General features: G+C 58.1%; 55 protein-coding genes (2 of these 55 only partly in view). 22 read left to right on the top strand and 33 right to left on the bottom strand.

Features of this window, described 5'->3' with window-relative positions; translation table 11 throughout:
* The 3 genes in view from hda to WA411_RS13325 are tightly spaced (at most 21 nt apart) and all read right to left on the bottom strand, a layout consistent with a single transcriptional unit that may run on beyond the window.
* A protein-coding gene (gene hda / locus WA411_RS13315; protein ID WP_069184551.1) for a DnaA regulatory inactivator Hda crosses the window boundary here: on the bottom strand, window positions 1-504 show its 5' portion. It extends 195 nt beyond the left edge of the window; the window shows 504 of its 699 coding nt (coding positions 1-504); the start codon lies at window positions 502-504; the stop codon falls past the left edge of the window.
* Window positions 501-1,061, bottom strand: coding sequence for a CDP-alcohol phosphatidyltransferase family protein (locus WA411_RS13320; protein ID WP_069184550.1), 561 nt, complete (start codon window positions 1,059-1,061; stop codon window positions 501-503). The genes hda and WA411_RS13320 overlap by 4 nt, the downstream gene beginning before the upstream one ends.
* Before the next feature lie 21 nt (window positions 1,062-1,082).
* The gene (locus WA411_RS13325; RefSeq protein WP_291907856.1) at window positions 1,083-2,420 is read right to left on the bottom strand and encodes a DUF2066 domain-containing protein; all 1,338 of its coding nucleotides are present in this window, start codon (window positions 2,418-2,420) and stop codon (window positions 1,083-1,085) included.
* 159 nt (window positions 2,421-2,579) lie between these two features.
* On the opposite strand from WA411_RS13325, the gene purM reads away from it, so the two are divergent.
* The 3 genes from purM to WA411_RS13340 all read left to right on the top strand — a co-directional run bounded on the left by purM (window position 2,580) and on the right by WA411_RS13340 (window position 5,128).
* On the top strand, window positions 2,580-3,644 hold the full coding sequence (purM, locus tag WA411_RS13330) for a phosphoribosylformylglycinamidine cyclo-ligase (RefSeq protein WP_291907858.1): 1,065 nt from the start codon (window positions 2,580-2,582) through the stop codon (window positions 3,642-3,644).
* Entirely contained in the window at window positions 3,641-4,303 is a 663-nt protein-coding gene (purN, locus tag WA411_RS13335; protein WP_209398094.1) for a phosphoribosylglycinamide formyltransferase, read from the top strand. The genes purM and purN overlap by 4 nt, the downstream gene beginning before the upstream one ends.
* Before the next feature lie 90 nt (window positions 4,304-4,393).
* Window positions 4,394-5,128, top strand: a complete 735-nt coding sequence (locus WA411_RS13340; RefSeq protein ID WP_291907860.1) for a DUF3108 domain-containing protein — start codon at window positions 4,394-4,396, stop codon at window positions 5,126-5,128.
* Here the strand turns inward: WA411_RS13340 and WA411_RS13345 are convergent.
* From WA411_RS13345 to apbC, 4 genes are all read right to left on the bottom strand, one after another.
* Window positions 5,125-6,402, bottom strand: a complete 1,278-nt coding sequence (locus WA411_RS13345) for a valine--pyruvate transaminase (protein WP_291907862.1) — start codon at window positions 6,400-6,402, stop codon at window positions 5,125-5,127. The genes WA411_RS13340 and WA411_RS13345 overlap by 4 nt on opposite strands.
* Before the next feature lie 75 nt (window positions 6,403-6,477).
* Complete coding sequence (locus WA411_RS13350; RefSeq protein ID WP_069184544.1) at window positions 6,478-7,077, bottom strand: YjaG family protein; 600 nt, start codon at window positions 7,075-7,077, stop codon at window positions 6,478-6,480.
* Window positions 7,074-7,640 (bottom strand): dCTP deaminase, encoded by a 567-nt coding sequence (dcd, locus tag WA411_RS13355; RefSeq protein WP_008172848.1) that lies wholly within the window; start codon window positions 7,638-7,640, stop codon window positions 7,074-7,076. Before dcd ends, WA411_RS13350 begins: the two co-directional genes overlap by 4 nt.
* Before the next feature lie 281 nt (window positions 7,641-7,921).
* Window positions 7,922-9,022, bottom strand: coding sequence for an iron-sulfur cluster carrier protein ApbC (gene apbC / locus WA411_RS13360; RefSeq protein WP_069184543.1), 1,101 nt, complete (start codon window positions 9,020-9,022; stop codon window positions 7,922-7,924).
* Between the two features lie 197 nt (window positions 9,023-9,219).
* Between apbC and metG the strand changes: the two genes are divergently transcribed.
* From metG to nth, 8 genes are read left to right on the top strand one after another with little or no spacing between them, the layout of a single operon-like run.
* The gene (metG, locus tag WA411_RS13365) at window positions 9,220-11,250 is read left to right on the top strand and encodes a methionine--tRNA ligase (RefSeq protein WP_291907866.1); all 2,031 of its coding nucleotides are present in this window, start codon (window positions 9,220-9,222) and stop codon (window positions 11,248-11,250) included.
* A 43-nt stretch (window positions 11,251-11,293) separates the two neighbouring features.
* A complete protein-coding gene (rsxA, locus tag WA411_RS13370; RefSeq protein ID WP_008172856.1) occupies window positions 11,294-11,875 on the top strand; it encodes an electron transport complex subunit RsxA in 582 nt (193 codons plus the stop codon).
* 29 nt (window positions 11,876-11,904) lie between these two features.
* Window positions 11,905-12,483, top strand: a complete 579-nt coding sequence (gene rsxB, locus WA411_RS13375) for an electron transport complex subunit RsxB (RefSeq protein WP_136629641.1) — start codon at window positions 11,905-11,907, stop codon at window positions 12,481-12,483.
* Window positions 12,483-14,312 (top strand): electron transport complex subunit RsxC, encoded by a 1,830-nt coding sequence (gene rsxC, locus WA411_RS13380; protein WP_291907869.1) that lies wholly within the window; start codon window positions 12,483-12,485, stop codon window positions 14,310-14,312. Before rsxB ends, rsxC begins: the two co-directional genes overlap by 1 nt.
* A gap of 21 nt (window positions 14,313-14,333) precedes the next feature.
* Window positions 14,334-15,383, top strand: a complete 1,050-nt coding sequence (rsxD, locus tag WA411_RS13385; RefSeq protein WP_291907871.1) for an electron transport complex subunit RsxD — start codon at window positions 14,334-14,336, stop codon at window positions 15,381-15,383.
* 2 nt (window positions 15,384-15,385) lie between these two features.
* Window positions 15,386-16,087, top strand: a complete 702-nt coding sequence (gene rsxG, locus WA411_RS13390; protein WP_136629638.1) for an electron transport complex subunit RsxG — start codon at window positions 15,386-15,388, stop codon at window positions 16,085-16,087.
* Window positions 16,088-16,089: 2 nt separating this feature from the next.
* Window positions 16,090-16,806 (top strand): electron transport complex subunit E, encoded by a 717-nt coding sequence (locus tag WA411_RS13395; RefSeq protein WP_209398118.1) that lies wholly within the window; start codon window positions 16,090-16,092, stop codon window positions 16,804-16,806.
* Window positions 16,807-16,833: 27 nt separating this feature from the next.
* On the top strand, window positions 16,834-17,472 hold the full coding sequence (gene nth / locus WA411_RS13400) for an endonuclease III (RefSeq protein WP_291907876.1): 639 nt from the start codon (window positions 16,834-16,836) through the stop codon (window positions 17,470-17,472).
* 60 nt (window positions 17,473-17,532) lie between these two features.
* Here nth and WA411_RS13405 read toward each other — a convergent pair whose 3' ends face one another.
* From WA411_RS13405 to WA411_RS13485, 17 genes are all read right to left on the bottom strand, one after another.
* Window positions 17,533-18,108 carry a chalcone isomerase family protein gene (locus WA411_RS13405; protein ID WP_291907878.1) on the bottom strand — a complete coding sequence of 192 codons (576 nt, stop codon included), beginning with the start codon at window positions 18,106-18,108 and terminating at the stop codon, window positions 17,533-17,535.
* A gap of 206 nt (window positions 18,109-18,314) precedes the next feature.
* A complete protein-coding gene (rpoS, locus tag WA411_RS13410) occupies window positions 18,315-19,310 on the bottom strand; it encodes an RNA polymerase sigma factor RpoS (RefSeq protein ID WP_069184534.1) in 996 nt (331 codons plus the stop codon).
* Between the two features lie 205 nt (window positions 19,311-19,515).
* Complete coding sequence (locus WA411_RS13415; RefSeq protein ID WP_174805055.1) at window positions 19,516-20,277, bottom strand: peptidoglycan DD-metalloendopeptidase family protein; 762 nt, start codon at window positions 20,275-20,277, stop codon at window positions 19,516-19,518.
* Window positions 20,278-20,613: 336 nt separating this feature from the next.
* On the bottom strand, window positions 20,614-21,603 hold the full coding sequence (locus WA411_RS13420) for a DUF368 domain-containing protein (protein WP_291907881.1): 990 nt from the start codon (window positions 21,601-21,603) through the stop codon (window positions 20,614-20,616).
* A gap of 2 nt (window positions 21,604-21,605) precedes the next feature.
* Window positions 21,606-22,262, bottom strand: a complete 657-nt coding sequence (locus WA411_RS13425) for a protein-L-isoaspartate(D-aspartate) O-methyltransferase (RefSeq protein ID WP_069184532.1) — start codon at window positions 22,260-22,262, stop codon at window positions 21,606-21,608.
* Complete coding sequence (gene surE / locus WA411_RS13430; protein ID WP_291907883.1) at window positions 22,259-23,029, bottom strand: 5'/3'-nucleotidase SurE; 771 nt, start codon at window positions 23,027-23,029, stop codon at window positions 22,259-22,261. Before surE ends, WA411_RS13425 begins: the two co-directional genes overlap by 4 nt.
* An 11-nt stretch (window positions 23,030-23,040) precedes the next feature.
* Window positions 23,041-24,090 carry a tRNA pseudouridine(13) synthase TruD gene (gene truD / locus WA411_RS13435; protein WP_291907885.1) on the bottom strand — a complete coding sequence of 350 codons (1,050 nt, stop codon included), beginning with the start codon at window positions 24,088-24,090 and terminating at the stop codon, window positions 23,041-23,043.
* On the bottom strand, window positions 24,087-24,566 hold the full coding sequence (ispF, locus tag WA411_RS13440) for a 2-C-methyl-D-erythritol 2,4-cyclodiphosphate synthase (protein ID WP_291907887.1): 480 nt from the start codon (window positions 24,564-24,566) through the stop codon (window positions 24,087-24,089). Before ispF ends, truD begins: the two co-directional genes overlap by 4 nt.
* A gap of 25 nt (window positions 24,567-24,591) precedes the next feature.
* Window positions 24,592-25,293, bottom strand: coding sequence for a 2-C-methyl-D-erythritol 4-phosphate cytidylyltransferase (gene ispD / locus WA411_RS13445; protein ID WP_291907889.1), 702 nt, complete (start codon window positions 25,291-25,293; stop codon window positions 24,592-24,594).
* A gap of 6 nt (window positions 25,294-25,299) precedes the next feature.
* Window positions 25,300-25,572, bottom strand: coding sequence for a septum formation initiator family protein (locus WA411_RS13450; RefSeq protein ID WP_069184527.1), 273 nt, complete (start codon window positions 25,570-25,572; stop codon window positions 25,300-25,302).
* A 204-nt stretch (window positions 25,573-25,776) separates the two neighbouring features.
* A complete protein-coding gene (eno, locus tag WA411_RS13455; RefSeq protein ID WP_222464219.1) occupies window positions 25,777-27,072 on the bottom strand; it encodes a phosphopyruvate hydratase in 1,296 nt (431 codons plus the stop codon).
* Window positions 27,073-27,252: 180 nt separating this feature from the next.
* On the bottom strand, window positions 27,253-28,098 hold the full coding sequence (gene kdsA, locus WA411_RS13460) for a 3-deoxy-8-phosphooctulonate synthase (RefSeq protein WP_291907893.1): 846 nt from the start codon (window positions 28,096-28,098) through the stop codon (window positions 27,253-27,255).
* Between the two features lie 2 nt (window positions 28,099-28,100).
* Complete coding sequence (locus WA411_RS13465; protein WP_069184524.1) at window positions 28,101-29,729, bottom strand: CTP synthase; 1,629 nt, start codon at window positions 29,727-29,729, stop codon at window positions 28,101-28,103.
* An 87-nt stretch (window positions 29,730-29,816) separates the two neighbouring features.
* On the bottom strand, window positions 29,817-31,166 hold the full coding sequence (gene tilS / locus WA411_RS13470; RefSeq protein ID WP_291907895.1) for a tRNA lysidine(34) synthetase TilS: 1,350 nt from the start codon (window positions 31,164-31,166) through the stop codon (window positions 29,817-29,819).
* A complete protein-coding gene (accA, locus tag WA411_RS13475; RefSeq protein WP_069184522.1) occupies window positions 31,150-32,103 on the bottom strand; it encodes an acetyl-CoA carboxylase carboxyl transferase subunit alpha in 954 nt (317 codons plus the stop codon). The genes tilS and accA overlap by 17 nt, the downstream gene beginning before the upstream one ends.
* Window positions 32,104-32,243: 140 nt before the next feature.
* Entirely contained in the window at window positions 32,244-35,726 is a 3,483-nt protein-coding gene (gene dnaE / locus WA411_RS13480) for a DNA polymerase III subunit alpha (RefSeq protein ID WP_209398140.1), read from the bottom strand.
* A 45-nt stretch (window positions 35,727-35,771) separates the two neighbouring features.
* Window positions 35,772-36,239, bottom strand: a complete 468-nt coding sequence (locus WA411_RS13485; protein WP_291907898.1) for a TlpA family protein disulfide reductase — start codon at window positions 36,237-36,239, stop codon at window positions 35,772-35,774.
* Between the two features lie 68 nt (window positions 36,240-36,307).
* Here WA411_RS13485 and arsC point away from each other — a divergent pair, with 68 nt between their 5' ends.
* The 4 genes from arsC to WA411_RS13505 are packed head-to-tail and all read left to right on the top strand — an operon-like array spanning window position 36,308 to window position 39,577.
* Window positions 36,308-36,661 (top strand): arsenate reductase (glutaredoxin), encoded by a 354-nt coding sequence (gene arsC, locus WA411_RS13490; protein WP_069184519.1) that lies wholly within the window; start codon window positions 36,308-36,310, stop codon window positions 36,659-36,661.
* 43 nt (window positions 36,662-36,704) lie between these two features.
* On the top strand, window positions 36,705-37,310 hold the full coding sequence (wrbA, locus tag WA411_RS13495; RefSeq protein ID WP_136629591.1) for an NAD(P)H:quinone oxidoreductase: 606 nt from the start codon (window positions 36,705-36,707) through the stop codon (window positions 37,308-37,310).
* Between the two features lie 57 nt (window positions 37,311-37,367).
* On the top strand, window positions 37,368-37,739 hold the full coding sequence (locus WA411_RS13500) for a DUF2069 domain-containing protein (protein ID WP_136629590.1): 372 nt from the start codon (window positions 37,368-37,370) through the stop codon (window positions 37,737-37,739).
* A gap of 20 nt (window positions 37,740-37,759) precedes the next feature.
* Window positions 37,760-39,577 carry a GspE/PulE family protein gene (locus WA411_RS13505; RefSeq protein ID WP_291907902.1) on the top strand — a complete coding sequence of 606 codons (1,818 nt, stop codon included), beginning with the start codon at window positions 37,760-37,762 and terminating at the stop codon, window positions 39,575-39,577.
* A 6-nt stretch (window positions 39,578-39,583) separates the two neighbouring features.
* Here WA411_RS13505 and WA411_RS13510 read toward each other — a convergent pair whose 3' ends face one another.
* The 9 genes from WA411_RS13510 to smrA form a co-directional block, all read right to left on the bottom strand.
* On the bottom strand, window positions 39,584-40,639 hold the full coding sequence (locus WA411_RS13510) for a DUF3080 domain-containing protein (RefSeq protein WP_291907904.1): 1,056 nt from the start codon (window positions 40,637-40,639) through the stop codon (window positions 39,584-39,586).
* A gap of 36 nt (window positions 40,640-40,675) precedes the next feature.
* Entirely contained in the window at window positions 40,676-41,368 is a 693-nt protein-coding gene (mtnC, locus tag WA411_RS13515) for an acireductone synthase (RefSeq protein ID WP_291907905.1), read from the bottom strand.
* Complete coding sequence (locus WA411_RS13520; RefSeq protein WP_136629587.1) at window positions 41,365-41,925, bottom strand: 1,2-dihydroxy-3-keto-5-methylthiopentene dioxygenase; 561 nt, start codon at window positions 41,923-41,925, stop codon at window positions 41,365-41,367. The genes mtnC and WA411_RS13520 overlap by 4 nt, the downstream gene beginning before the upstream one ends.
* Entirely contained in the window at window positions 41,922-42,548 is a 627-nt protein-coding gene (locus WA411_RS13525) for a methylthioribulose 1-phosphate dehydratase (RefSeq protein WP_136629586.1), read from the bottom strand. Before WA411_RS13525 ends, WA411_RS13520 begins: the two co-directional genes overlap by 4 nt.
* 49 nt (window positions 42,549-42,597) lie before the next feature.
* On the bottom strand, window positions 42,598-43,593 hold the full coding sequence (locus tag WA411_RS13530; protein WP_228744280.1) for an XdhC family protein: 996 nt from the start codon (window positions 43,591-43,593) through the stop codon (window positions 42,598-42,600).
* Window positions 43,586-45,790, bottom strand: coding sequence for a xanthine dehydrogenase family protein molybdopterin-binding subunit (locus tag WA411_RS13535; RefSeq protein WP_291907909.1), 2,205 nt, complete (start codon window positions 45,788-45,790; stop codon window positions 43,586-43,588). Before WA411_RS13535 ends, WA411_RS13530 begins: the two co-directional genes overlap by 8 nt.
* Before the next feature lies 1 nt (window position 45,791).
* Window positions 45,792-46,280, bottom strand: a complete 489-nt coding sequence (locus WA411_RS13540) for a (2Fe-2S)-binding protein (RefSeq protein WP_069184510.1) — start codon at window positions 46,278-46,280, stop codon at window positions 45,792-45,794.
* Between the two features lie 79 nt (window positions 46,281-46,359).
* The gene (locus WA411_RS13545; protein WP_136629583.1) at window positions 46,360-46,551 is read right to left on the bottom strand and encodes a hypothetical protein; all 192 of its coding nucleotides are present in this window, start codon (window positions 46,549-46,551) and stop codon (window positions 46,360-46,362) included.
* A 63-nt stretch (window positions 46,552-46,614) separates the two neighbouring features.
* The gene (gene smrA / locus WA411_RS13550) at window positions 46,615-47,196 is read right to left on the bottom strand and encodes a DNA endonuclease SmrA (protein ID WP_069184675.1); all 582 of its coding nucleotides are present in this window, start codon (window positions 47,194-47,196) and stop codon (window positions 46,615-46,617) included.
* A gap of 170 nt (window positions 47,197-47,366) precedes the next feature.
* Here smrA and WA411_RS13555 point away from each other — a divergent pair, with 170 nt between their 5' ends.
* The 7 genes from WA411_RS13555 to WA411_RS13585 form a co-directional block, all read left to right on the top strand.
* Complete coding sequence (locus tag WA411_RS13555; protein ID WP_291907912.1) at window positions 47,367-49,286, top strand: putative nucleotidyltransferase substrate binding domain-containing protein; 1,920 nt, start codon at window positions 47,367-47,369, stop codon at window positions 49,284-49,286.
* Between the two features lie 16 nt (window positions 49,287-49,302).
* Window positions 49,303-50,010 carry a 3'-5' exonuclease gene (locus WA411_RS13560; RefSeq protein ID WP_291907914.1) on the top strand — a complete coding sequence of 236 codons (708 nt, stop codon included), beginning with the start codon at window positions 49,303-49,305 and terminating at the stop codon, window positions 50,008-50,010.
* Window positions 50,011-50,223: 213 nt separating this feature from the next.
* Window positions 50,224-50,487: a DUF4212 domain-containing protein gene (locus WA411_RS13565; RefSeq protein ID WP_069184506.1), complete on the top strand. Its 264-nt coding sequence runs from the start codon at window positions 50,224-50,226 to the stop codon at window positions 50,485-50,487.
* A gap of 6 nt (window positions 50,488-50,493) precedes the next feature.
* Window positions 50,494-52,260: a sodium:solute symporter family protein gene (locus WA411_RS13570; protein ID WP_291907917.1), complete on the top strand. Its 1,767-nt coding sequence runs from the start codon at window positions 50,494-50,496 to the stop codon at window positions 52,258-52,260.
* 98 nt (window positions 52,261-52,358) lie between these two features.
* Window positions 52,359-52,865 carry a hypothetical protein gene (locus tag WA411_RS13575; RefSeq protein ID WP_291907919.1) on the top strand — a complete coding sequence of 169 codons (507 nt, stop codon included), beginning with the start codon at window positions 52,359-52,361 and terminating at the stop codon, window positions 52,863-52,865.
* A 53-nt stretch (window positions 52,866-52,918) separates the two neighbouring features.
* On the top strand, window positions 52,919-56,437 hold the full coding sequence (locus WA411_RS13580; protein ID WP_291907921.1) for a hybrid sensor histidine kinase/response regulator: 3,519 nt from the start codon (window positions 52,919-52,921) through the stop codon (window positions 56,435-56,437).
* Window positions 56,434-57,465: the 5' portion of a tetratricopeptide repeat-containing response regulator gene (locus WA411_RS13585; RefSeq protein ID WP_291907923.1), read on the top strand. It continues 606 nt past the right edge of the window; 1,032 of the gene's 1,638 nt are visible here — the first part of the coding sequence; it begins with the start codon at window positions 56,434-56,436; the stop codon falls past the right edge of the window. Before WA411_RS13580 ends, WA411_RS13585 begins: the two co-directional genes overlap by 4 nt.

Here is a 57,465-nt window from a genome sequence, read left to right on the forward strand (position 1 = left end):
ATCCTCATCCCGGTATATGCCCAACTGGATGACCAACCCGTGACTGAACCTCGAGACCAGATCCGGCAATCCAAAGGGCAGGCTGGCTGGCAAATCAGAGAGACTTACCAACAACAGGCCGCCACGATCCTGTATCCGGTTATACAGGTGAAAAATGGCCTCTTCCCATACCTGCTGCCCTGCAATGCGATCGACATCGTCCAGACATACAATGTCATGGCCCTCAAGCCCCGACAGGGCATCGGCACCGAAAGGCTCCAGCTCTGCGATGCTGATACAGACCGCCGTCCTGCCCTGCTGCTCACCCAGGTGGCACACGGCCTGCAAAAGATGACTCTTGCCGGTATCGGCATCACCACACAGAACAACCACCGGAACATCATCAGGCCGATGACACACGGATTCAAGGCGCTGGGCCGCCGTGGTGTTCCTGTCACCGTGAAAGTTATCGAAACGGGCATCATCGCGTAGCTTGACCCCAAGCACCAACTGGGACGCGGTCATGGACGGGTAGCCCTCCAGGCCCGCAAGCTCCATACAATCAGGTAATGCCCGCCGCTGAACACTGCGGAAACAGCCACCAGGAGAATGCCGGCATCCACCACCCAGGGCTGCATCGGCAGGTCCGCCAGAAGCACGATAATGGCAAGGGCGACGAGAATCTGGATAAAGGTATTGATCTTGCCGGGGATGCTTGGCTCCATATCGTATCGGCCAACCTTGTAGTGGTATGCCAGAGCCCCGACAACAATGAGAAGATCGCGACCCAGCACCAGCAAAAACAGCCATACCGGCAGAACGGCGGTGAGTGTCAGCATCAGGTAGGCCGTGATCAGCAGGGCCTTGTCCGCCAGGGGATCGGCAATCGCCCCAAGCCTGGAACGCCAGTTGAAATGCCGGGCCAGGAACCCGTCAACCGCATCGGTACCCGCGGCCAGGAAGAAAATCAGCAACGCCCGGCGATAATCTCCGGCAAGGAGTGCTCCGGCAAAGGGAGCGATCAAGAGGATACGCAGGAACGTCAGGGCATTGGGAATCCAGCGCCAGCGGTGCAAATTCAAAAGACTCCCTCCGGTTACACCTTATTCGCCGCCATCGCTCCCGATGACAGAAGACGGTTGCCAACGATAATACAGAACCTGGTACAGGGATTCGAACGCCTCCTGAGCCTCCTCCTCATCGACGGGCACCGGCTGATAGGTAAACTGGGAGGTTTCTTCGGGCCCTGCCACAGAGGTTTGTTGATCCGAACCCTCCGGTTGGGTTTCCCCGCTCCCGGTTGCAGCTTCTGTTTTCGCGTCCGACGACGTTAACCGCCCTTCTGTTGTCGGCCCGGCACCTGGGCGTTCCGCGGGAACGTCTGACTCCATCGGAACAAAGCGCGGATCCAGGGCGATATACTCTCGAAGCTGGTCCAGCTCACCGGAAAACGCCACGCGCAGGGTAAGCTGTTCATCGCGTACCCGGTGGGCACCGACTCTGACAACCGGTGTCAGCCCCTCCAGTACCTTATTGGCTCTTGCATAGTCTTCCAGTGAGGTCACGCCGCGCAAAACAATGTCCACCTGCGGCGAATCCCCCACTTCTGATGCAGCGACTGCATATCGGCTGGCGTAGAGCTCGGCCCAGCGATTGATCACGGCCTCCGCCAATGCTTCCGGAGTCTGCGCCGTAACCGACTCTTCACCGGTATTCATGGCCATACCATCGAACACCCAGCCCGCTCGCCATTGGCCGCCGGTGCGGCTGACCCGAACCAGCGCGAGAACATCGTGATCCAGATCCTCAGAGGCGGACTTCACCCGGCCGATAAACTGCCCCCAGATATCCGAAAGCAACTCCCGATCAGCGCCAAAATCCGATGGCGGTAATGCAACCGGCAAGCCCCGCTTACCGGCCGCCTCATCGAACGCAGCCCGCCAGGTGTCGGCGCTTTCTGCAACGGCGCCCGCTTCTGGGCGCGTGACGAGTGTTCTCGAACCACGATCCTCGGCAGCGATCCAGGCCAGCGTGAGCGGCCTGTTGGCGCCCCACACCGGCGCATCGATTGAAGCCAGGGCACGGTTAACACCAACCGCCCCGAAAGACATGCTCAGAACACTCTGGCCGGACTCATCCCGGGCAACCTGATAGGAAAGTAGCAAAGACTCGGCGTCGGACAGCAGTGCGTCAACGCCCTCCATGGCGAGCACCTCACGGGTACCGGAAACCCGGATAAAGACCTGGCTGAGGCCATCGGCATACCCCTGGGCCAGTTGCCCGGGCGAGGATCCTTCCACCGGTACTTTGGCTGAGTACAGGCCGGAGACTGTCACCGCGGTTACCGGGGCGGAAAACCCGACCAGCAGAAAGCTGAACAACGCAAAGAACCACGTCGCGGAAACAGACCCGTGTGCCGGCTTTTGTCCTGATACTGACATGAAACACCCTGCAATTCGCATGAATGGCGCATAGGATACACCATGCCCCAAGGCGTGAGTAGCAGCCACGGATTTCGGAAAAGCAATATACATTTGGAGCGCCACACCGCACCTGTTAAAATCCGCCGCCTGACACACTGGCCAACGGTTAAGTACACCATGAGCGAACAGAAGCCCTCCCTGACCTACCGCGATGCTGGCGTCGATATCGATGCAGGCAATGAACTCGTAAGCCGAATCAAGGACACCGCAGCGCGAACCCGTCGCCCGGAGGTTCTTGGCGGTCTGGGTGGCTTCGGCGCCATGGTCTCGATTCCCGCCGGCTACAACGAGCCTGTTCTGGTTTCCGGCACGGACGGCGTGGGCACAAAGCTCAGACTGGCCATGCAACTGGACAAGCACGACACCATTGGCATTGATCTGGTTGCCATGTGCGTGAACGACCTGGTGGTCGGTGGCGCCGAGCCCCTCTTTTTCCTCGACTATTATGCCACCGGCAAGCTCAACGTCGATGTGGCTGCACAGGTTGTCGCCGGGATCGGCGAAGGCTGCGAACAGGCCGGTTGCGCGCTGGTAGGCGGAGAAACCGCTGAAATGCCGGGCATGTACGAGGGCGACGACTACGATCTGGCAGGCTTCTGCGTGGGCGTTGCCGAACGCAGCGAAATCATTGATGGCGGCCGGGTTCAGGCCGGCGATGTTCTGATTGCCCTGGGCTCTTCCGGACCTCACTCAAACGGCTATTCCCTGATCCGGAAGATTCTGGAAGTCAGCAACGCCGACCTCGAGCAGCCTATGGGCGACACTACCCTGGCGAATGCCCTGATGGCCCCGACGCGCATCTACGTAAAGAACCTCCTGCAACTGATTCGCGAGGTGGATGTCCGGGCCCTGTCCCACATTACCGGTGGCGGCCTGCCAGAAAATATTCCCAGGGTTCTGCCAAACGGCACCATCGCGGCCATAGACACCGAAAGCTGGTCGCTGCCTCCGGTTTTTGAGTGGCTCAAGAACAACGGCGGCGTGGCTAGTGAAGAAATGTACCGCACGTTCAACTGCGGTATCGGCATGATTGTCTGCGTGCCGGCCAACCAGAAGGAACTCGCCCTGGATACGCTTAAGGCTCTGGGCGAACATGCCTGGCACGTGGGTACGATCGAGCGCGCAGACAGTGAAGAGGCCGATGCCAGCGTTCGCTACGCTCCGGGACTGCTGTCGGCATGAAGGCAGATCAGACTCCGTTACCGAAAATCCTGGTGCTCGCCTCCGGCAGTGGCACCAACCTTCAGGCTCTCATTGAAGCCAGCCGAGAACGGGATTTCCCGGGGCAGATCGTTGCCGTTGGCTGCAACCAGCCCGGAGCATTTGCCCTCGAGCGCGCGGCCCAGGCCAACATCGAAACCTTTGTGGTCAACCACAAGAATTTCGAATCCCGGGATGAGTTCGATGCCTCCCTGATGGCGGAAATCCTCCGCTACAATCCGGACGTGATTGTTCTGGCAGGCTTCATGCGTATTCTGACCACCGACTTTGTCCGGGCTTTCCGGGGCAAGATGCTGAACATTCACCCCTCATTGCTGCCCAAGTACACCGGGCTCAACACGCACCGCAGGGCACTGGAAGCGGGTGATAGGGTTCACGGCGTCTCTATCCACTTCGTCACCGAAGAGCTGGATGGCGGCCCGGTCATTGCCCAGGCAGAGGTGTCGATTGCTTCCGATGACACACCCGAAAGCCTCGCGGAAAAGGTACAGGCCAAGGAGCACATCCTTTACCCTATCGTTGTGCGCTGGTTCTGCGAAGGCCGGATTCAACTGGGCAGCGATTATGTGCTGTTCGACGGCGAACCGCTGAACGCGCCCATGCGCCTGCCGGACAACTGATACCTCCCCTGAACGAATTGTCATCCCCGCACTCGCTCCAAGCAGCTACACTGTCGCCATTGATGACGGTAATGGTTCGGGAATGACAAGATGCTTTCACGACGACTCACCAGAGCAGGCTTAGCGGTCTTGCTGGCCTGCCTCGGCATTCTGGCCGGGCCGGCCAATCTGCACGCACAGACTGAAGCCGACCTGACCCCTTTCGAGGCCAGCTACACCGCAGCCATGGAAAAGGGGCTCTCCCTCAATGGTACTGCAAAGCGCACACTTACCTCCCAGGGCAACGACATCTGGCTTTACCGGACGGATGTCGATTCCTTTATCGTGAGTATCGACGAATCGCTCGTATTCCGCTGGGAGGACGGACACGTCATACCCATGCGATACCGGTACCGACTATCCGGTTTTCTGATCAGCGACCGAAAGCAATCGATCGACTTTGACTGGTCCGCAGGCGTCGCAAGCGGGGAATACAAGGGCAAGCGCTTTGAACTACCACTTGAGGAAGGGCTTCTGGACCCGCTGGGTTATCAGCTTCAGCTGCATCAGGATATCAAGAACGGCAAGCGGGATATGACCTATCGGGTGCTGGACGGCAACTCCATAGATACAGATCGCTTCGCGGTGATCAACGGCGAGATGATAAACACGGGCAGCAAACAGAGAAGCACGCTCAAGGCAGAGAAGGTCCGCGAGGACTCGAAGCGCCAGACCCTGATGTGGTTTTCGCCGGAGCAGAATTACCTGCTCGTCCGGCTCAGACAGGTGGAGCCGGACGGCAGCACCTACGAGCTGAAACTCAAGGAAGCGGAGTTCGAGCGCTAGACGCTGCGCCCGGCCTCCCGCCACACCGCCTTGACCTCATCAGCAATGATCCGAAGACCTTCGGCGACCCGGTCGTCGTCCTGTGAATAGGTAACGCGCAGGCACTCGTGCCGGTGCCTCCAGCCATCCTCGGGCAACCCCGGGAAGAAATAATGCCCGGAAACCACCAGGACACCGCGGCTTTTCAGCCTCTGGTACAGTTCCAGGCTGGTAATCGGCAGGTCCGGGAACCAGAGCCACAGGAACATGGCGCCTTCGGGTTTGTGGACGTACCAGCGGCAGCTGTCCTCACCCATGGCCTCCCGGAAAGCCGCCACCGCCCGCGCCATCTTCGCCTTGTAGAAGGGGCAAACCACATCCCGGCTCAGGGACAGGATCTCACCGGAGCGAACCAGCGGCTCCGCCAGCATGGCACCAAAGCTGCCAGTCGCCAGATTCATGATGGCGTTGATACCGGAAAGCGCCTTGATCACGGGCTCAGCCGCAATCACGATACCGGTCCTCGCCGCCGGCAAACCCAGCTTCGAAAGGCTCAGACAGAGGATAATCTGGTCGTTCCAGGCCGGCGTTGCATCAACGAACAACAAGCTCGGGAAGGGCGTGCCGTAGGCTCCGTCAACGATCAGCGGAACATCGTGCTGCCGGGCAAGCTCTTCGAGCCGCGCAAGCTCCTCATCCGTGACAACGTTGCCAGTGGGATTGGTTGGCCGCGACACACAGATGGCGCCGGTTTCTCCGGTGACCTCCACCGCATCAAAATCCACCCGATACTTGAATTCGTGGGCATCGGTGAAGGAGATGTCCGGCTGAACCGCGTGGAACAGTCCCGGTTCGATGCCAGCGTCGGCATAGCCGATATACTCGGGGGCCAGTGGCAACAGGATATGCTTGCGCTGTCCTTCGCCATAATCGCCGCCAAACATGTTGAAGAGCATGAAGAAGGCCGCCTGACTGCCGTTGGTCAGGGCAATATTCTCGGGCTTCAACCCCCAGTCGTATTCCCGGTTAAGCAGTTCGGCGAGCGAGGCGATAAACTGTTTTTCACCCTGGGGCGGATCGTAGATGCCGACCAAACGGCGAACGTCGCCCTCACTACGACTCATATCGGCCAGAATTTCCTGCACCCGCTGCTGAATCTCGGGAATGTGCCCTGGATTACCGCCACCCATCATGATCATGTCATCTCCGGATGCCATGGCGTTACCCAGGTCATCCATCAGAGACGTGATGCCGGCATCGGCGGTGAACTTGCGACCAAAAGCAGAGAGTTTCATGGGGTTAAATCCATCTGACCTAATCTGAGAATAAGGAGTACTACCGGAAGTGTAGCTTGCTTCTTCACCCTGCGTTTATTCGCTGAGCGAGATACCGAGGTTACTGACGCCCTCGTTGGCGGCGTCTTCCCGAAGCCGGGCCACAAACTGATCGGTCGGCGTACGCTGGCGTTTCAGAGCCAGGATCAGGTCCCGCTGGAAGGTTTTGTCTTCCTTCATTAGCGGATGGTGATCGAGCAAACGAACAAGTTCGTCCTCCTCCAGATCCTCGCCCTCCGACAGCTCAATAAAGTTCATCACGGTTCCGGTAGCCATCTGCGAGGCATCGGTGGCCCGGTGCTTGGCCGGGTTGAGCCGGTTCAGCAGGGCCTGCTCCAGTAGCTGACAGAAGTCGAAGGCCGGGTACACGCCGTAGGCATCGTAGGCTTCGACATCTGGCGACAGGGTTTCCAGTTTCGCAAGTAGCTGGGGAATGGCGGATTCCGAGACGTCTTTTTGAAGCATGTCCCAGCCCAGATCCAGAAGCTGGCGCATTTTGGCACCGGTTTTCAGGCCCATGGCGTCGGAAAACAACGCGTAATTCGGGAATGAGCGCTCAGCCAGAGCGAGCAGGAAGGCGCATTCGCGCCAGCCCTGCAGTTGTGAGACGGCTTTCAGGAACTGATTGGCGTTCATGTCCTGGGCAGGGTCACGCCGGTCTGGCCGAGGTACTTGCCGCCGCGATCCTTGTAGCTGGTTTCACAGATTTCGTCAGATTCGAAGAACAGCATCTGGGCCACGCCTTCATTGGCGTAGATCTTCGCCGGCAGGTTGGTGGTGTTGGAAAATTCCAGGGTTACCTGGCCTTCCCATTCCGGCTCCAGCGGGGTTACGTTGACAATGATCCCGCAGCGGGCATAGGTGGACTTGCCCAGGCAGATGGTCAGTACGCTTCGCGGGATGCGGAAGTATTCCACGGTACGGGCCAGCGCGAAGGAGTTCGGCGGGATGATGCAGACGTCGCCAGTGTAGTTGACGAAGCTGTTTTCGTCGAAGTTCTTCGGGTCCACGGTGGCGGAGTGGACGTTGGTGAAGATTTTGAATTCGTTGCTGCAGCGTACGTCGTAGCCGTAGCTGGAGGTGCCGTAGGAGATCACGCGGCCTTTTTCGGTTTCACGAACCTGTCCGCTTTCGAACGGTTCGATCATGCCGTGTTGTTCGGACATCCGGCGAATCCACTTGTCGGATTTGATGCTCATTGGCGAAGTCTCGTATCCACTGGGAAAATTGGGGCGTAGTTTACCTGTTCACTCGGGGTCTGTCGAAGCCCACGGAGGTTCCGCCTTAAGGGGGCTGCGACTGTTATTCAGGACTTCAGCATTGGCGGGCTACGCCCACAGGGGCAGCCTTCCAAAAACCGCTACGAGCACATCCATGTGCGCTTGGCGAAGGCCATCCATGGCCTTCGACATTTTTGGAAGGCTGCCCCTGCGGCCGTGATCAAGCCAGTGAGTTAACCGCCGCAGTTCTGCGCGGCGCCTCAGTGCTCGGTCACGGAAACACTTGAGATCGAACCGGAGAGGTTCCGCTCGCGGGTCGAGAGCTCGGCCCCTACCCTTCTCGCGATATCGCGATAACGGCGGGCCACTTCGGAGTCCGGTTCGGCGATCACGGAGGGGGTGCCGCCATCGGTTTGCTCCCGGATGGTCATGTGCAGGGGCAACTGGCCGAGGAGTGTGGTGTCGTATTCCTCAGCAATGCGTTCGCCGCCGCCGTGGCCGAAGAGGGGCTCTTCGTGGCCGCAGTTGCTGCAAATGTGGACACTCATATTTTCGACCACGCCCAAGACCGGGATGTCGACTTTGCGGAACATTTCGATGCCTTTCTTGCCGTCCAGCAGGGCGATGTCCTGGGGTGTGGTGACGATGACGGCGCCGGTTACCGGGACTTTCTGGGCCAGGGTGAGCTGGATGTCGCCGGTGCCGGGGGGCATGTCGACAATGAGGTAGTCGAGTTCGTTCCAGAGGGTTTGCTGCAGCAGTTGCATCACGGCGCCGCTGACCATGGGGCCGCGCCAGACCATGGGGGTTTTCTCGGTGACGACGAAGGCCATGGAGTTGGCCTGGAGTCCGTGGGCGTCCATTGGGACGAAGTATTTGTTTTCGCGGGTATCCGGGCGTTTACCTTCAGGCACGCCGAGCATCATGCCGATGCTGGGGCCGTAGATGTCGGCGTCGAGGATGCCGACCCGTGCACCTTCGGCCTGGAGAGCCAGAGCCAGGTTGACGGCGGTGGTGGATTTGCCGACACCGCCCTTGCCGGAGGCGACGGCGATGATGTTTTTCACGCCGGGGACCGAGGGCAGGTCTTTCTGGACTTTGTAGGAGTGGATTTTCTGGCCCACGTGGACGTCCACGTTCTCGACACCATCGACGTCTTCCAGGGCGTTACCGACCAGCTGTTTCAAGGCTCCTGCGATGCCTTTCGAGGGATATGGCAGCTCGACCATGAGGGTAACGTTCCCGTTGTCGTCGGCGTTGAGGGATTTAACGGCACCCAGTTCGTAGAGGTCCTTGTTGAGGTAGGGATCGCGGTACTCGCGAACCGCTGCTTGCAGGGCCTGCTCTGAAATCTGTGTCATCGGGTTCTCCGGAATAAGCTCATGCTCGATTTTAAGCACGGAAACAGGTGATTCGGGTGAAAATTATCTGCTCGGAAGGTATCATCTGTGCCCGTTTCTGACCATATGGGGTCTTTATCTGGGGCAATCAATCAAGACAGCTGCCAGTCCCCGTTTTGTTTTTCCAACCCGTGTCAACATAAGGTTCGGACATCACCATGACGCAAGCGAGCAAGCAACAGCGCGATATTCTGGTTACCAGCGCCCTGCCGTACGCCAACGGCCCTATCCATCTGGGGCACCTGCTGGAATACATTCAGACCGATATCTGGGTGCGCTACCAGAAGATGCGTGGCCAGAACTGTTACTACGTTTGCGCCGACGATGCCCATGGCACCGCCATCATGCTCCGCGCGGAGCGGGAAGGCATTACGTCCGAGCAGCTGATCGACCGGATCCGTGAGGAGCACCAGGAAGATTTCGCCGGGTTCCATATCCGCTTCGACAACTATTACACCACCCACTCCGAGGAGAATCGTCAGTTCTCGGAGTACATCTACCGTCAGCTTCAGGAAAACGGACACATTGCCACGCGCAAGATCACCCAATCCTACGATCCGGAAAAGAACATGTTCCTGGCGGACCGGTTCATCAAGGGCACCTGCCCCAAGTGCAAGACCGAGGACCAGTACGGTGATAACTGTGAGGCCTGTGGCGCCACCTACACGCCTGCCGAGCTGATCAATCCGCGCTCGGCGGTCTCCGGTGCCACACCGATCGAGAAGGAATCCGAGCACTATTTCTTCAAGCTGCCAGATTTCCAGGATTTCCTCGCCAAGTGGACCCGCAGCGGAACGCTGCAGCCCCAGGTGGCCAACAAGCTGGCTGAATGGCTGGACGCCGGTCTGCAGGAATGGGACATCAGCCGTGATGCGCCCTACTTCGGTTTCGAGATTCCGGACGCTCCGGGCAAGTACTTCTATGTCTGGCTGGACGCGCCGATTGGTTACCTGGCGAGCTTCAAGAACCTCTGCAACCGGGAAGGCATCGATTTCGAGCACTTCTGGAAGGCCGATTCCACCGCTGAGGTCTACCACTTCATCGGCAAGGACATCATCAACTTCCACGCGCTGTTCTGGCCGTCGATGCTGCACGATGCAGGCTTCCGCACGCCGACCGCGGTGTGGGCCCACGGTTTTGTCACCGTTAACGGGAAGAAGATGTCCAAGTCCCGGGGCACGTTTATCATGGCGCGCACCTATCTGGACCATCTGAATCCGGAATACCTGCGCTACTACTTCGCCGCCAAGCTGACCGGCAGCGTGGATGACATGGACCTGAACCTGGAAGACTTTGCTGCCCGGGTGAACTCGGATCTGGTGGGCAAGGTGGTGAATATTGCCAGCCGCAGCGCCGGTTTCATTACCAAGCGCTTTGAAGGCCAGCTTGGCCAGGTGACCGAGCACGCCAAACTGAAAGAATTCATCGAAGCCGGCAAGGAAATCGAGGAATTCTACGAGACCCGCGAATTCGGCCGCGCGATGCGCCGGATCATGGAACTGGCGGACATTGCCAACCAGTATGTTAACGACGAGCAGCCCTGGGTGATTGCCAAGCAGGAAGGCCAGGACGAGAACCTGCAGGCTATCTGTACCAACGCCATCAACATGTTCCATCTTCTGATGACCTATCTGGCGCCGGTACTGCCGGAAACTGCCAAGGCGTCCGAGACGTTCCTGAATGCGCCGCTGGACTGGAACAACCGCGGCGAGCGCCTGGAAAACCACGGTATCAACAAGTTCAAACCGCTGATGAACCGCGTGGACATGGCCCAGATCGAGAAAATGCTGGACGCCTCCAAGGAGGAATTGCCTGCAGCGACCGGCAAACCGGCGCCTGCTGCCAATCTGGAGCCGATCGCAGATGAAATAGAATTTGGCGATTTCGCGAAAGTGGATCTTCGGGTGGTTAAAATTGTCAAAGCCGAGCATGTGGACGGCGCCGACAAGCTTCTTCGCCTCACCCTTGACGTAGGGCATGGCGAGCGCAACGTGTTTGCTGGTATCAAGTCAGCCTACAATCCGGAAGAACTCGAGGGGCGCCTGACGGTGATGGTCGCTAACCTCAAGCCACGGAAGATGAAGTTCGGGATGTCCGAGGGCATGGTTCTGGCGGCCGGCCCCGGCGGCAAGGACATCTTCATCCTGTCCCCGGATTCCGGCGCCACCCCCGGCATGCGGGTCATGTAAGGGCGACCAGGCAGAGCTGGCAGGGGCCAATGGAGCAAGGTAAATGACGGAATATCTGCTGATTCTGGTCAGCACCATTCTGGTGAACAATTTTGTGCTGGTTCAGTTTCTGGGCCTGTGCCCGTTCATGGGTGTGTCCGGAAAGCTGGAAACGGCCATGGGTATGTCCCTGGCTACCACCTTCGTGCTGACCCTGGCGTCGGTTTGCAGTTACCTTGCCTACACCTATCTGCTTGAGCCGCTGGACCTGGCGTTTCTGAGAACCATCACGTTCATTCTGGTGATTGCCGTGGTGGTGCAGTTCACCGAAATGGTGGTTCGCAAGACAAGCCCGTTGCTCTATCGGGTGCTGGGTATTTTCCTTCCGCTGATCACCACTAACTGCGCAGTGCTCGGCGTTGCCCTTCTGAACATCAACAAGAACAACAATTTCGTTGAGTCGGTTTTGTATGGCTTTGGCGCAGCAGCGGGCTTTTCCATGGTTCTGGTGCTATTTGCCGCCATGCGTGAGCGCATCGCCGTGGCCGATGTTCCGGTTGCGTTTCGGGGTGCCGCTATCGGCCTTGTTACGGCCGGGCTGATGGCTCTGGCTTTCCTGGGCTTTGGCGGCCTGGTCAGCGTGTGACCGGCTGACGGGATTAGGAGTAACAGGTTATGTGGACAAGCGTTCTTGTTGCCGTTGTGGTTCTTCTGGCCCTCGCCGTGGTTTTCGGCGGTTTGCTTGGATTTGCCGCTGAACGATTCCGGGTCGAGGGCAATCCCCTGGTCGATCAGATTGATGCCCTTCTGCCCCAGACCCAGTGCGGCCAGTGCGGCTATCCCGGATGCCGTCCCTATGCCGAATCCATCGCCGAGGGCGGCCCCATCAATAAGTGCCCGCCAGGCGGCGAGTCCACTATCAAGGCACTGGCCGACCTGCTGGATGTAGAGCCAGAGCCACTGGATGCCGAGCATGGCGTTGAACAGGTCAAACGGGTTGCGGTGATTCGTGAGGACGAATGCATCGGTTGCACCAAGTGCATCCAGGCCTGCCCCGTGGACGCCATTCTTGGAGCCGCAAAGCACATGCACACGGTGATTGAAAGCGAATGCACCGGCTGCGATCTGTGTGTTGATCCCTGTCCTGTGGATTGCATCGACATGGTGACGGTTGAACAGGATATACGCACCTGGACCTGGACACCGCCCAAATCCGGCCTCATTGCCACCGATCGCCAGGGAGCCAGCGCCTGATGACTCAACTCTGGGACTTTTCCGGCGGCATTCACCCTCCGGAACACAAAGCCATTTCCACCGCCCGCCCGATTCGCAGCGCCAGCGTTCCTGACTATCTGGTTCTGCCCCTTCAGCAGCACATCGGCGAGCCCGCCGAAGCCATTGTTGAGGTCGGCGAGCGGGTATTGAAGGGCCAGAAAATTGCCGATGTGAAAACGGGCATGGGCGTCCCTGTACACGCGCCAACATCCGGCGTGATTGAGAGCATTGCCGACCTTCCTGTTCCCCACCCCTCGGGTATGACGGACCGGTGCATCACCCTGAAATCGGATGGTGAAGACCAGTGGTGCCAGCGCAATCCCGTAAAGGACTATCGTTCCCTGGAGCGGGACCAGGTTCTGCAGATCATCCGTGACGCTGGCATCTCCGGCATGGGTGGCGCCGGCTTTCCCACCAACATCAAGCTACGGCCACCACGGGACCGCAAGGTAAGCACGCTCATCCTGAACGGTGCAGAATGCGAGCCCTACATCACCGCTGACGACATGACCATGCGGGAAAAGGCCGACGAAGTGGTTGCCGGCCTGAAAATCATGGCCTGGATTCTGCGCCCCGAGCGTTGCGTGATCGGCATCGAGGACAACAAGCCGGAGGCCATTGCCGCGCTTCAAAAAGCCACCGAAGGCACCCAGACCGAAATTGCGGTTATTCCCACCAAGTATCCCTCAGGCGGTGAGAAACAGCTGATCCAGATTCTGACCGGCATGGAAGTACCCAGCGGGGGCATTCCAGCCGATATTGGCGTGATGTGCCAGAACATCGGAACCGCAGTGGCCGTGGCAAAGGCGGTTTTCGAAGGAACACCGCTGATCTCCCGTGTGGTGACCATTACCGGGGAAGCCGTCCGGGAACCGGGTAATTTCGAAGCTCTCATTGGCACGCCGATTGAACACCTGCTGGAGCAGGCCGGCGTTAACCAGAACGCCGTTAGTCGTCTTGTGCTTGGCGGGCCCATGATGGGCTACACGCTGACCACGGAAGCGGTACCGGTGATCAAAACCACCAACTGTGTGATCGCTGCAACCGCCGCCGAATTGCCGGCACCGCCACCTGAACAGCCCTGCATCCGTTGTGGCCAGTGCGCCGAAGCCTGCCCGATGGAACTCCTGCCACAACAGTTGTTCTGGCATGCCAAGGCTACCGAGTTTGAAAAGGCGGAGCACCTGAACCTGTTCGACTGCATTGAATGCGGAGCTTGTTCCTACGTTTGCCCGAGTTCCATTCCACTGGTTCAGTACTATCGATTCGCCAAGGGCGAGATCCGTGCCCAACAGGCGGAACAGCTAAAGGCAGACAGAGCTCGCGAGCGCTTTGAAGCGCGCCAGGCCCGCCTCGAGCGGGAGCAGCAGGAGAAAGAACTGAGGCGCCAGGAACGTGCGAAGGCCGCTGCCGAAGCGGCAGCCAAGAAGCAGGCTGAAGCGGAAAAAGCGGCTGCAGAGGGTGCAGCGGTTGATGAGCGGGCCGCCAAGTCGGCGCTGGTCGAACAGGCCCTGGCCCGCAAGAAGGCAAAGGCTGAGGCCTCCAGGCAGCCTGCCGCCAGCGAGCCGCCGGCGGAGGAAAAGCCGGATATCGAGGCCCTTGAAAAACAGTTGAGCCAGGCTCAGTCGAAACTGGAAACCATGCAGGGCATGCTCGATGACGCCAAAGCCCAGCAGGCGGACAACGTGGAGAAACTGGAGCGGGCCGTAGCCAAAAACCACGACCGGGTAAAACGTGCTGAAGAAGCCCTGGCTGAAGCCAGACAGCAGCTGGCCGCCGGTCCAACCGAATCCCAGCCAACCCACTAACCGAGATCAGGCACCACACCCATGGCATTCGTTCAGCAGTCATCGCCCCACGCACACAGTGCCCGGCCAACATCCCGCGTGATGTTATGGGTGCTTATTGCGGCCTTGCCTGGCCTGTTGGCACAGACCTTGTTTTTTGGCTGGGGCAACCTGATCAATGTTGTCTTCTGTATCGCCGTTGCCATCGCCTCCGAAGCTGCCCTGCTGAAGCTCAGAAAGAAGCCAGTCGCGTTCTTTATCAAGGACAACACCGCCGCCGTCACCGGCCTTCTGATGGGCCTGTCACTGCCTCAGTTCGCGCCCTGGTGGGTCTCAGCCGTCGCGGTGATTTCAGCCATCGTTGTGGCCAAGCAACTGTATGGCGGGCTGGGCTCAAATCCGTTCAACCCCGCCATGGTGGGCTACGCCCTGGTTCTGGTTTCGTTTCCGGTGGCCATGACCACCAACTGGGCGGAACCTGCCATGCTCTGGGACGGAGCGCCCGGCTTTGGTGAGACACTGGCGACCATTGCCTCGGGCCAGCAAACAGCGGTCGATGGCTGGACCATGGCCACACCACTTGATGAATACAAACACAAGATCACCACCCACACTGCGGTCGAGGTTCTCAACCATCCGACGTTTGGACAGGGCATCGCCAAAGGGTGGGAGTGGGTCAATGCGGCATTCCTGGCCGGAGGCTTGCTGCTCATCGGCCTTCGCATTATCAGCTGGCACATTCCAGCGGGGTTTCTCGGCGGCCTGATCGTAATGAGCCTGGCTTTTGGCAATAATGCCGACCTCTATACGCCGCTTTCACTGCATCTGCTGGCAGGCGGAACCATGCTGGGTGCGTTCTTTATTGCCACCGATCCGGTTTCGGCCGCTACCAGCCACCAGGGAAAACTGATCTACGGGGCCGGGATTGGCATCCTGATCTACCTGATTCGTACCTGGGGCAATTATCCGGACGCCGTGGCGTTCAGCGTTCTGCTAATGAATTTTGCCGTACCGTTCATTGATCATTACACACCCCCGCGGACATACGGGCATCACAAGGCCCGTCGGGGTGTGCCGGGGAGTCAGGGATAATCATGGCTGCAGTTGCACAGTCCATCCGTCGCAGTGCCATCGGGCTCGGCTTGTTCGCCGTTATCACCGGTGGCACCATCGCCGTGACCCAGGTGGCTACCGAAGAGCGCATTCGTGAGCAGGCGGCTCGTGCCGAAGCCCAGGCCCTCTACGAGATCATTCCGGAGAGCCAGCACAATAACGACCTGCTCAGGGACACGGTGCAGCTACCCGCCAGTGAGCGGCTAGCGCAACCCGGTCCGCTGACCGTCTGGGTGGCGAGACAGAATGATCGCCCCATTGGCATGATCATGCCCGTGGTGGCCCCGGACGGGTACTCTGGCAAAATACATCTGCTGGTGGGCGTCAACATGCAAGGTACTATCCTTGGCGTGCGGGTAACCAATCATAAAGAAACGCCGGGGCTGGGAGACCAGATCGAGACCCGGAAATCCGACTGGATCAAGAGCTTTGATGGCCGGTCCCTGGGCAAGCCGCCCCACCGGGAGTGGAACGTTAAAAAGAATGGTGGAGAGTTCGATCAGTTCACCGGCGCCACCATCACACCTAGGGCTGTGGTGAAAGCGGTTCAAAAAGCACTTATCTACTTCCGGGAAAATCGTCAGATTATCCGGGAACGGCTTAACGAAGAGCCGTCACCAAGAGACAAGATCCTGAATCCTGAAGCGATTGCCGGCGAATCGTCCAATACGGAGCATTCCTGATCATGGCAACCAAATCATCCAGCGAAATCGTCCGGGACGGACTCTGGGACAATAACCCTGCCCTCGTCCAGGTGCTTGGGCTCTGCCCTCTTCTGGCCGTGACCAGTACCGTTGTTAACGCCATCGGCCTGGGCCTGGCCACACTCATGGTACTCATGGGATCCAATCTCGCGGTGTCGCTGATTCGCAATTTCGTGAGCGAGTCAGTTCGCCTGCCCGCGTTCGTGATGATCATCGCCTCGTTCGTGACCTGCGCAGAGTTGCTGATGCAGGCCTTTACCTACGAGCTGTACCTGATTCTTGGCATCTTCATTCCGCTGATTGTCACCAACTGTGCCATCCTGGGCCGGGCCGACGCCTTCGCCTCGAGGAACCCACCACTTCCGGCACTGTTGGACGGCGCCATGATGGGCCTCGGTTTTCTGGCGGTTCTGGTGGTTCTCGGAGGCCTTCGGGAATTGATCGGACAGGGCACTCTGTTTGTCGACATGCACCTGCTCCTCGGCCCCGTTGCTGCTGACTGGGTGGTACGCCCCTTCGAAAACTACCCGGACATGCTGTTCATGATCCTCCCCCCGGGCGCGTTCGTGGGTCTGGGCCTGCTGATTGCCCTCAAGAACGGGATCGACAATCATCTGGAAGAACGCCGCAAAGCCCATGAGCCCGCACCCGTCGCGGCGGGCAGCAAACGGGTCCGGGTCACCGGCAACGTTTCCTGATCCCTGGTTGCAACAGACTGAGAGCCGATGAACAAACAGAAACGCATTGAGATCTTCACCCGGCTACGGGAAGCCAACCCCAATCCGACCACCGAGCTGAACTATTCCAGCCCGTTCGAGTTGCTGATAGCGGTTATTCTATCGGCCCAGGCCACGGATGTGGGGGTCAACAAGGCCACCGACAGGCTCTTTCCGGTAGCCAACACCCCAGAGGCCATCCTCGCCCTGGGAGTTGATGGTCTCAAGGAATACATCAAGACCATCGGCCTGTTTAACAGCAAGGCCGAAAACGTGATCAAGACTTGTCGCATGCTGATCGAAAAACACGGTGGTCAGGTACCGGAACGCCGGGAAGATCTTGAGGCCTTACCAGGCGTGGGTCGGAAAACTGCAAATGTGGTTCTCAACACCGCCTTCGGTCACATGGCGATGGCTGTGGACACCCATATCTATCGAGTGTCGAACCGAACGGGCATCGCTCCGGGCAAGAATGTTCTTGAGGTTGAAAACCGGTTGATGCGCCTGGTTCCGAAAGAGTTTCTGCTGGACGCCCACCACTGGCTGATTCTGCATGGCCGCTATACCTGCACTGCCCGTAAACCGAAATGCGGTGCCTGTATCATCGAAGACCTCTGCGAATTCAAGCAGAAACGGGATTACCTCTGAACCCGGGGCATTAAAAAGCCGGCATCTCGCCGGCTTTTTGATTCAGATGCCAAGCCACGGTTATCGCTGACCCAGCATTTTCTCCTTCAGATCCTTCTGGGCCGGCTTGTCAGACAGCCAGATTCCGAACAGGGCTTTTTTAAAGGCCAGATCGCCAACCGTGTCCTTGTGTTCGCCATTCTTCAGGACCCGCACGCCCTCGCCGGGCAGATACACCAGATCAAAAACGTCACCCTCGGTGATCTCTTCCTGGAACACTGCCATGAACTGGTCCACATCCTCCTGGATAGACGCCATATCGCCGTCGGTGGAGGCTTCGAAACCCTCCAGCGTGGCCTCGGTCATCCGTTCGCTGGTAATCATGCCGGAAATGATATGCAGCGTAATCGCCTGGGGCTCGTCTGCGTTGATAACGGCCTCACCATCATCAATGGTCTCGGGGACGTACAGGCCTCCGACATACAGATCCATAAACCACTTGGAACGGGTACCCGCGCCATTAAGCTTCAGTTCGGTATCCATGGCGGAATAGGTGTCCGGAACATCAACGCCTTCTACGGTGAGCGCAGAGGCCGGTGCCGACAGCAGGGCTGTCATAAGCACGGAGGCAAAGCCGGTTGTAAGAGCCTTCTTCATAGTCCTTTCCTTTTCGATCGTTATTATTGACGTGTTTCATTCGTGCACCGGACTTCGACACCCTTATCCCCGCCCGGTCCCGGCATTCTATCAATGAGGCTGGCGGCCAAGGCGCAACCTGGTTCTCATTTGCAGCGATCCTGAAACACAAAAAAGCCGGCCAGGAGTGTCCTGGCCGGCTTTTTGATGGGAATATCTGGAGGGTCCTACTTGAAAAGCAGGTTTCCGGACAAGCCTTCCTTCTCCAGGATCTCACGAAGACGACGCAGCGCCTCGACCTGGATCTGCCTTACACGTTCGCGGGTCAGACCGATTTCCTGCCCCACTTCCTCCAGCGTACTGACCGGGTAGCCCCGAAGACCAAACCGGCGGGAGAGAACCTCCTGCTGTTTGTCACTGAGCTGATCAATCCACTTCTCCAGGCAGGAACACATGTTGTTGTCCTGCAGGAGATCCGCCGGATCTGAAGCTCCCTCATCGGCTACGGTATCCAGAAGCGATTTTTCACCACCGGTGCCGATGGGTGTATCCATGGACGCAACGCGCTCATTCAGACCAAGCATGCGCTTCACGTCAGCCACCGGCTTGTCGACCATCTTCGCAATTTCTTCGGCCGACGGTTCGTGATCCAGCTTCTGGGTCAGCTCCCGCGCCGCACGCAGGTAGAGGTTGAGTTCCTTCACCACATGAATCGGGAGTCGGATGGTGCGGGTCTGGTTCATGATGGCGCGCTCAATGGTCTGGCGAATCCACCATGTGGCGTAAGTGGAGAAGCGGAAGCCACGCTCCGGGTCGAACTTCTCAACCGCCCTGATCAGGCCAAGATTGCCTTCCTCGATCAGGTCCAGCAGAGTCAGACCACGGTTCACATAGCGACGGGCAATCTTCACCACAAGGCGAAGGTTGCTCTCAATCATACGTTTGCGACCGGACTCCTCACCCTTGCGCGCCAGGCGGGCAAAATAAACTTCTTCTTCCGGCGTAAGGAGCGGTGAAAATCCGATTTCGTTGAGATACAGCTGAGTGGCATCCAGCTGCTTTTGACTGGTGAAATAACGTCCCTGGGTAGGGAAATCTTCTTCGACTTCAGCGACCTCTTCAGTCGCCTCTTTATCGACTTTTTCTTCTGCTAGCAATTGATCCTCGGCATCGTCCATGTCCGACACGCGATCAATGATGATGTCTTCTTGCTCTGCTGACATTTGTCTTGCCCCGCCTCTCAATAATCCTGGATGTTCGCCCGATACTTCTTGTTATTGCGGACGTCTTTGTCTTCATGCTTTTTCTTCAGGACATTTTGTTGGTCGGCCTGTCACGGCCATTACCGTTCTTGTTTTTCTTGCGAACGCGGTGTTTTTGTCAGTGCCGGGGTGTGCGATCTGGGCAGCCTGCTGACTGCACCATTTCCTAGCGCGGTGGCAGATAATGGACTGGGTCAACCGGATTGCCATTCTTCCGAATCTCAAAATGCAACATGGGTCGTTCAGCGCCACTGCTACCGAGCTCTGCGATCACCTGCCCGGCTTTCACATCCTCCCCTTCCTGCACCAGAATCTTCCGGTTGTGAGCGTAAGCACTCAGATAGTGCTCGTTATGATTCACGATAATCAGATTGCCGTATCCAAGCAACCCGTTGCCGGCGTAGACTACATTCCCGGTGGCTGCTGCTCTTACAGCATCCCCGGCTTGGCCGGCAATATCAATACCTTTATTGACTTTTCCAGATGTTGAATATCCAGCAATTACAGTGCCAATATGCGGCCAGCGCCATTCAATTCGGGCTACGGTCTGTGTCTGCGAGGCAAGCGGCGCGCCTTTACTCGGCGCCCTGGTAACCGCAGGTTTTGGTGCCGTGGCGGCTGTCTGCTTTGGCGGCGAGGCCCGGCTCGGGGTTTTGGAGACCGCGGCAGCCGGTCTGCTAGCCGTGGTAGTCTGACTGCCCGAGGTTACATTTCCGCGAAGGTCCAGACGAAGCACCTGCCCCGCCCTGAGGTTCCAGGGCGGGCCAATCCCATTGGCGTCACCCAGCTCCCGATAGTCCCGACCATACCGCCAGGCGATGCTGTAGAGGGTTTCACCAGGCTGGACTACATGCCTACCCCAATAAACCGGGGGATTGTAAATGTCATCCTGGTACAGTGCCGGCGTATTGCAGCCAGACAGCAGCATCAAAGTTATGAGGGGAGCGAGGAGAAACAGGCTGATCGGAGTTTTTTTAGCAGGGCGACAAGATTCACAGGCACCGGAAAGGAACCGCGGGGACACCGGTAAAACGGCATTGACTAGCCCACGCAAAAATCTCACAGGAATAAAACTGACCCAGTTATGAAAAATCCGTATAAACCATTTTGGTTATCGAAGCAGTTTCTAAACTTTTTATAGTAACTTGCTAATATATTGCACATTTCAGGCAGGAAGCCAAGTTACTGGCTGGCCACCCTTGTTACCTCACGAAACACCCGATATGTGCGTTAGGTAACAATTTCGCAAAACAAGCGACCCGATCTACGCCGACGATGAGGCATGCCCGCGCCTTGAGCCAATCCACTCCACAAGCAGAACAAGAGCGAAGCCAGCCAGCGCCATAACCACCGCAAGTAGCACCTGGGGATCCTGCCCGGCCTGCTCCAAAAAGGTCCATGGCCAGACGCTTGCCTCATTCAAGGGCACTTTTTCACCCGAGCTGTTTACCCGCCAACTCAGCGTTTCTTTCCAGGGCCATACCTTGTTGAGCGCACCGATCATGAAGCCCGTCAGCAGGGCGAGGACAAGATCATGAAAATGATGAAATGCCCAGGTGATCAGGCGGGCAATGGATAAAAGGCCCACCACGCACCCTGCCATAAACAACATAAGAACGCCCACATCCAACGATTTGATCGCTGCCAGCACAGGAGCATACATACCAATAATCACCAGTATGAAACTGCCCGAGATACCGGGAAGAATCATGGCACAGATGGCTAGCGCACCGGCCCCGAAAAACGCCAGTGCGGATGGCGCCACCTCGCTGGCGGAGAGAGTGGTTATCCACCAGGCGACAGCAATCCCCAGTAGCAGCGGGATCAGCAGTAGAGGCTCATAGTGCCGAACCTGGCGCCCCACATGCCAAACCGAAGCGACAATCAAACCGAAGAAAAAGCTCCAGATCAGGATGGGATAGGCCACCAGCATGTAACTGATGGCTGAAGCCAGGGTGGCAATGCTGGTCAGGATACCGACCAGCAGACAAGCCAGAAAGGTTCCATCGCAAGTGCGCCAGAAAGCGCCAAAGCGACCCCGAAGCAGATCATGGAATACCGCTGCGGGAACCGCGTTGATGGCTCCCAACAGTCGGAAGTATATGCCGGTAATGAATGCAATGGTGCCGCCAGAGACACCTGGAACAATATCAGCCGCGCCCATGGCAATGCCCCGCAGGAAAACTGCTGCAGGATGATGGATACGGCCGGTTTCGCTTTCAGGATCGGAATTGGGTACTCCAGAATCAACCATGACTACCGGACAACCCCGCCCAACAGCGGCACAAAACGGACCGGCTCCAACTCCTTGTGATCGAAACGATCACCCCGGCGGGTTACCTCAACCAACACCTGGTCTTCCTCTCCCACGGGCGCAATCAGAACACCACCGTCTGCCAGTTGGGCGAGTAACTCGCCTGGAACTTCAATGGGCGCTGCGGTCACGATGATGCCATCGAAAGGACCCCGCTCAGGCCAGCCCATACCTCCGTCAGCGTGTTTCAGGAACACATTCCTGGCGTTCAGCTGACGCAACCGGTCCCGCGCCCTGTCCTGTAATGCCTTGATACGCTCAACGCTGTAAATTTCCGAAAACAGGCGGGAGAGCACCGAGGTCTGGTAACCTGACCCGGTTCCCAGCTCCAGCACCCGTGATGGCCCATGAGCGAGCATCAATTCCGTCATCCTTGCCACAATGTAGGGCTGGGACAGGGTCTGGCCATACCCGATTGGCAGGGATGTGTCTTCATAAGCGCGATGGGACAGTGCTTCATCCAGGAAGATGTGCCTTGGCACCTCTCCCATGATCTCGAGCACGCGGTCCGATTCAATGCCGGCTTCCCTGAGGCGCTGCACCAGTCGCATCCGGGTACGTCGTGAGGTCATCCCGATACCTTCAAGCTGAGCGGTCATCCCCGGGCCTCCGGCAAATCCGCAAGGGTATCAACCCAGTCCCGAAGCCGCGAAAGGGCCTCATGCCGGGTCATGTCGATATGTACCGGGGTTACCGAGACGTAGCCTTCGCGGACGGCGTTGAAATCGGTACCAGGACCGGCATCACCGCCCACACCGGCCGCCCCTATCCAGTAACGTTCTTTACCGCGGGGACAGGTCATTGGCACCGCGCCTTCCGCCCGTTCCCGGTGGCCCAGACGGGTTACCCGAATGCCTGCCAGTTCTTCCCAGGGGACGTCCGGAACATTGACGTTGAGGATGGAGCGCGGCCCGAGCTCCAGAGGGCTCTCGTTCTCGAGCAGCATCCGGACCACACGGGCAGCCGTCGCATAGTGAAAGTGGCCATCGTTGACCAGGGAAACAGCGATGGCCGGAAGACCAAGGTGACGCCCCTCCGTGGCTGCGGCAACCGTACCCGAATAAATAATGTCATCACCCAGGTTGGCGTGGGTGTTTATTCCGGAAACGACTCTGTCGAACGGCTCTTTGAACAGCCCGTTAACCGCCAGATGAACACAGTCGGTCGGGGTGCCATCCACAGAGCGGAACCCGTTGGGATGCTCTTCTACGGTCAAAGGCCGATTGAGGGTAAGAGCGTTGCTGGCGCCGCTATGATCCCGATCGGGCGCTACCACCTCCAGCTCACCCAGCCCCTTCAATCCCTCGAACAGGGCAATTAGCCCCGGTGAGTGAACGCCGTCATCGTTCGACAACAGAATACGCACAGTGTTCTCCGCTAGCCTTGTTGTTCGTTATGTCGGCTGAGGCTCATGTCCTCAAGCTCGAAAATATCACTCAAAATCGTTGTGGCGTACTGGCCGGGTGACAAAAAGAACATCAGTTCCAGAGCGTCCTCAGCCAGCCACCGCCAGGCAAGCCTCTCGGGCTTTACGGCCAGGGGCCGTCGCTCCGGTTTCATCCGGGTGACCGAGAACAGACTCGCCAAACCGGGGGTTTGTGCAACAATGTCCCGTTCAAGCGCTTCCAGCGCCCCGGAAGCCGTCGTGCCGCCGTCACCCCACAAGGGACCTGTCGCACCTGCCTCGGCCCAGCTGCCATCGTCTACCCGAGCCGCAAGCACCTCATTGAACAGCCATGAGCGGGCCGCCGAAAAATACAATACGTTTTTCGAGCCGTCGCTGCCAGCACGCTTTTTGCCACCTCGGCCTTTTCCGCCGGACCGGCTCCGACGGTTCAGGGTGGCGGGATCCAGATGCACCGCCCGGTCAAGGTTTGCACCACCGTTGCCGAACCGTTGGGGGCCAAAGTAATTGGGAGCGCCAATATCTGCCAGGCGCGCCAGAGCATAATCAATCACCTCGCGTTCCCCGGTGACTGCTCTAAGGGTGATTACAAAGCCATTGCCACTGTGCTCCCCCCGCCGCAATTTTCGGGCCTGTCGCGAGGCCGCCAGAATGGGCCATCGAACAGCAATTTCGTCAATCAGGGCGGCGTCTTGAGCTTCACACCCTGGCCGATAGAGACTGAACCATTGGCGTGTTACCGCATGTCGATCCTTGAGACCGCAGAATCCGACATCAAAGTTGCGACAACCCGCCATTCTGGCCAGTTCGCGAGCGACGTACTCTGTGTTATCGCCCACTTTTTCCAGTTTCACACAAAGATGCTCTCCGACGCCGGGGATTGCGTCAGCCCTGACATCGGAGCCGCTTTCCAGAAATTCCAGCACCTCGTCAACAATGAAATCGCCGGGCGCTGTCTTCAAACGGCCCGAAGCAACACGCCCACCGCCAGACGTGGGCCAGTCAAGGCGCCACTGACTCACGAATCCACCGGTTCAAGCAGGCAGATAGCCTGGCAGGCAATGCCCTCACCGCGCCCGGTAAAGCCGAGTTTTTCCGTGGTGGTGGCTTTCACACTTACGCGACTGGCCGGAACGCCCAGATCTTCCGCAATGTTCAGACGGATGGCATCAATATGAGGGGCCATTTTAGGAGTTTGAGCGATGATGGTGGCATCCACATTCACCACGCCAAACCCCTCATCCCGGACCCGGGTCATGACGCGGCGCAGAAGGTCGCGGCTGTCGGCGCCCGCCCACTCATCACTGGTGTCCGGAAAAAAATGTCCGATGTCGCCCAGTGCTACGGCGCCCAGCAGCGCATCCACCAGTGCGTGCAGCAGGACATCACCATCAGAATGGGCCTTCAGCCCATGGGAATGCGGAATGCTTACACCGCCAATAATCACATTATCGCCTTCACAGAAGGCATGGACATCAAAGCCCTGACCAATACGCATAATGTACTCCGGAAACTCCGAAAATTCAGAACCGGCTGAGAATGAAGCCTGCGAGGGCCAGATCTGCGGGTACGGTGATCTTGATATTGTCCGGCCGTCCTTCGACCAGAACCGGCATGTTACCGGAAAACTCCACGGCAGAGGACTCATCAGTCACCAGAAGTTCGCCGGCAAGGGCAGCTTCCAGTGAATCCACCAGAATACGATAGCGAAACATCTGAGGCGTTAATGCCCGCCACAGATTTTTTCGATCCACCGTTTCAAGAACTTCAGGCAGGTCGCCTGTGCCAGCCCGCTTCAGGGTGTCGGCCACTGGCGAAGCCAGAAGCCCCCCGACAGGGTGGTGGTAGAGTTGGTCAATCAGGTTCGACAGATCCCGGGTATGAAGGCATGGTCGTGCCGCATCGTGGACCAGGACCCAATCATCATCCCTGATCTGCTCCGCCAGGGCATGCAGTGCGGACAATACCGACTCGGCCCTTTCGGATCCGCCGGTGCAGGTCTGGATTCGGCTATCGCCGCTGGCCTCGGTATCCGGCCACCAATGATCGGCCGGATGCAATGGCACCATGCAGCCGGAAAACGGGGCGGAATCCATCAATCGGGAAAGGGTGATATCGAGAATGAAACGCTGGCCGATTCGAAGGTACTGTTTCGGTTGTTCGGCCTGCATACGCTGGCCGATGCCGGCGGCAGGGACAATCAGCCAAAGTCTCGGAGCAGGCATAGACAATCAGTTTTCAACAACCAGGAAAAAGGTCTCGTCGTCTCTAATCAGGCCGAGGTTCATTCTGGCCCGCTCTTCAACGGCGCCCTGCTCATTACGCAGATTCCTGACTTCGGCATACAGACGTTCATTGCGGGTAGCCAGTTCGGCATTTTCTTCACGTTGCTCGGCGATGGACTTCTCGAGAGCCCATACCTGCGCAAAGCTGCCCTCCCCGACCCACAGGCGCACCTGCAGCAGGAGAATAACAACAACCATTGTGGTCCAGAGCAACTTCATTGCCGATTCCAGTCAAATTCAATCAATCAAAATGCCAACGCCGGACGTTGAGTATAGACCTTAGAGTAGATTAGCAACAAATTCTTCTAACTGCCTGTACAAAAAGGCCATCGTAACCAAGCTTTCGCTCGGAACACGATGGCCTTAACAGTTTTTCGCTGATTGCCGGCCCGAAACTTAACCAGAACCGGTCAGATCAGTCGATCAGCCCTGCCCCTTGATCTCGCTCAGGCCGCGGTACGGCGCTTTGCCATCCAGGGCTTCTTCAATGCGCAGCAACTGGTTGTACTTGGCAACGCGATCGGAACGGCACAGCGAGCCGGTCTTGATCTGGCCGGCACAGGTGGCTACAGCCAGATCGGCAATGGTGGTGTCCTCGGTTTCACCGGAGCGATGGGAAATCACGGCGGTAAAGCCGGCATCCTGTGCCATCTTGATCGCATCAAGGGTTTCGCTCAGGCTGCCGATCTGGTTGAACTTGATCAGGATAGAGTTACCCACGCCCTTCTCGATACCCTGCTTGAGGATCTTGGTGTTGGTAACAAACAGGTCGTCGCCCACCAGCTGAACCTTGCTACCGAGCTTGTCGGTCAGCACTTTCCAGCCATCCCAGTCGCTCTCGTCCATGCCGTCTTCGATGGAGACGATCGGGTAACGCTCGCAAAGCCCTGCCAGGTAATCGGCAAAGCCCTCGGAATCGAAACTCTTGCCTTCACCGGACAGCTGGTACTGGCCATCCTTGTAGAATTCAGAGGAGGCACAGTCCAGAGCCAGGGTTACATCGGTACCCAGCTTATAACCGGCCTTCTCGACCGCTTCCTGAATGACGGCCAGTGCGGCTTCGTTGGAGGGCAGGTTCGGCGCAAAGCCGCCCTCATCACCAACGGCGGTGTTCAGGCCCTGGGCCTTCAGCACTTTCTTCAGGCTGTGAAAAATCTCCGCGCCAACACGCAGGGCTTCAGAGAAGCTCTTGGCGGAAACCGGCTGAACCATGAACTCCTGGATATCCACGTTATTATCCGCGTGCTCGCCACCGTTCAGGATGTTCATCATCGGTACGGGCATGGAGAACTTGCCAGAGGTACCGTTGATGTCGGCAATGTGCGCGTACAGAGGCTTGCCCAGGGAGATTGCCGCGGCTTTGGCCGCCGCCAGGGACACAGCCAGAATGGCGTTAGCGCCAAGGTTAGCCTTGTTCTCCGTGCCATCGAGGTCCAGCATGATCTGGTCCAGAGTGCGCTGATCGGCGGCGTCTTTGCCTACGAGGGCTTCACGGATCTTGCTGTTTACGGCTTCAACCGCCTTCAGAACACCTTTGCCAAGGTAACGGGAAGCATCACCATCACGCAGCTCAAGCGCTTCGCGGGAACCGGTGGAAGCGCCAGACGGTGCGCAGGCGGTACCAATGGTGCCGTCTTCCAGGATAACGTCGGCTTCTACAGTAGGGTTACCGCGGGAATCCAGAACCTCACGGCCCTTGATGTTGGCAATCTTGGTCATTCTTCTCTGTCTCCAAGTTCATTTTCAAATTCGGGAGTCAGAGCGAACGGGAACGGCCCTGCGAAAACCGCTACGAGCACATCCATGTGCGCTTGTTTCGGGCCATCCATGGCCCTCTACATTTTCGCAGGGCCGTTCCCGCTCGCTCCCATAGTCCGCGTAAAACGCCAACACCGCCAATCAGGCGGTGTCGATCGATTTAAAGCTTTTTACCAGATCATCCACAGCTTTTACCCGCTGCAGGAAGGGCTCAAGCTGGCTGAGCCGCAAAGCGCAGGGGCCATCGCACTTGGCTTTGTCCGGGTCCGGATGGGCCTCAAGGAACAAACCTGCCAGCCCTTGGGACATACCCGCCAGCGCCAGATCGGTCACCCGGGCACGTCGGCCACCGGCGGAATCGGCACGGCCACCCGGCATTTGCAGCGAGTGTGTCACGTCAAACATCACCGGCACATTCATGGCTTTCATAATGCCAAAGCCGAGCATGTCGACGACCAGGTTGTTGTAACCGAAGCTGCTGCCCCGCTCACAGAGGATTACCTTGTCGTTGCCGGCTTCCTCGCATTTGGTAATGATGTGCTTCATTTCCTGGGGCGCGAGGAACTGGGCCTTCTTGATATTGATCACGGCACCGGTTTTCGCCATGGCGACCACCAGATCCGTCTGGCGGCTCAGAAACGCCGGCAGTTGGATAATGTCACAGACTTCGGCTGCCGGGGCCGCCTGAGCCGGCTCGTGGACGTCCGAAATAATGGGAACACCGAACTTGCTCTTGATGTCCGCCAGTATCTGAAGACCTTTCTCCAGGCCGGGGCCACGGAAAGAGTTCACGGACGACCGGTTGGCTTTATCAAAAGACGCTTTGAAAACGTAGGGAATACCCAGCTTGCCAGTTACCTCAACGTATGCCTGGGCCACTTCCATGGCCAGCTCCGGCGACTCCAGAACGTTCATGCCGCCAAAGAGCACGAACGGCTTGTCGTTGGCGACCTCGATTCCCGATACGTTTACGGTGCTCTGCGCCATCTTCAGGATCCTTTCTTGCTGGCCAGTGCTGCCTCAACAAAGCCCTTGAACAGCGGGTGGCCGTCCCTGGGAGTGGAGGTAAATTCCGGATGGAACTGGCAGGCAACAAACCAGGGATGGTTCGGCGCCTCGACCACTTCCACCAGGCGTCCATCCGATGAACGACCAGAGATCTGGAGCCCGGCCTCTTCCAGCCTCGGCAGGAAATGATTGTTCACCTCGTAGCGGTGGCGATGACGCTCTTGAATGGTTTTCTTGCCGTAGCAGTTGGCAATGGTGGAGCCTTCGGTCAGCACGCAGTCCTGGGCGCCAAGACGCATGGTTCCGCCCAGATCGGACTCTTCAGTACGCTCTTCCCGCTCGCCGGTAGAATCCAGCCACTCGGTGATAAGGCCGACAACCGGTTCCGGCGTGTGCGTCCGGAATTCCGTGCTGTGTGCATCTTTGAGGCCTGCCACATTGCGGGCATATTCAATAACTGCAACCTGCATACCCAGACAGATGCCCAGGTAAGGTACCTTGTTCTCACGGGCGTACTGAACGGTGCGGATCTTGCCTTCAACGCCACGCTCGCCGAAGCCGCCCGGCACCAGGATAGCGTCGGCACTTTCCAGCGCGCCTGTACCGTCACGCTCAATATCTTCGGAATCGATGTAGTTGATATTGACCTTGGTACGGGTCTTGATGCCGGCGTGAAGCAGGGATTCAATCAGGGACTTGTAAGCGTCCAGGAGTTCCATGTACTTGCCAACCATGGCAATGGTTACTTCCTGCTCGGGGTTCATCAACGATTCAACAACGTTGTCCCATTCACTCAGGTCAGCAGGACGGGCATCCAGACCGAAGCGCTCGATAACCAACTGATCCAGGCCATGCTCGTAGAGCATGCGCGGGATGGCATAAATGGATTTGGCATCCTGGAGAGGAATAACTGCCCGCTCTTCGACGTTGGTGAACAGGGCAATCTTGCGACGCGAGCTGGCGTCCACCTCATGCTCCGAGCGGCACAGCAGTATATCCGGCTGCAGGCCGATAGAGCGCATTTCCTTGACGGAATGCTGGGTTGGCTTGGTCTTGATCTCACCGGCCGTAGCAATGTATGGAACCAGGGTCAGATGCATGAACAGAGCACGCTGGGAACCCACTTCGACCTTGAGCTGACGACAGGCTTCCAGGAACGGCAGGGATTCAATATCGCCAACCGTACCACCGATTTCGATCAGTGCCACATCAGCGCCGGCAGCCCCTTCAACAACCCGACGCTTGATCTCGTCAGTGATGTGAGGAATCACCTGAACGGTTCCGCCCAGGTAGTCACCACGGCGCTCCTTGCGGATCACCTCTTCGTACACCCGGCCGGTGGTGAAGTTATTACGCTTGCTCATCCGGGAACGGATGAAGCGCTCATAGTGGCCCAGATCCAGGTCTGTTTCCGCGCCATCCTCGGTGACAAAAACCTCACCGTGCTGGAACGGGCTCATGGTGCCGGGGTCCACGTTGATGTACGGGTCCAGCTTGAGAATAGTGACCTTCAGGCCGCGTGCCTCGAGGATCGCAGCCAGTGAGGCTGATGCGATACCTTTCCCCAAGGAGGACACGACACCGCCGGTGACGAAAATATAACGCGTCATGCAGATTCCGTGATTGTCTGGTTCGGTGAAGGAGGGAGATTGTCATCTCAAGATGGGACGCCAGACTACCAGAAAGGCCCCATTGACTCAATCACATTCCCGCTCTACAACCAGCCGCCAACCGGCGGCATGGGCGCCTTCCGAGTATTGTTCAGAACACCATAAATCGCCAATGGCAACGAGTTCGGCTGCATCCCCGGAACCGGCGAAAACCAGCGGCAGCCGGGCCCTTTCCCAGGGTGGAACCGCAATCTCCTGCAGCCACTTCTTGAGCGAACGGGACGGACCATCCGGACGGAAACGTACCCGCTCACCGCCCTGCCTCGTAAATATCCGTATTGGCGGCAACGGTCTTTCCGGGGTAACGGCCGGCTCCAGCTTCAGGAACCATTCGCCAAAGTTCAGCCCGGGACCCGGCTCCAGAGTAACGGGGACATCCGGCAACTGCGAGTGATCCGGAACCAGGTAAAGATCGCCCTGAAAGCGGCGCAGACTGAAACCGTCGGACCGGAACTCCGGCTCTCGATCCTCTCTTGCGAAAACCAGGTCCTCCATAACCTGCTGCCAACTGCTGATTGTGGGCGCAGGAAACCCCCGTTCCCGAACCCACCAGCGAATCAGGTTTTTCTGCTCCGCCAGAGACAAGGTTTTCAGCCCCTCAACGGGTAGTCGGTTCTGCTCACCGCCGACAGCCTGCCACTGCAAGGCCGCCAGCTTTCGGTTCAGCGTTTCACTTTCGGCACAGGCGTCTGCCGTGTGGCGCAACCTGCGATTCAGCCCCGGCCAGCGCTCCCGCAGAGCTGGCAGCACCGTGTGGCGCAGGAAATTCCGGTCAAATCGTTGGTCCTTGTTGCTGGGGTCATCAACCCACGACAGACCAGCGGACCTGGCCCACCGCTCAAGCTCGGCCCGTTCAAACCCAAGCAGGGGCCGGACCAGTGTCGCCGGGCCGAGGTCACGGCTGAACGGCATACCCGCCAGCCCGGCCACACCGCTGCCCCTCAGCATCCGGAACAGCACCGTTTCGGCCTGATCGTCGCCATGGTGAGCCATCAGAACCAGATCCCTCCGCTGAACCATTGCTTCCAGGGCGGAGTAGCGCGCTTTGCGAGCTGCCTCTTCGATGCCACCATCCGAGTTTTCTCCGCTCCCGACAGTAACCTTCTCAACCACAAGCGGGACACCCAGGCGCCCACAAAGATCGCGGCAGAATGATTCGGTCTCGGAGGCATTCGGCTGCAGCTGATGATTGATATGAACCGCTCGGACAGCCCCGGAATAACCATGGCAATGGACTGCCAGGTGTAACAGCAGGATGGAATCGAGGCCGCCGCTCAGGGCAACCAACAGTCGGGCGTGATCGGGGAGTTCTCTGACCGGGGCGCACAGCGCCTCCGGCCAGCTGAATCCGGAGCCGGGCTTAGCGCCCGGTGTCATAGCGGGTCAGCCGCTCATAGCGGCGGGATACCAGCTCATCCAGTGGCAGGCGACTGAGTTCAGCGACGCCTTTTGCCAGAACCTCCTTGAGGGATTCCGACATTTTTTCCGGGTTGCGGTGAGCACCGCCGAGGGGCTCGGTTACCACGTTATCCGCCAGCCCCAGATCTTTGAGCCGGTCAGCCGTAACACCCATGGCCTCCGCCGCCTGGGCAGCGTATTCGGCACTCTTCCAGAGGATTGAGGCACAGCCCTCTGGGGAAATCACCGCGTAGGTGGAGTACTGGAGCATATTCAGTTGATCACAGACGCCGATGGCCAAGGCGCCACCGGACCCACCCTCACCGATCACCGTGGAGATAATGGGTGTCTTGAGGCGGGACATGACCGCCAGGTTGAAGGCAATGGCCTCACTCTGCCCGCGCTCTTCCGCACCAATGCCCGGATAAGCCCCTGGCGTATCGATAAAGGTAAGGATTGGCATCTTGAAACGCTCGGCCATTTCCATCAGGCGCAGGGCCTTGCGGTAGCCCTCCGGCCGGGGCATACCGAAGTTACGCTTGACCTTGTCGCGGACTTCCCGACCTTTTTGATGACCGATGACCATCACCGGTTTGTCATCAAGCCTGGCGGTACCGCCTACAATAGCCAGGTCGTCGGCGTAGCGACGATCACCGTGCAACTCATCAAAATCCTCAAAGATGGATTCAATGTAGTCCAGGGTGTAGGGCCTGCGAGGGTGACGGGCCAGCCGCGCAACGTCCCAGGGCTTGAGATCTGAGAAAATGCTCTCGGTAAGGCTGACGCTCTTTTTCTTCAGCCGGGTGATCTCGTCTGTGATATTGATGTCGGTATCGTTACCAACCATCCGAAGCTCTTCAATCTTGGCTTCCAGGTCGGCGATTGGCTGTTCGAAATCCAGATAGTTAGGGTTCATGATGTTCCATCATTTTTTGCCAGGCGGGAACGTACTCCGCCAAACCAGAATTTGACACAAAGATAGCAGCGCCCGGTCAGTGGCTAAAGCGGACATTGGTATGAGTCCGCTGTCTGACAAACTTTTAATTTTCAACTCATTCAATCATAGACCAGTTCTACCGACTGGTCGCCTACGAGGTACCGGAGCTCCAGCAGCAGGTTGTCATCCGGCTGCACACGCCAGGACTCACCGAGCTCGATCCGGGTCGACGCCTCGGGGCTGCTGTACTCGATCCAGACCGGGCTGCCCTCGCATCGGAACGGCCGCAGAGTACTGTCGAGCTTCTCCAGCAATCCGTTCTGCAACTGATCGGCGTGCAGGTTCAGTTTGAGGCCACGACTGAACTGCTGGCGTGCTGTAGCCACATCCATCACCGAGCTCACTCGCATCTTCATCTGCCCGGAATAGTCGTCGTGACTGACCTGGCCTTCCACCACAATCACCTGGTCGGATTGCAACAGCTCACGGTTTTCGAAAAACGCCTCGGAAAACAACGTCGCCTCAATCCGGGCACTGCGGTCATCAAGGGTGATAAAACACATCGTGGAGCCGGTGCGCGTTTTCATGGTTCGCTGGGCAACCACCAGCCCCGCCACCCGCTGGGGTGACTTGTTCGGCTTCAAATCGGCAATGGAGGACCGGACAAACCGACGGACTTCTTTTTCATACTCGTCAAACGGATGACCGGTAAGGTACAGCCCCAGGGTATCCTTTTCGCCTTTCAGCCGCTGCTTCTCCGGCCATTCGCGTACCCCGGCCACGTCCTCGTAGGGATCGCCACCATCACCGGCTTCCAGCATTTCCCCAAACATATCCATCATGCCAACGGATTCGTTCCGGGATTGTTGGTCGGCCTGCTGCACGGCCTTATCAATGCTTGCCATGAGCTGCGCACGGCTTGCACCCAGCTTGTCCATGGCACCGGAGCGGATAAGCGCTTCCATGGCCCGCTTGTTGACCTTCTTGAGGTCAACCCGCCGACAGAAATCAAAGATATCCTGGAACGGCTCGCCATCGCCGCGACCCTCAACAATGCTCTGGATCGGGCCCTCACCCAAGCCCTTGATCGCTCCGAGACCATACACAATCTGGCCGTCGTCATTAACGGTAAAGGTGTATTCCGAACGGCTGACATCCGGCACCAGAAGATCCAGCTTCATGTTCCGGCATTCTTCCACCAGCGTGACCACCTTATCGGTGTTCTGCATATCGGCAGTCAGTACCGCGGCCATGAACTCTGCCGGGTAATGGGCTTTCAGCCAGAGGGTCTGGTATGACACCAGGGCGTAAGCAGCCGAGTGGGATTTGTTGAAGCCGTAGCCGGCAAACTTTTCCACCAGATCGAAGATATTTTCGGCCAGGGTTTTGTTGATGCCATTCTTTTCGCAGCCATCCAGGAAGATCTGCTTCTGCTTGGCCATCTCCTCGGGCTTTTTCTTACCCATGGCCCGGCGCAGCATGTCCGCTCCACCCAGGGTATAGCCGGCCATGACCTGGGCGATCTGCATGACCTGCTCCTGATACAGGATGACGCCGTAGGTCGGTTCCAGTACGGGCTTCAGGCCCTCGTACTGGTAATCCGGGTGCGGGAAGGACATGGGCTGGCGACCGTGCTTACGGTCAATAAAGTCATCCACCATGCCCGATTGCAGCGGCCCCGGCCGAAACAGGGCCACGAGGGCGATCATGTCTTCGAGGGAGTCTGGCTGGAGACGGCGAATCAGGTCTTTCATGCCCCGGGATTCCAGCTGGAACACTGCCGTGGTTTCAGCTTTCTTGAGCATGTCGAACGAGGGCACGTCATCCAGTGGAATCTCGTTGATGTCGAGAGGCTGCATGCCCTTCTTTTCCCGGCGCGGATTGATCATGTTCAGCGCCCACTTGATAATCGTGAGCGTCCGCAGGCCCAGGAAGTCGAACTTCACCAGTCCGGCATCTTCCACATCGCCCTTATCGAACTGGGTCACCAGGCTTCCGCCCTCATCATCACAATACAGGGGCGAGAAATCGGTGATCTTGGTGGGCGCGATCACCACGCCACCTGCGTGCTTACCGGCGTTCCGGCATACGCCCTCGAGCTTCAGGGCCATTTCCCAGATTTCCTGGGCTTCCTCGTCATTCTCGAGAAACTCGACCAGTTGTGGTTCCTGTTCCAGAGCCTTCTCAAGGGTCATGCCCGGCTCGAACGGGATCATTTTGGACAGCTTGTCTGCCAGGCCATAGGATTTGCCCTGCACCCGGGCAACGTCCCGCACAACCGCCTTCGCGGCCATGGTGCCGAAGGTAATGATCTGCGACACCGCCTCACGCCCGTACTTCTGGGCGGTGTACTCGATCACCCTGTCCCGCCCTTCCATGCAGAAATCGACGTCAAAGTCAGGCATGGAGACCCTTTCCGGGTTCAGGAAGCGCTCGAACAGCAGGTCGTACTCCAGGGGATCCAGATCGGTAATCAACTGGGCATAGGCCACCAGGGAGCCGGCACCGGACCCCCGACCTGGCCCGACCGGCACGCCGTTGTTCTTGGCCCACTTGATAAAGTCCATCACGATCAGGAAGTAGCCCGGGAAACCCATCTGGATAATGATGTCCAGCTCGAAGTTCAGGCGCTTGTAGTAGGCCTCCCGCTTGGCATCGTATTCCGGATCGTCCTTGCTCAGGGTCTTGGCAAGCCGCTCCTCCAGGCCTTCCTCGGAGACCTTCCGGAAATAGTCGTCCATGGTCATGCCGTCCGGAATCGGGTAGTTCGGAAGGAAATATTCGCCCATCCGAACCTTCACCGAGCAGCGCCGGGCAATTTCCACCGTATTCTCGATGGCCTCGGGGATGTCGCTGAACAGCTCGATCATCTCATCGGCGCTGCGCAGGTACTGCTGATCACTGAACCGACGGTCACGCCGCGGATCGTCCAGAGTACGACTCTCGCCGATGCAAACCCGGGCCTCGTGGGCCTCAAAGTCTTCCGCTTCGAGGAAGTGAACATCGTTGGTGGCCACCACTGGAAGGCCAAGCGCCCCGGCCAGCTCAACACTCAGATGCAGGCAGTCCTCGTCACCCGGTCGACCAGTGCGCTGGAGCTCCAGGTAGTAGCTGTCCGGGTACAGATCCATCCAGTAACGGGCCCGCTCCCGAGCCAGTTCCGGCTTGCCGGCCATCAGCGCCTTGCCCACATCACCCAGCTTTGCGCCGGAGAGCGCAATCAGACCGTTCGCTCTGGCCTCCAGCCACTTTCGCTGGATAATCGGCTTGCCGAACCGCTGGCCCTCGGTGTAACCCAGGGAAATGATTTCAGTGAGGTTGAGATAACCATCGTTGTCTCGGGCAAGCAGCGTCAGCCGGAAAGGGTTTTCGGGTTCATCCGGATTTTCCAGCCAGAGATCCGCGCCTATGACGGGTTTGACACCCGCTCCCATGGCCGCCTTATAGAAACGCACCAGCGAGCACATATTGGATTGCTCGGTCAGTCCGACGGCCGGCATGCCCAGCTCGGCAACACGTTTGATCAGCGGTTTCACCCTGACCAGGCCATCCACCATGGAGTACTCGGAATGGACACGGAGGTGTACAAAAGTCTGCGACATAACGTCAGGTTATTCCTGCTGTAAAATTCAGTTAGAGCTGCGGTCTCAGCCGCCGATTACTGCCCTGAGCTCTTCTTCGGTCTGGGGGCCAAAACGAGTCTCAACCAGATCACCATCGGGATTGACCAGGAAGGTGGCCGGCAGCGCGACCGGCAGTTTCCAGCCGAACCCGGGCCCCGGGTCATCCGCCAGCATGGTAAATTCAATGCCCATCCGTTCCCCGAGTTCCACCAGCGCATCGCCCCGCACACCATCAAAATTAACGCCAAGTACGGTGATGTCGGGTGCCTTATCGAGCTCATTGAGCTCGGGAATTTCCTCTAGACATGGCTTGCACCATTCCGCCCAGTAGTTGACCAGCACCCACTGACCGCGAAACGTGTCCCAGTTCAGCTTTGTTCCTTCGGCCCGTTCAAGTTCAATTTTCTCACAACCCGTCATCGTCAGAACAAGCAGCGCAATAGCTGCTGTGCGAAGGCGGGAGCCACGAAGAACTGAATCAGGGTACTGCACCGGAAAACCTCCTGTTAGACTACCGACCACAGAAATCGTGGACTCCATTCAGACAACCAGGCACGAAGATGACAGAACCAACCCGGATTTTCCACAACCCGCGCTGCTCGAAATCCCGCCAAACCCTTGAACTGCTTACCGAACGGGGAATTGAACCGGAGATTATACGCTACCTGGAAACACCACCGACAGAGCAGGAGCTAAAGGATATTCTCAGCGCCCTGAATCTGACGCCCCGCGAGCTGATGCGTACCAAGGAAAAAGAATATAAAGAACAGGGACTGAACAACCCTGAGCTGAGCGATGAGCAATTGATCGCGGCCATGATAGCGACCCCGAAACTGATTGAACGGCCGATCGTGATCGCCAACGGCAAAGTAGCCCTTGGTCGTCCGCCAGAAAACGTTCTCTCGATTCTTTAAGCCCCAATAACTTCTCCGAGTCAGATCAGAAGGATCGCTGACGATGCCCGAGCAATTGCCGTATGTTCTTGTTCTTTTCTACAGCCGCACCGGCCAAACCGCAGAGCTGGCCAGCCAGATAGGACGTGGCGTGGCCCGAGTGGAAGGAATTGAAGCAAGGCTGAGGTCGGTACCGCCGGTTTCACCGGACACGGCAGCATCGCTGCCCGCTGTGCCGGACTCCGGGGCGCCCTATGCCAGCAAATCCGATCTCGCGAATTGTGCCGGCCTGGCCATCGGCAGCCCCACCCGCTTTGGTAACATGGCGGCGCCTTTGAAGCACTTCCTGGACACCACCGGCGACCTATGGCTGGGCGGCGCCCTCGAAGGCAAACCCGCCGGGGCATTCACGTCGACCGGCAGCCTTCATGGCGGACAGGAAACCACACTGATGACCATGATGATGCCACTTCTGCATCACGGCATGGTCGTCTGCGGCCTGCCCTACTCCGAGAAAAGCCTGGGGGACACACAAACCGGGGGAACTCCCTATGGCCCGAGCCATTGGGCCGGAACCGGTGAACAGCAGCCACTGAGCGCTGACGAGAAAGCATTGTGCCAGGCCTTTGGCGAGCGCCTTGCCCGATTCGCCCTGAAGCTTGCTGACTGATACACGCCCGGGTACCAGACGTAATCTGCTTAACACTTTTTTATTACGGAACACACTATGCTGAACAACCCGAAGGCCCGCGCCACTTTGCGTGCAACAGCCGCGCTCTACATCGGCGTGCTTGCCACCCTGCTGATCACAACTTTCTACCCGGCACCCGTCGAGGGCGTTTCAATACCGTTGATGCTGGCGGTGAAACTGCTTCCGCTTCTGCCCTTTGCGATTCCGGTATTTCGGGGCCACAATCGGGGCTATATCTGGATGTCGTTCGTGGTGATCTTTTACTTCACCCAGGCCGTCGTATCTGCCTGGCTGAGTGAAGGTGCTACGGGACCGGTCATTCTGACGGTACTGACCTTCCTGTTGTTCACTGTTGCCATGATTCACCTCAAAGTGAACCGGCCAGTGGCGAATGGAAATACACCCTGAATTCCTGGACCTGACACTTTATGGCTGAAACAAGCAACTCCGGAACCGTGCCGAGGCCACCCGCGCCGCCCAGAAGCACCCTGACCCTGAGAGATGTTTGCACCGCACTTGTCACCAGCGGGGAAATCAGCCAGGAAGACGCAGAACGGGTACTCTCGGCCAATCTTGGCGCGGCCACCGGCGATGGACAGAAGGGCAAGCGCCATCCACTGGAACTGGTGGCCATTGCCGCACTGACCAGCCAGAAAAGTGGTCGCACACTTGATCTGGACCGGCTGACCCATTGGCTGGCAGATTGGGCCGGGCAACCTTACTACCACATTGATCCTTTGAAGATCGACACGCCTGCCATTGCCCGGGTGATGTCCTATGCCTTTGCCCAACGCCACGGCATTCTGGCGGTAGAGATCGGCGCAGAAGAGGTACTGATCGCCAGCACAGAGCCCTTCAAGAACGACTGGGTCCAAAACCTCCAACAGGCGGTTCGCAAGGATATCCGTCGAGTTGTTGCCAACCCCGAGGATATCCGCCGGTATACCGTGGAGTTCTATCAGCTTGCCAACTCCGTCAGCAAGGCCAGTGGCGGCCAGGGCCCCAGTGTGGCAGGAAACCAGAATTTCGAACAGTTACTGGACCTTGGCGCCAGCGAACACCCGGATGCCAATGACCAGCACGTGGTCAAGATCGTCGACTGGCTGCTGCAGTATGCCTTTGACCAGCGCGCCTCAGACATCCACATAGAGCCCCGCCGCACAGTCACGCAGGTGCGGTTCCGGATCGACGGCGTGCTCCACAACGTCTATGAATTCCCGGAACACGTGGGCGTGGCGGTTACCAGTCGGCTGAAGATTCTTGGTCGCCTGAACGTGGCCGAGAAACGCCGCCCCCAGGACGGTCGCATCAAGACCCGCAAGCCCGATAACCGCGAGGTCGAACTGCGCCTGGCCACCATGCCGACCGCCTTTGGCGAAAAGATGGTCATGCGGATCTTTGATCCGGACGTGCTCCTGAAGTCCTATGAGCAGCTGGGATTCGGCAAGGAAGATCGCCAGCGATGGCAGGAAATCACCTCCCGCCCCCACGGTATTGTTCTGGTGACCGGGCCAACCGGGTCTGGCAAGACCACAACCCTGTACTCGACCCTGAAACAGATTGCGTCATCCGAGCTCAACGTCTGCACCATCGAGGATCCCATCGAAATGGTGGAGCCGGCGTTCAACCAGATGCAGGTCCAGACCAACATCGACCTGACCTTCGCGGCGGGCGTGCGGGCCCTGCTGCGGCAGGATCCGGATATCATCATGATCGGCGAGATCCGCGATCTGGAAACGGCGGAAATGGCGGTTCAGGCTGCCCTCACCGGCCACCTGGTGCTCTCGACCCTACACACCAACGACGCGCCGAGCGCGATTACCCGGATGATGGAACTGGGTATCCCACCGTACCTGATTCGGGCCACGGTACTGGGTGTGATGGCGCAACGGCTTGCCCGAACCCTCTGCCCCCATTGCAAAGCGCCGGGCCCTGCCGACGAGCAGGCCTGGCAGACCCTGACCCGGCCCTGGAAAGCGCCGGTTCCCAAGCAGTTCTACCAGCCCGTGGGCTGCCTGGAGTGCCGGAACACCGGGTATCTTGGCCGGGCCGGAGTTTATGAAATCATGACGCTCTCAGGCTCTTTACTTCGACAGATCACCGATCGCTGCGAGCTGGAACAGCTCAGGCTGGATGCCTATAAGGAAGGCATGAAATCCCTGCGCCTGAGTGGCGCCCAGAAAGTGGCTGCAGGCCAGACAACGGTGGAGGAAATTCTGAGGGTGACGCCGGAAAGCCAGCGCTGAGCGGGGTCAGGCGCCGGGGCGCAACCCGCACTGGCCCAGCAATTCCTGCCAGGCTCTGGTATGCGCCATCATGGCTACATCCAGTTCCCGCCAGAGACTGCTCTGGGCTCCCTGCGAGAGATGGCGCTGGTACCACGCCGTAAAACTCTCCGGCATGACCTCTTTCTGGACTTTGGCCAGCCGCTCAAACGGCTCAATGAGCGCAGCCCGCCCCTGATTCACGGCGCTCATGTAGGGCTGGATCTTTTCGATATACACACTGAAAAACATGTTCTGCACAATATCTGACTGGTTATTGGACTGACCGTTAAGACACAGGGGCCGACCGTTGATTCTCTGCCTGAGCAATTCCGTGCCATCCTGGAGCCGGGCGGTCAGAAGAAGTGCGCTGTTGATCAACTGGCCGGCGCGGAATTCCGCCTGCCAACGCTGGTGAACGTCGCCGGCAAAATCGAGAGAAACCGCCAGGTCCTCCGAGTACAGACGTAAAACGGCTGCATTCAGGCTGTTGATATCAAGAGCCAGATCAGATACCGGATTGCTCTCCGGCGCTACCGGGTAATAGCCCTTGGCCAGAGTGAACAGCTTCTCGATCTCTTCAACGCCCCAGGTGGCATTCCAGATGGCAATGGGCAGGGATTCCAGCTTGCTGTCGATGGCGCCGGTTAGCTCTTCGGCGAATTCTTCATCCTCTATGTCCGGCAGGCAGTCCCTGGCTGTTTCAATAAACCGGATTTCATAGCGCAAACGGTTCAGAGGCTGCATCACCCGCCCCATCACCGAGGTTTTCTCCCCAACCACGTACTGGAGTTCACATCCGTAAAGCGAAAGAAAGTCGAGCATCCCCATTTCCAGCTCGGGCATGGGCAACACCCGGTCGCGACGGCGGGGAAGCTGGCTTGCGGACGGGATATCAGAAAATTCAGGATCGGTTTCCAGCACCCGGGCGACCCGCTCCACATACTCATCCATCATGGGGCGGGCATCAGAGAAAGGGTCGCAACCGGCAAGAAGCATGGCGAGAACCGGCGCAACGATTCTGCAAAAACCGGTTCCGGGCATCAAATCCTCCTGCTATGGCGTTTTAGGGGCGTTGGCCTAGCGCTTTTGCAGCAGGGTATCCACCTCCGCAAAATCACGCGCAACAAAACGTTCTGTCTCCGGCAGATCTCCCTCGCGAACAAGCCAGGCGGTTTGCATACCGGCTTCCTCGGCTGCCTCAAGTTCGGCCTCCACGTCTGAAAGGAACAGCACCGTGGACGCCTCAACGCCCAATTCAGACAAGATATTGAGGTATGAAGCGGCCTCTTTCTTGCCACCGATACGAGTATCGAAGTAACCGGAGAAGAATGGCGTAAAGTCGCCCTCCGTGGTGAAACCGAAAATCAGCTTCTGGGCCTTGACCGATCCTGAGGAATATACGAACAAACGCAGCCCCCGATCATGCCAGCGCTGCAGGTAATCGGCTGCATCGGCGTAGATATGGCCCTTCAGCTCTCCCTGCTGGTATCCCTCTTCCCAGACCATGCCCTGCAGCGCCTTCAGGGACGTTTCCTTGCGATCCTCTTTGATCCAGGTCTTTAGAACTTCAATCAGGCCATCAATATCCTCACGAGCAATACCTGACGCCTCCGCCACTGCGTCCAGCTGCTCGGACACCGCAGGCGTGTCCTGATGCCGATCGCGGACAAATCCCGGCAGGTGTTCGCTCGCGTAGGGGAAAAGGACATCGTGCACAAACGAGATCGAGCTGGTGGTCCCTTCGATGTCCGTCAGCACAACCCGGATCATTCCGCCGCTCCTGCCAGTGCCTCGTATCGGGGCAACCTGCTGGCGATGTCTTCACCGGTGAAATCGGCGACCCAGCCTTCCGGGTTGGTGAACAGGCGAATACAGGTAAACGCCGGTTCAGGCCCCATATCGAACCAGTGCCGCGTGCCATCTGGCACGCTGATCAGATCGTTTTTCTGGCACAGCACCGCAAACACCTCGTTGCCGAAATGCAGGTAAAACAGGCCCTGGCCACGGACAAAGAAACGGATTTCGTCTTCACTGTGGGTGTGCTCATCCAGGAACTTTTGCCGAAATGCATCTTTCTGCGGATTGTCCGGGTTCAGGCTGATCACATCCGCAGACTGAAAACCACACTCCTTTCTCAGTTTCGACACTTCCTCGCTGTAGGCTTCGAGGATGTCTTCCTGGGATGCATCAGCCGGCAGATCCTTGGTTGGCCACTGCTCGTAGCGCACACCGTGACGGGCAAGAAGTTCCCTTATTCTTTCCGGGTTCTCGGTGACTGTGTGTGCCTTTTCAGGCTGGCTCTGGTCAAAAATACTCAGGGTGGTCATGGGCGAACCCTCATGGTTTCAAGCTCACATTCAAACAGGAATTCAAAGGCCTCGACATGGCGCAGGCAGTCGGCCATGGTTTTACCCCAGGTATACAGGCCATGGCCGCGAATCAGATACCCGGGCTGCTCGGGGTGCTGCCGGAACCATTCCCGGGTCTGCTCCGCCAGCGCGTCGATATCCTGGGTGTTATCAAACACCGGAACGGCCAGTACCGATTCGTGGGTATCGACTCCCGTAAACGCCTTCTGAAGCTCATAGCCCTCCAGTGTCAGCGGATGGCCAGCTTCCAGCAAGCGGCTGAGAACCGTTGCCTTCACCGAGTGCGTGTGAAGGACCGCTCCAACCTCCGGAAACACCTCGTACAACACCGTATGCAAACGGGTCTCTGCCGAGGAGCGACAATCACTCTGCACCGGGCGACCCGCCAGGTCTACGACCATAACATCGCCGGCACCCAGCTGCCCCTTGTGGCGGCCAGAAACGGTTATGGCAATGTGTTCGCCGTCTACGCGGGCGGAATAGTTGCTGCTGGTTGCCGGTGACCAGCCCTGTTGGTACAAAAAGCGGCCGGCCTCAATTATTGCTTCTGCAGCGACTGCGTATCGGGTTACATCAAACACGAGCTCTCTCCCGGGATTCAGAGTGCTTACAACACTCCCATGGCCGCCATTATAGGGACGAAGCGGCGCCCCGCAAATGATGCCTTGCAGAGATCAGATCGGCGACAATGGAGATGGCAATTTCTGCCGGAGTCTTGCTGGGAATATCGACGCCGATGGGCGCTCGCAGTCTTCCCAGTGCAGCTTCATCGAGCCCCAGAGAGGCCAGTCGTTCCCGCCTTGCTTCCGAGGTTTTCCGGGACCCCATGGCGCCAATGTAAAAAGCATTGGAATGAAGGGCCGCCAGCAAGCCCATATCGTCTATGCGAGGATCATGAGCCAGTGCCAGGATGCCTGACCAAGCGTCGCCAAACTCTCTGGAAATCAGATCATCGGGCAGGCGGCGATCCAGAGGAATCTGATCGTAGCTCCAGCCTGAGGCAAACGTTTCCCTGGGCTCGCAAAGGGTTACAGCAAATTCCGCCGCCGTCGCAAATTCCGCAACGTAACGGGCAACCTCGCCAGCGCCAATCAACAACAGCCGGCACTCAGGCTGCAGAACGTGGACAAGCTGCTCGCCGTCAAAGCTAACAGACTTACCAGCCCTGGCCACAGCGCGCTCCAGAGCCACAATACCATTCAGGGGGACGCGGCGGACCACCGGTTCACGATCGCGCAAGGCGCCCGCAAGCGCGTTAACATGATCAAGGCCTGACTGCCCCTGAAGGGGCTCCACAAGAAGCCGGATCCTGCCGCCGCAAGGCAGTTGGAAATGATCCCGGTCATCATCCGTAATGCCGTAATCAACAAAGACGGGATGATCTGGCCCGTCTTCGGCCGTGCGCCGCAACAGATCCTCCTCCAGACAACCCCCGGAAACCGAGCCGCTCCAGTGGCCGGATTCCGCAATCGCCAGCCAGGAACCAACCGGACGCGGTGAGGATCCCCAGGTCTCGACGATGGTGCACAACCACACCCTCTGCCCCGCCTGCAGCCACTCAGACATCCTGGCAATAACCATCTGACGCCCCGTGGCGACCGAATGAGCGACGCTTGACTCAGACATCGGCTTTCAACGGCAGGCTTCGCTGGCGTTTACCATTCAGTGCGAACAGCGCATTACCCAGGGCCGGAATGACTGGCGGCACGCCCGGCTCACCAACACCGGTCGGCGCCTCGTCGCTATCAACAATATCCACCACCACCTCGGGCCGCTCGTACTGTCTCATCAACGGATAATCGTGGAAGTTGCTCTGCTGGACCTCACCGTTCTGCAGGGTAATTTCCCCGTAGAGCGCTGCCGTCAGGCCGAACAGAATGCCACCCTCGATCTGGTCCTCCACGATACGTGGATTCACGACCTGGCCGCAGTCCACCGAACAGGTGACCTTGTAGACCCGAACAATGCCATTCTCGATTCCGGCCTCCACCACCTGCGCCACATAGGTGCCAAAACTACGGAACAATGCAAGGCCCCGGGCCCGGCCTTCTGGCACAGTGGACTGCCAATTGGCAAGGCGGGCAACCCGATCAAGCACCTCCAGGTGCCGTGGCTCATGGGAAATCAGCCGACGACGAAACTGGTATGGATTTTCTCCGGCCTCGTGGGCCAGTTCGTCCATGAAGGTCTCAACCGCAAAGCCGTTGTGGGAATAGCCCACGGACCGCCACCAGCTAATGGGAATGCCGGGGTCGGTGTGGGTATGGCGAATATCAATATTGGCCACCCGGTAGGGGTACTCAATAGCCCCCTCGATCGCGGAGATATCTTTGGGAGTGGCAATGCCCTCGGCCATCAGGCCGACGGAGCCAAGAGTGTCGTACATGAACTTCGGCGCCCAGGGATACTGGGCAGGCGCCGCGTTGCGAACATACCAGTCAAGGATCTGCGGTCCAACGATCTGGTGATGCCAGCCCGTCAGCTCGCCACCAGACAGACTGGCTTTCATGCGGTGGAGCATCGCCGGACGATAGAGGTCATGGCGGGTGTCTTCTTCCCGGGACCAGATAACTTTAACCGGCCGCCCGATGCGATAGGCCACGGCCGCCGCTTCCTCTATGTAGTCCTGGGTCAGCCGACGGCCAAAGCCGCCGCCGAGAAAGGTGGTATTGATGGTGACATCGTCGGGCCCGAGATCGGTTACCCTGGCCGCCGCGATCCGTCCAAGGTCCGGCGCCTGGGTGGGCGCCCACACGTCCATCCGGTTTTCGCGATACCAGGCCGTGGCGTTCATGGGCTCTAAAGTAGCATGGGCGAGGTAGGGCTGGGCGTACTCGGCTTCCACTACTCGGTCACCCTCCTCCACAGCGCTGGCAAAACTGCCTTCACTGCGCTCGGACTCCCCGGGGTCCTCATCAGCGGCAGAGCGATAGGAATCAAACACATCCTTCGTGGACAAAGACACGGCATCCGAGAAATCCCAGTCTATCCGGAGCGCGTCCTGGGCTTTCCGGGCCCGCCAGTACTTGTCGGCAACGACGGCAACGCCGCGCTCGATCTCGAAAACGTCGAGCACTCCCGCCATTGCCCGGACCTGATCGCCGTTAAAGCCCACTAGCCTGCCTCCGCGCCTGGGCGACCTGGTCACCACCCCATAAACCATGTCCGGAAGTTCCACATCAATCCCATACACCGCGGTTCCCGTCGACTTGGCCCGGGCATCCAGCTTGCCCCTTTCCCTGCCGATGTACTTCCATTCGCTTCGTGGTTTCAGGGCAATGTCACCCCGAACCACTTCTTTGGCAGCCAGCTCGACCAACCTGCCATAGGCCAAGGAATCGATACCGTTCGGGTGCACCACCCGCCCTTCACTGGCCCGGCAATCGCTAGCTTCAACGTTCCAGACCCGAGCCGCGGCCATAACCAGCATCTGCCGGGCTTCAGCCCCCGCCATTCGCAAGGGCTCCCAACTGGTTGCAACACTGGTGCTACCGCCGGTGAGCTGAAGTTTGTACAAAGGATTTCGATACTCGGGTGCCACCGGGGCGAAGCGGGGTTTAATCTGCTCTGGCTGGATTTCCAGCTCCTCGGCAATAAGCGTCGTCAACCCGGTGTAGGTCCCCTGACCCATTTCTACCCGGGCCAGGGTGAAGAAAACTTCGTCATCAGTGGTCAGTTCGAGCCAGGCATCGGGCCGCCATTCACCGGTATCCGGCTCGTAGCCGGTCTGGATTCCGGCACAGCCCGGCAACGTCAGTGAAACCACCAGACTGCCGGAGGCACCGGCACTGACCTTGAGGAAATTCCGTCGGTTCATCGCCATGTTACACGCCCCCTTTCTGAGAGCCGCCTGAAGACTCAGAGCCGGCGACGGATTCTACGGCCGCAATAATCCGCGAGTAGGTCCCGCATCGGCAAAGGTTGCCCGTCATGGCGGCGACGATTTCGTCCCGTGAGGGGGTGGAGTTGTTCGCCAGCAAGTGAGCTGCACTCATAATCTGGCCGGACTGGCAGTAACCGCACTGGGGAACACCGTGTTCTATCCAGGCCTCCTGAAGGGCATGAAGCCGATCGCCATCAGTCAGCCCTTCGATCGTGACGACCTCGCCGCCGGCAGCCATTTCAACGGGCGTGGAACAGGAGCGTACAGGCTGCCCGTTCAGGTGCACCGTGCACGCGCCGCAAAGGCCGGCACCGCAACCGAATTTAGTGCCCTTGAGCCCCAGCTCATCACGCAATACCCACAAAAGCGGCGTATCGCCCTCAATGTTCAGCGACCGCTCGTCGCCGTTAACTGTCAGGCTCACGGCCATCCCAACTCTCTCCTTTGTATTTCCGGTCTTGTTGCCCGGTTTTATTGTTGTGCCCCGGCCTGCGGCAGATGCTCAGGGTTTATTTGACGATTTCCTCGCCATCCTTGTTAACCCAGATCTTGCGTTCACCAGATTCCATCTTGCCGTTGGAGTTCCAGACTTCGCGATCCGTAGTGGCTTCTTCAACTTTACCGTTGTCGTTCCAGATCACTCGATCCTTGCAACCCGCCAGCGCCAGCACGGCCAATACAGCTACTGCAACTTTTTTCACGACGATAACCTCCGCTCAGCCGCCATGGCGGCTCTGATTTAAGGGTGTCTGGGATCGGAGCCGCTAACGGCTTCCGTGGATTTCACGATTATGCTGCTTGTCCCGGTCACTTTTTCGCACCATGACATAAACCGCACCGGTACCACCATGGTGTTTTTGGGCCGAATGAAACGCCAGGACATCGTCCAGCTCCGGTAGCCACTTGGCGAGGTAGCTCTTGAGTTGGGCAATTCCATCGGGATTGCGCTCGCCCTTGCCATGCAGAATGATGACCGAACGCAATCCGTAGCGGACACAATCGCCAATAAACCTGAAAACTTCACGCCGGGACTGCTCAACGGTCATCCGGTGCAGATCGAGGCGCGCCTCGATCGGATACTGCCCGAGCCTGAGCTTGCGGAACACGCCGTGCTGAACGCCCGGCCGCTGCCAGCTCAATACATCGTGAGCCGTGAGCGGTTCCACCATGTCGGATGTCAACGGGTTGGTATCCCGCAACGGTTTCTCCACGGCCGCCCTCTGGCGCTCCAGATGGCCGGGCGTCAGTTCACGGGGCGTTGTTACCTCTGCCCGGTTGGGCTTAGGGATACGCCGGACGTCTTTCATTTCCTCGAGGAAGCTGAGGCGCTCTTCTTTGGTTGTCATGGCATTACAGTTAATAACCAGTTTCAGATACTGACTTTACCACCCGGGTCAGTGGCCTTAAAGAAAACTGATCTATGTCAGGCTTCCTGCGACCAAAATCGTAAGGCGACGAACGCTTTGGCTACACTACACTTCAGACGGACAATAATAACCAGCGAGTGACGACGGACATGGCCTCAGCGAACCCGGAAAATGATCGCCCCCAGAACATCCGAGCAATAATGACGTTTCTGCGGGAACATGCGCCCTTTTCCAGCATGGATGATGCGCATCTGGCGCATTTCGCCGAGAATGCCTCCATTCAGTTTTACGCCGATGGCGACGTTGTCCTCTCTCCGGACCACGACGTCGTAAAACGATTCTACGTAGTCAAACAAGGGCGGATTCGTGGCGAGCGCCACAACGATAAGGAAGACCGCACCGAAACGACCTTCGAAATCAGCCAGGGTGAGTGTTTTCCTCTGGCCGCCATGATCGGCGAGCGGCCAACCAGAACCCTGCACCGGGCATCGGGCGATACCTTCTGCCTCAGTATCGGGCAGGCGGCCTTCGTTACCCTGTTTTCTGAAAGTGAACCCTTTAGGGATTTCTGCCTGCGAGGCGTCAGTAGCCTGCTTGATCAGGTGAACCGGCGCATCCAGTCGAGCGCCATGGCTTCGATGGGTTCCAGTACCTCCCTGGACACCCCGCTGGAACGTTATGCATTGCGAAATCCCATTGTGTGCTCGCCGGACCTTCCAGTGCGCAAGGCCGTGGCGCGTATGCACGAGAACAATGTCGGCAGCATTATCATTACCGATGAAAACCGCATCCCGACCGGCATTTTCACACTGCGGGACCTTCGGACCATGATCGCCGAGGGCACCGGCCCGCTGGACACACCCATCCGACAGGTCATGACCAAGGATCCCTGCTGCCTGCCCTCCCATGCGGATGCATTCGAAGCCGCCATGCTGATGGCGGAGCACCATTTTGCCCATTTGTGCGTCATCGACGACGACCACAAGCTGATTGGCGTAGTTTCGGAACGGGACCTGTTCTCCCTGCAGCGGGTGGATCTGGTTAACCTTGCTCGCACCATCGGCACCGCCACCCACCTTCGTACCCTGGTGAGCCTGCGAGCGGACGTCTCCCGCCTGGTGGATGCCATGCTTGCCCACGGCGCTGACTCCGGGCAAGTGGTCAAGATCATCACGACACTCAACGATGTTACTGTCCGTCGGGTCCTGGAACTGAACATCAAGAAACACGACCCCGGCATTCCCTTTACCTGGCTGACATTCGGCAGCGAGGGTCGACAGGAGCAGACTCTGTTGACGGACCAGGACAATGGCATCCTGTTCCAGACGCCCGAAGGCATGACCGAAGAACAGGTCCGGGAGAAGCTGCTGCCGTTTGCCCGGAGGGTTAACGACGAACTGGCCGAGTGCGGCTTCACCTTGTGCAAAGGCAACATCATGGCCAGCAATCCGAAACTGTGCCTCAGCGACAGGGAATGGGACGACTGGTTTATCCGCTTTATTGACGCATCCACGCCCCAGAACCTGGTTTATTCCTCGATTTTCCTGGATATGAGGGCCATCTACGGGCCGACAGAGCCTCTGGATGCCCTTCTGGAGAAGGTTCTTGCACGGATCCGGAAAAACGCGCTGTTCCAGAAAATGCTTGCCGGCAATGCCTTCCAGCGCAAGCCACCGCTGACCATGTTCCGCAACTTCCGCTACCTGTCGGATGAAGGCAACAAGCATTCACTGGACCTTAAACGCCAGGGCCTGGCGCCGTTTGTTGAAGCTGTTCGGGTCTTTGCCCTGGCGAATGGCGTTGAGACGGCAAACACCCTGGAACGAATGGATGAACTGGCCAAAAAAGGCATCTTCGACCCGAAAGATGCCAACGCCTGGAAAGAAGCCTATAGCCTGATCCAGGCGATCCGGATGCGGGCGCACCAGGAAATGCTGGCAAAGGACCAGGAGCTGACCAACTATATTGATCCCGACGATCTGAACCCGCTCGACCGCCGGATCCTGCGGGAATCCTTCAGGCAGGCTCAGCGGTTGCAGCAGAAGCTCGAAGTGACTTACCAACTCTGACCTTCAGGCGCGAGACATGCTGGAACAAATAAAACAATGGATTGAGCATCGGCGGGGCGGGAAGATCGGAAGCCACGACCCTGGCAATCTGCCCCACGCGAAAACACCGGGAGAACAGCTCCTCACGGATTGCCGTCTGATTGTGCTCGATCTGGAAACCACGGGGCTGAATGCCGCCAAGGATGAAGTCATTGCTATCGGAGCAGTTGCTATCAGGGGCGGCATCATCCACCTCGGCGACCAGTTCGACCTGATTCTGAGGCGGCCAGAGCTCGACATCAGGGAAACGGTGCTTATTCACGGAATCGGGCCGGAAGCTCTGACCCAGGGGCACGAAATCGAGGACGCCCTGCTTTACCTCCTCGAGTGGATGAATGGCGACCCGATTCTGGCCTACCACTCGGCGTTCGACCAGAAATTTCTGGAGAAGACATTGAAGGCTCAGCTGGGATACTCCCAGCCCCACACCTGGATGGATGTCGCAGACTTGATGCCTGCGTTTTTCCCCAACACGAAAACCGGTGGCAAGGGGCTCGACAATTGGGCGGATTATTTCGGCCTTGAAGTCAGCGAACGACACCACGCTGCCTCGGACGCTCTTGCCACCGCCGAGCTTACCCTGATAGCCCTGAATAAGGCCCGCACCGAGGGCGTAAAAACCCTGAAGGGATTGCACGACAAGCTTCATTACCATCGGCGTCTGCAAAACATGCATCGTTACTGAATGGATGCTGGCCCAGACGTCTCGAAAATAGACGGACGTCACGCCAAATTACTGAGAATTAGACCTTTTGCCAATATCTATAAATCGCTTGACCAGTAAAGTCAGTAGGGACAACTAGTCGGAGAAGTACTTATATGAATAATAAATTCTCTAACCGAAGTGCCTCACCAAAAACCCACCCAACCTCCACAACAACAACACAGGAGTGATCCTATGTCAGGTCATAGCTACGACGCTGAAGCCTACTGGAAGGCGAATCTACGCCTGATATTCGGGAGCCTGATCGTCTGGGCCCTGGTATCTTACGGCTTTGCAATTCTGCTCCGTCCAATGCTCGCGGGCATTCCGATTGGTGGTACCGATCTGGGCTTCTGGTTCGCCCAGCAAGGTTCCATCCTCACGTTCATCGCTCTGATCTTCCACTACGCGTGGCGCATGAACAAGATCGATGAAAAATTCGGCGTGCACGAGGAGTAAGAACGAATGAGTCAATTTGCCATTAACATCATGTTTGTAGGGGGCTCCTTCCTCCTCTACATCGCAATTGCTATCTGGGCCAAGGCCGGGAGCACGAGTGACTTCTACGTTGCCGGTGGCGGCGTTCACCCGATCACCAACGGCGCAGCAATCGGCGCCGACTGGATGTCCGCGGCATCGTTTATCTCCATGGCAGGTCTGATCGCTGCCGGTGGCTACGCCAACTCCACCTTCCTCATGGGCTGGACTGGCGGTTACGTTCTGCTGGCGATGCTGCTGGCTCCGTACCTGCGGAAGTTCGGCAAGTTCACGGTGCCCGAGTTCATCGGTGACCGCTTCTACAGCAAGAACGCCCGCCTGGTGGCGGTTATCTGTCTGATCGTAGCGTCTGTAACCTACGTTATCGGCCAGATGGCTGGTGCCGGTGTTGCCTTCTCCCGCTTCCTCGAAGTGGACTCCACCGTAGGTCTGATGATCGCGGCAGTGGTGGTATTCGTCTACGCGGTAATGGGCGGCATGAAGGGCATCACCTACACCCAGGTGGCCCAGTACTGCGTACTGATCATTGCCTACACTATTCCTGCGGTGTTCATCTCCCTGCAACTGACTGGCAATCCGCTTCCCCCGCTGGGTCTGTTCTCGACTCACGTGGATTCCGGCATGCCGATCCTCGACAAGCTGAACCAGGTTATCACTGACCTCGGCTTCAACGAGTACACCGCCGATATCGACAACAAGCTGAACATGGTTCTGTTCACCCTGTCGCTGATGATCGGTACTGCAGGTCTGCCCCACGTTATCATCCGCTTCTTCACCGTACCGAAGGTGGCTGACGCGCGCTGGTCTGCCGGCTGGGCCCTGGTATTCATCGCCCTGCTGTACCTGACTGCACCGGCTGTTGCTTCCATGGCTCGTCTGAACCTGATGACCACCATCTATCCGGACGGGACCGCTGCGGAGCCAATCCAGTACGACGAGCGTCCAAACTGGATCAAGGAATGGGAAATCACGGGTCTTATCCAGTTCACCGACAAGAACCAAGATGGTCGTATCCAGCTTTACAACGACAGCGAAGCCTTCGCGCCTACGGCTGAAGCCCGCGGCTGGAACGGCAACGAGCTCGTCGTTAACCGGGATATCCTGGTACTGGCCAACCCGGAAATCGCCAACCTGCCCGGCTGGGTCATCGGTCTGATCGCAGCAGGTGGTCTGGCAGCAGCACTGTCCACAGCGGCCGGTCTGTTGCTCGCGATCTCCTCGGCGGTCAGTCACGACCTGATCAAGGGCTCCATCAACCCGGCGATCTCGGAGAAAGGCGAACTGTTGGCAGCGCGGATATCCATGGCGGTCGCAATCGTTGTTGCCACCTACCTTGGGGCCAACCCTCCAGGCTTTGCGGCACAGGTCGTTGCGCTTGCATTCGGTATCGCGGCAGCTTCCCTGTTCCCGGCGCTGATGATGGGTATCTTCTCCAAGCGCGTGAACAACAAAGGCGCCATCGCCGGCATGCTGACCGGTCTGGCCTTCACCCTGGTATACATCTTTGTTTACAAGGGCTGGTTGTTCATTCCGGGCACCAACAACCTGGCAGACACTCCGGATAACTGGGTGCTGGGCATCTCCCCGCTGTCTATCGGCGCGGTTGGTGCAATCGTCAACTTTGCGGTAGCCTTCGTTGTATCCAACGCAACTGAAGAACCGCCCGTTGAGATTCAGGAACTGGTTGAAAGCGTCCGTTACCCGCGTGGTGCCGGTCAGGCTCAAGACCACTAAGCAACATCTCAGCCTGCTTCGTTCAATGAACTGACAGGTTGATACTGAACGGGCTTCCTCAATGAGGGAGCCCGTTCTTTTTTTGAGGAAGTCATTCTATGTTCTGGACATTTGTCGCCACTGTTTTTTGCGGCCTCGGCACTGCCGGTATCGCTCTTGGTATCCGTGCTGCCACCCGAAACAAAGCCCCGAAGTGGATTATCCCGGTGTTTGCCGGCGCGGGCATGCTCGGCTATCTCATTTATATGGAATACACCTGGTTCGATCAGAAAGAGGCCCGTCTGCCCGCAGAAGCCGTCATTGTGAATACCGAAACCGATGGCATCCTGTGGCGCCCCTGGACCTTCGTTTTTCCCTATGTCACTGCATTCTCGACAGTCGATACCAAAAGCATCAGTCGTGACACGAACAGCGAAGACATTGTTCGCTTTACCCTGTACCGCTTCGAGCAGAAAATGACGGATGCCGTGTCCCACCGCATTCACATCATTAACTGTGCTACCCGGGAACTGGTACCACTGGGTTCTGACGGAAGCCCTCGAGTGGACAACCTGAAGCTGCTTGAACCCGTAGACACCCTGTATAAGACCGTTTGCGCAGAGTGATACCTCGTTAGCGTGATGCTTCAACCTGCTGATACCGTCGGGAACGTACAACAATGATTAGTGCCTGGCTGCTGGTCCTCATTTCCATCACCTACATCTCGATCCTGTTTGTGATCGCCTGGGCCGGCGACAAGCACCCCGGCCTGTATCGCAAACGCCTGGCACGCACCCACATATACGCACTGTCTCTGGCAGTCTACTTCACCTCCTGGACCTTCTATGGCGCCGTTGGCCGCGCCACCCAGGAGGGGCTCGGTTTTCTGCCCATCTACCTGGGCCCGCTGCTGGTGTTTGTTTTCGGCGCGCCCTTGCTGCGCCGCATCATTTATATCAGCAAGCGCAATAACAGTACGTCCATTGCCGATTTCGTCGCCTCCCGTTACGGCAAATCCCAGCTACTGGCGGCAATGATTGCGACATTCGCCCTGATCGGCAGCGTCCCCTACATAGCCTTGCAGCTCAAAGCCATTGCCATGGGCTTCAACGTGCTTTCGGAAACGGGCACCGGCTATGAGGAACTGAGCACTGCGGCCTGGAACGATTCCGCCTGGTACATCACTCTTGCCCTGGCAGTATTTACCGTCCTGTTCGGAACCCGCCATCTGGAGTCCACCGAGCATCACCGGGGCATGATCCAGGCCGTGGCCTTCGAGTCACTGATCAAACTCGTGGCCTTCGTCGCCGTCGGACTGTTCGTTGGCTATGGCCTCTACGGCGGATTCGGAGACCTGTTTGAGCGGGCGAAAGACGCAGATCTGATTGGCACCCTGACGACCGACGGCATTGAAGCGCCAGCTTTTATAACCCAGACGCTCATTGCCATGCTCGCCATCATCTGCCTGCCCCGGCAGTTTCATGTCATGGTGGTCGAAAATACCGACCATCGGGATTTCGAAATTGCACGCTGGGCCATGCCCATCTACCTGATCGTGGCCAGCGCATTTGTACTCCCGATTGCAGCCGCCGGACTGTTGTCGCCCGAGGCCTCAGCCGGCAACCCTGACGTTCTGATACTGCAGCTGCCGATCATGGCCGGCGAGGAATGGCTGGCGATACTCGCGTTCCTCGGTGGCGGCTCGGCCGCAGCCGCCATGGTTATCGTATGCTCCGTGGCCATCGCCACCATGGTCAGTAACGAAATCATCATGCCGGCGCTGCTGAAGTTTTTCCGGCCAGGCATGAACCGACGGACGGATCTCAGTTACCTGCTGTTGAGTATCAGACGTGTCGCTATTTTCGTGGTGTTGCTCACAGCCTATGGTTTTTACCGGATGGCTGGTGAAGACTACAGCCTGACAGCCTTCGGCCTGCTCTCGTTTGCTGCGGCAGCACAATTCGGGCCTGCCTTGGTGGGCGGTATTATCTGGCGCCGGGGCAATTATATGGGGGCCGTTTGGGGCCTGGGCCTCGGCTTCCTGATGTGGTGCTACACCCTGCTACTGCCGGCGCTCGCCACCACGGGATGGGTCAACGACACCCTGGTTCAGCAGGGAATCCTGGGGTTGAACTGGACTCGGCCTACTGCACTGTTCGGGTCCGAGCTGGACCAGACAAGCCACGGCATTATCTGGAGTTTGGGGATCAACACGGTCGTGTACATCGTCCTCTCAATGCTCACTCGCCAGCGTGTCCGCGAAAAAATCCAGATTGCTTCTTTCTTTCACGATCCACAGCCCAAGGCCGAAACGGCCCAACACCAGAGCTGGCAGGGTGAGATACTGACGTCCGACCTGCAGGCCCTTACGGACCGGTTCATGGGTGAAGAGCGCTCAGAAACCATTTTCCGGAATTACGAGCGCCGCAATGCCATTCGACTGCACCCACACCGCCCGGCGTCCGCCCATCTGATGAAATACATCGAGCGCCAGTTGGCTTCGGTGATTGGCGCCTCTACGGCCAGAGTGGTCCTGGAATCTACCCTCACCGGCCGGGACATGCAGATCGAGGACGTTGTCAGCATTGTCGATGAAGCGTCCCAGGCCATGACTTTCAGCCGCGAGCTGCTGCAGTCGGCCATTGAGAACATTAGCCTGGGCGTGTCAGTGGTGAACCATCAGCAGCAACTGGTGGTCTGGAACCATCGTTACCTGGAGCTGTTTACCTATCCGAAAGGCTTCGTCAGGGTCGGACGCCCAGTCGAAGATCTGATGCGTTACAACCTGACCAACGCCAACCTCTCTGCCCGCAGGATTGATGAAATCGTGGCTGACCGCTGCACCAGCATGCGCGAGGGTCGGCCAATGTCCTATGAGCGCCAGAGGCCCGATGGAACCGTTTTGCGTATTGATGGCAGTCCGATCCCCGGGGGTGGCTATGTCACCACCTTCCAGGACATTACCGCCATGCGTCGAACCGAGCAGGCCCTGAAGGAAACGAACATTTACCTGGAACAGCGGGTAAAGGAACGTACTCAGGAGCTCCAGGTGATCAATGAGCAGATGCTGAAAGCCAAATCGGTGGCCGAGCAGGCGAACCAGAGCAAGACACGCTTCCTGGCTTCGGCCAGCCACGACCTGCTCCAGCCCCTGAACGCAGCCAGACTGTTTACCTCTGCCCTCGCCGGGAAAGCAGATGACGGTGAGATGAAAGATCTGGTAGACCACATCGACAGTTCCCTGGGGGCCGCCGAAGAAATCATCAGCACCCTGCTGGATATTTCCAAGCTGGATGCAGGGGCCCTGGAGCCAAACATCGGGGTTTTCCCCGTCAACGACATCATGCGCCATCTTGCAACCGATTTTTCCGCCATCGCCAAGGACCAGAACCTGGAGCTGCACGTTGTACCCAGCACGGTCTGGATCCGATCGGATTCCAAACTCCTGCGTCGCGTGGTCCAGAATTTCCTTTCCAATGCCATACGCTACACACCAGAAGGCAAGATCCTCCTGGGATGCCGTCGCCTGAAAGGCTATATCCGGATAGAGGTCTGGGACACCGGTCCTGGCATACCCGAGGATCAACTGACCCATATCTTCGAGGAGTTCCGTCGGTTTCAGCATGGCCGGGACAAAAAGGGCCTGGGCCTTGGTCTTGCGATCGTCGATCGTATCAGCGGTATGCTGAACCACCCGGTCAGCGTCCATTCTGTCCAGGGTCGCGGTAGCGTCTTTGGGATAACGGTACCAACAGCCGCGCCCGAGCAAAACGAAGCCGCCGCTGCCAAGCCCACTGCAGGCTCCCGGAGAGTCTCAAACCTCGGGGGACTGCATTTCCTGTGTATCGATAACGACCCGGCCATCCTCCAGGGAATGGTGGCGCTACTGGGCAATTGGAAGTGTGATGTGACCGCGGCCGAAAGTCTGGAAGATGCCATGGCAAAACTGGAAGGGGAAAGCCCGGATATTATACTTGCCGATTATCAACTGGACGAAAACAAGAATGGCCTCGACGCCATGGACAGCATTCGTGGTGCGTTGAACGCGGACATCCCTGGAATACTCATCACCGGCTATATGGCGCCTGAAGTGCGGGAAGATGCCATAGACCGTGGTTACCAGATTCTTTACAAACCGGTAAAACCTGCTGCACTGAGGGCACTGGTTAACAAGCTACTCAAACAGAAGCGCTCATGACCGATTCCAAAGCTGACTTCAACCCGTTCGGCAAGCTCACCTATCTGGTTATTGATGACTTCGAGAATTTCCGGTTGTCCATGCGCCAGATGCTGCGCAGCTGCGGTGCCGACAAAATTGAGCTGGTAGCCCATGCCAATCAGGCGATTCAGTACTGTACCTACAATCACGTAGATGTCGTGTTGTGTGACTTTAATCTTGGCGAAGGCAAGAACGGCCAGCACATACTGGAGGAGCTTCGGCATAAAAAACTTCTCAAGCGCTCGTCTCTCTTCCTGATGGTGACTGCCGAAACGTCCAAGGAAATGGTCATGGGAGCGAGGGAATATCAACCCGACGCTTACCTAACCAAACCGATCAATCGAGCCGTACTGGAGAAGCGCCTGGGCGCCCTGATCAGCCAGCGCAACATCCTCCTGCCCATTAACCGGGAAATCGATCGGGAGAACTACCCGGAGGCTATTTCACTATGCCTCCAGGCACTGCCGCGGCAGCCTCGTTACAAGACCTGGCTTATGAAAACCCTGGGCGACCTGTATTTCCAGCTGGGCGACCTGGCTCACGCACTCAAGATCTACGATGACGTCCTGGCACAACGTGAGCTTTCCTGGGCAAAGCTCGGGCGGTGCAAGGTTCTGCTTGCCAAACGAAGTCTCGACGAGGCGGTAGACGGCCTCAGAGACCTTCTGGCAAAGCATCCGGACTACATGGAGGCGTATGACCTGCTCGCAGAGGGGCTGGAACGACAGGGGCGTCCTACACAGGCACAGCAAGTGCTCGAAAAAGCCGCCGAGCATTCCCCCAATGCGCTGCTCCGGCAAAAGCATCTAGCCGAACTGGCAGGTTCAAACCAGGACATGGACACGGCTTCAGATGCATGGCGTCGAACCGTTGAACTGGGGACCTACTCGATACATGACAACTCCGAACACTACCTTGCACTGGGCCAGACACTGTCGGACCTGAGTGAAGGCGACCTCAACGAGGCTGGTGCCGAGAAGGCCAAAGAAGCGCTGGCGGTACTCAAA

Origin of the sequence: Marinobacter sp. CH_CUG1437-1 (assembly GCF_037029655.1) — a bacterium.
Lineage (GTDB): Bacteria > Pseudomonadota > Gammaproteobacteria > Pseudomonadales > Oleiphilaceae > Marinobacter > Marinobacter salsuginis.

Bases quoted from the DNA above. Each gene is read 5' to 3' on its own strand.
- tilS (WP_291907895.1), bottom strand. From the start codon at position 31,166: ATGACACCGGGCGCTAAGCCCGGCTCCGGATTCAGCTGGCCGGAGGCG.
- WA411_RS13405 (WP_291907878.1), bottom strand. From the start codon at position 18,108: ATGAAGAAGGCTCTTACAACCGGCTTTGCCTCCGTGCTTATGACAGCC.
- WA411_RS13350 (WP_069184544.1), bottom strand. From the start codon at position 7,077: ATGAACGCCAATCAGTTCCTGAAAGCCGTCTCACAACTGCAGGGCTGG.
- rpoS (WP_069184534.1), bottom strand. From the start codon at position 19,310: ATGTCAGCAGAGCAAGAAGACATCATCATTGATCGCGTGTCGGACATG.
- WA411_RS13535 (WP_291907909.1), bottom strand. From the start codon at position 45,790: ATGGCGATGAACCGACGGAATTTCCTCAAGGTCAGTGCCGGTGCCTCC.
- WA411_RS13425 (WP_069184532.1), bottom strand. From the start codon at position 22,262: ATGACCGCTCAGCTTGAAGGTATCGGGATGACCTCACGACGTACCCGG.
- rsxG (WP_136629638.1), top strand. From the start codon at position 15,386: ATGGCTGCAGTTGCACAGTCCATCCGTCGCAGTGCCATCGGGCTCGGC.
- accA (WP_069184522.1), bottom strand. From the start codon at position 32,103: ATGAACCCTAACTATCTGGATTTCGAACAGCCAATCGCCGACCTGGAA.
- WA411_RS13530 (WP_228744280.1), bottom strand. From the start codon at position 43,593: ATGTCTGAGTCAAGCGTCGCTCATTCGGTCGCCACGGGGCGTCAGATG.
- WA411_RS13520 (WP_136629587.1), bottom strand. From the start codon at position 41,925: ATGACCACCCTGAGTATTTTTGACCAGAGCCAGCCTGAAAAGGCACAC.
- ispF (WP_291907887.1), bottom strand. From the start codon at position 24,566: ATGCGTATTGGTCAGGGCTTTGATGTCCATGCCTTCTGTGAAGGCGAT.
- WA411_RS13565 (WP_069184506.1), top strand. From the start codon at position 50,224: ATGTCAGGTCATAGCTACGACGCTGAAGCCTACTGGAAGGCGAATCTA.
- rsxC (WP_291907869.1), top strand. From the start codon at position 12,483: ATGACTCAACTCTGGGACTTTTCCGGCGGCATTCACCCTCCGGAACAC.
- WA411_RS13395 (WP_209398118.1), top strand. From the start codon at position 16,090: ATGGCAACCAAATCATCCAGCGAAATCGTCCGGGACGGACTCTGGGAC.
- apbC (WP_069184543.1), bottom strand. From the start codon at position 9,022: ATGACACAGATTTCAGAGCAGGCCCTGCAAGCAGCGGTTCGCGAGTAC.
- eno (WP_222464219.1), bottom strand. From the start codon at position 27,072: ATGACCAAGATTGCCAACATCAAGGGCCGTGAGGTTCTGGATTCCCGC.
- WA411_RS13540 (WP_069184510.1), bottom strand. From the start codon at position 46,280: ATGGCCGTGAGCCTGACAGTTAACGGCGACGAGCGGTCGCTGAACATT.
- rsxA (WP_008172856.1), top strand. From the start codon at position 11,294: ATGACGGAATATCTGCTGATTCTGGTCAGCACCATTCTGGTGAACAAT.
- purM (WP_291907858.1), top strand. From the start codon at position 2,580: ATGAGCGAACAGAAGCCCTCCCTGACCTACCGCGATGCTGGCGTCGAT.
- WA411_RS13580 (WP_291907921.1), top strand. From the start codon at position 52,919: ATGATTAGTGCCTGGCTGCTGGTCCTCATTTCCATCACCTACATCTCG.
- WA411_RS13345 (WP_291907862.1), bottom strand. From the start codon at position 6,402: ATGAAACTCTCTGCTTTTGGTCGCAAGTTCACCGCCGATGCCGGCATC.
- WA411_RS13560 (WP_291907914.1), top strand. From the start codon at position 49,303: ATGCTGGAACAAATAAAACAATGGATTGAGCATCGGCGGGGCGGGAAG.
- smrA (WP_069184675.1), bottom strand. From the start codon at position 47,196: ATGACAACCAAAGAAGAGCGCCTCAGCTTCCTCGAGGAAATGAAAGAC.
- WA411_RS13325 (WP_291907856.1), bottom strand. From the start codon at position 2,420: ATGTCAGTATCAGGACAAAAGCCGGCACACGGGTCTGTTTCCGCGACG.
- WA411_RS13500 (WP_136629590.1), top strand. From the start codon at position 37,368: ATGCTGAACAACCCGAAGGCCCGCGCCACTTTGCGTGCAACAGCCGCG.
- WA411_RS13415 (WP_174805055.1), bottom strand. From the start codon at position 20,277: ATGCTGCTGTCTGGCTGCAATACGCCGGCACTGTACCAGGATGACATT.
- dnaE (WP_209398140.1), bottom strand. From the start codon at position 35,726: ATGTCGCAGACTTTTGTACACCTCCGTGTCCATTCCGAGTACTCCATG.
- rsxB (WP_136629641.1), top strand. From the start codon at position 11,905: ATGTGGACAAGCGTTCTTGTTGCCGTTGTGGTTCTTCTGGCCCTCGCC.
- WA411_RS13420 (WP_291907881.1), bottom strand. From the start codon at position 21,603: ATGGTTGATTCTGGAGTACCCAATTCCGATCCTGAAAGCGAAACCGGC.
- WA411_RS13450 (WP_069184527.1), bottom strand. From the start codon at position 25,572: ATGAAGTTGCTCTGGACCACAATGGTTGTTGTTATTCTCCTGCTGCAG.
- dcd (WP_008172848.1), bottom strand. From the start codon at position 7,640: ATGAGCATCAAATCCGACAAGTGGATTCGCCGGATGTCCGAACAACAC.
- WA411_RS13465 (WP_069184524.1), bottom strand. From the start codon at position 29,729: ATGACGCGTTATATTTTCGTCACCGGCGGTGTCGTGTCCTCCTTGGGG.
- kdsA (WP_291907893.1), bottom strand. From the start codon at position 28,098: ATGGCGCAGAGCACCGTAAACGTATCGGGAATCGAGGTCGCCAACGAC.
- WA411_RS13570 (WP_291907917.1), top strand. From the start codon at position 50,494: ATGAGTCAATTTGCCATTAACATCATGTTTGTAGGGGGCTCCTTCCTC.
- WA411_RS13575 (WP_291907919.1), top strand. From the start codon at position 52,359: ATGTTCTGGACATTTGTCGCCACTGTTTTTTGCGGCCTCGGCACTGCC.
- nth (WP_291907876.1), top strand. From the start codon at position 16,834: ATGAACAAACAGAAACGCATTGAGATCTTCACCCGGCTACGGGAAGCC.
- metG (WP_291907866.1), top strand. From the start codon at position 9,220: ATGACGCAAGCGAGCAAGCAACAGCGCGATATTCTGGTTACCAGCGCC.
- mtnC (WP_291907905.1), bottom strand. From the start codon at position 41,368: ATGATCCGGGTTGTGCTGACGGACATCGAAGGGACCACCAGCTCGATC.
- ispD (WP_291907889.1), bottom strand. From the start codon at position 25,293: ATGCCTGCTCCGAGACTTTGGCTGATTGTCCCTGCCGCCGGCATCGGC.
- WA411_RS13505 (WP_291907902.1), top strand. From the start codon at position 37,760: ATGGCTGAAACAAGCAACTCCGGAACCGTGCCGAGGCCACCCGCGCCG.
- arsC (WP_069184519.1), top strand. From the start codon at position 36,308: ATGACAGAACCAACCCGGATTTTCCACAACCCGCGCTGCTCGAAATCC.
- rsxD (WP_291907871.1), top strand. From the start codon at position 14,334: ATGGCATTCGTTCAGCAGTCATCGCCCCACGCACACAGTGCCCGGCCA.
- wrbA (WP_136629591.1), top strand. From the start codon at position 36,705: ATGCCCGAGCAATTGCCGTATGTTCTTGTTCTTTTCTACAGCCGCACC.
- purN (WP_209398094.1), top strand. From the start codon at position 3,641: ATGAAGGCAGATCAGACTCCGTTACCGAAAATCCTGGTGCTCGCCTCC.
- WA411_RS13555 (WP_291907912.1), top strand. From the start codon at position 47,367: ATGGCCTCAGCGAACCCGGAAAATGATCGCCCCCAGAACATCCGAGCA.
- WA411_RS13340 (WP_291907860.1), top strand. From the start codon at position 4,394: ATGCTTTCACGACGACTCACCAGAGCAGGCTTAGCGGTCTTGCTGGCC.
- WA411_RS13510 (WP_291907904.1), bottom strand. From the start codon at position 40,639: ATGCCCGGAACCGGTTTTTGCAGAATCGTTGCGCCGGTTCTCGCCATG.